The following is a 54,775-nucleotide window of genomic DNA, read 5'->3' on the forward strand; positions in this document are numbered from 1 at the left end:
CGCGCCCACGCTCGCCGAGGCCCGCGAGCAGGGGCTGCTGCCGACCATGGCGGAGTGCGCCGCGCGCTACGCGGAGCTGCGCGGCTAGGTCGCGGAGCCGGACGGCGGGGTCGCGGGACCGGGCGCCGGCGCGGCCAGCCGGCCGGGCCGCGGCCGCAGCCGGGCGACGACGCGGCCGACGGCGACGGCGGGCCCGTAGGCGCGGCTGTCGTCGGTGACCAGCGGGTTGTCGCCCACGACCCACACCCGGTCGCCGGCGAGGGTCCGCTGCACCCGCTTGACCACCAGCAGGTCGGGCCGGGCCGGGAAGCGGGCCAGGACGACGTCGCCGGCGCGGGCCCGCCCGGGGGGCAGCCGGCGCACCAGGAGCCGGTCGCCGTGGCGCACCGTGGGCGACATCGACGGGCCGCTCACCCGGGCCAGCACCCAGGCGCTGAGCAGCGGGGGCACCGGTCCCGGGGCCTGACGCTCGGACGTGTCGGACCTGATCACCGCGAGTAGGGTCGCAGACGACCAGATCCCGCGACATCCGGAGGAAAGAGCATGCTGTTCAGCCGCGTGTTCTCCGCCGTGGAGGCCACCGCGCACTGCGACCTCCCCTGCGGCGTGTACGACCCGGCCCAGGCCCGCATCGAGGCGGAGTCCGTCAAGGCCATCCAGGAGAAGTACCAGGGCAGCGACGACGAGGTCTTCAAGATGCGCTGCGTGCTCATCAAGGAGCAGCGTTCCGACCTGGTCAAGCACCACCTGTGGGTGCTGTGGACCGACTACTTCAAGCCCCCGCACTTCGAGAAGTACCCGCAGCTGCACGAGCTGTTCAACAAGGCGACCAAGCAGGCCGGCGCGTCCGGCGGCAAGGGCAGCATGGACCCCGCCGAGGGCCAGAAGCTGCTCGACTACATCGCCGAGATCGACCGGATCTTCTGGGAGACCAAGGCCGCCGCGTAGGCGACCTCTCCGACACGACCGCGGCGGCCGGTGGACACCTGGTGTCCACCGGCCGCTGCCGTCCGCTCACCCGTCGCCCGTCGCCGGCGTCCCTGCGGGCGCCCGGACCGGCCCACTGCGGACCGGTACCGTCTGACGGCGATGCGCATCGACCCCGCCGGGTGGCCCTTCGTCACGGGGCCGCTGGCACCCGCCGCCCTGCTCGCCGCCGCCGGACGGTCCACCGGACGCCGGGGCCTCCGCCGGGCCGCCTGGCCGTTCCTGGCCCTGTCGGCCTACATGCTGCTGTTCTTCCGCGACCCGGAGCGGCAGTGCGACCGCGAGCAGCCCGCGGCCGACGTCGTCGTCTCCCCCGCCGACGGGATGGTCATGGTCGCCGGCGAGCCGCAGCAGGGCGTGGCCCCCGAGCCGGCGCCCGAGGGCGGCTGGCAGCAGGTCAGCGTGTTCCTGTCCGTGGTCGACGTGCACGTCAACCGCTCGCCCTACCGCGGCGAGGTGGTGGAGAGCTCCTACCGCAAGGGCAGCTTCCTGGCGGCCTACCGCGCGGAGTCGGCGCACCGCAACGAGCGCAGCGAGCTGTGGCTGCGCGAGGACCACCCGGACGGCGAGCGCACGGTCGTCTTCCGGCAGCTGGTCGGCGTGCTCGCCCGCCGCATCGTCACCCGCACCGGTGTCGGGCAGCGGCTGGCCACCGGGCAGCGGTTCGGGCTGATGAAGTTCGGCTCGCGGATGGACGTCTTCCTCCCGCGGGAGTGCACCCTCACCGTCAGCAAGGGTCAGCGCGTGCGCGGCGGGGAGACCGTCATCGCCCGCTGGCCCGCCGCCGGCTGAGGGGTCCGCTGTGCCCAGTTCCGCCTCGGGCGAGGGGCGGCCGCCGACCCGGCGCACGGCCACCGTCGAGTTCGTCCGGGGCTCGGTGCGCGGCAGCCGCCGCCGGGCACTGGCGACGCTGCCCAGCCTGTTCACCCTCGGCAACATGATGTGCGGCTTCGCCGCCATCCTGGTCGCCATCCGCGGCCAGTACTCCCTCGCCGCGGTGCTCATCGGCCTGTCGGTGCTCTTCGACATCGCCGACGGCGCGGTGGCCCGGCTGGTGCGCGCGGTCAGCGCCTTCGGCCTGCAGTTCGACTCGCTGGCCGACCTCGTCTCCTTCGGCCTGGCCCCCGCGCTGCTGGCGTTCACGTTGTTCTCCGAGGGCCGCGACGAGTGGGACCCGCTGGGCTGGGTGGTCTGCTTCCTGTGGGTGGCCTGCGCCGCCATCCGGCTGGCCCGGTTCAACACCACCATCGACCCGACGGCGGACAAGCGGTACTTCACCGGCATGCCCAGCCCCGGTGCGGCGGGGGTGGTGCTGGCCTCGGTGTTCGCCTTCGGCGGCCAGATGCAGGGCCGCGACCGGCTGTGGGTGCTGCTGATCGTCGCCGTCCCCGCGCTGCTGATGGTCAGCACCGTCCGGTTCCGCTCGTTCCGCTCGCTGGTCAGCCCGAAGAGCGGGCGGCCCTACGGCCTGGTCGCCGCCGCGGTCGCGCTGGTCGTCGGGTTCGCCACCGTCCCCGTCGTCACCGGCTGCGTGCTGGCCTACGGCTACCTGTTCGCGCCGGTGCTGGTGCCCCTGGTCTCCCCGCTGGGCCGGCTGGTGCCCGAGCGGCTCCGGGAGGTGCTCACGTGACGGTCCGCCCGGTCCGGCCGGACGACGTCCCGGCCGTCGTCGGCCTGGTGCGCGAGCTCGCCGACTACGAGGAGGCCGCCCACGAGGTGCGGCTGACCGAGGAGCAGCTCACCGCCGCGCTGTTCGGGCGGTCCCCGGCGCTGTTCGGTCACGTCGCCGAGGCCGGCGGGGCCGTCGTCGGCACGGCGCTGTGGTTCCTCACCTTCTCCACCTGGCGCGGCACCCACGGCATCCACCTGGAGGACCTCTACGTGCAGCCCGCGCACCGCGGCACCGGCCTGGGCCGGGAGCTGCTGCGGACGCTGGCGGCCACCTGCGTCGAGCGCGGCTACGACCGGCTGGAGTGGTCGGTGCTCGACTGGAACGAGCCCTCGATCGCCTTCTACCGGGCCGCCGGGGCCGTCCCGATGGACGGGTGGACGGTCTTCCGGCTCACCGACCACGCCCTGGCCGGCTTCGCCGCCGGCCCGGGCGGTAGGGCAGGCTGACGCCGTGACGACCGACCGCCGCCCCGCGGAGTGCTGGCTGACCGACATGGACGGCGTCCTGGTGCACGAGGGCCAGGCCCTCCCGGGTGCGGCGGAGTTCCTCGCCCGGCTGGTCGACACCGGGCGGCGCTTCCTCGTGCTCACCAACAACTCGATCTTCACGCCGCGCGACCTCGCCGCCCGGCTGTCGCGCTCCGGGCTGCAGGTGCCCGAGCAGTCGATCTGGACCTCGGCGCTGGCGACGGCGGACTTCCTGTCCTCCCAGCAGCCCGGCGGGTCGGCCTACGTCATCGGCGAGGCCGGGCTGACCACCGCGCTGTACGAGGCCGGCTACACGCTCACCGACACCGATCCCGACTACGTCGTCCTGGGCGAGACCCGCACCTACTCGTTCGAGGCGATCACCCGGGCGATCCGGCTCATCGGCGGGGGCGCACGCTTCATCGCCACCAACCCCGACGTCACCGGGCCCTCGCCGGAGGGTCCGCTGCCCGCCACCGGGTCGGTGGCCGCGATGATCACCGAGGCCACCCGCGCCAAGCCCTACTTCGTCGGCAAGCCCAACCCGATGATGTTCCGCAGCGCGATGAACCGGATCGAGGCGCACTCGGAGTCGACGGTGATGGTCGGCGACCGGATGGACACCGACGTGGTCGCCGGCATCGAGGCGGGGCTGGACACGATCCTGGTGCTCACCGGGTCGACCTCCGCGGCCGACGTCGCCCGCTTCCCGTTCCGGCCGGGCCGGGTGCTCGACTCGATCGCCGACGTCGTCGACCTCGTCTAGTCAGCGCCCGGAGAACGCCAGGCGGGCCTCGGGGGTGGCCAGCAGGTACAGCTCGGTGAGCGCCAGGACGATCAGCGGGATCCCCAGCAGCGGCTGCTGCCCGGGGAAGGCGGTGCTGTAGCCGAACAGGCCGAGCAGGATCTGCAGGACGACGACCGGGCCGCGCGACCAGCCGGCGACCCGCCGCAGTCCGGCCGCGGCGACCGCGAGCGCGACGCCGAAGCCCCCGACGTAGACCACCTCCGCCAGCGCCCGGCCCACGCTGTCGGGGTCGCTGGTGAGCGTCAGCCAGAGGACGACGAGCGCGGTGCCCAGCAGCAGCGCGGCCTCCACGGCGGCCACCAGCGCCGCCCGGCGGACGGCGACCGGCGCCTCGGGACCGGGGGCGCGCGGCGGGCGGGTCGAGGGCTGCGCGGCCCCGCCGAAGAGCCGCTCGGCCCTGCTCGGGCGGCGTGTCGCGTCCTCGTCCGTCACACCAGCGAGGCTACGCGTCACCGGCCACGGCAGGCCCCGCCCGGAACCGGTCGGCGGCGGTCCCGCTGGCTAGCCTGACCCCATGCGCGCGCTCGTGGTGGCCAACCCCGCGGCGACGACCACCACGGGCCGGGTGCGCGACGTCCTCCTGGGGGCGCTGGCCAGCGAGCTGAAGGTGGACCTCGCCGAGACCACCCACCGGGGCCACGCCCGGGAGCTGGGCCGCCAGGCACTCGACGACGGGGTCGACGTGGTCGTCGCGCTCGGCGGGGACGGCACCGTCAACGAGGTGGTCAACGGGCTGCTCGCCGAGGGCCCGGGCGCGCACGTGCCCATGCTGGCCGTCGTCCCCGGCGGCTCGACCAACGTGTTCTCCCGCGCGCTGGGCCGCTCCCGCGACCCGGTCGAGGCGACCGGCGAGATCCTCGACTCGCTGCGCTCCGGCCGCACCCGCCGGGTGTCGCTGGGGACGGCCAGCGCCCGCGGCACCAGCAGCGCCCCGGTGCGCGAGCCCGACCCCGCCGTGGCCGCGGCCGCCGCGACCGCGGACGCCGCGGCCGACCCGGGGTGGTCCGCGCCGCGCTGGTTCGTCTTCGCCGCCGGGATGGGCTTCGACGCCGACGTGATCTCCCGCGTGGAGGCGCAGCGGGCGCGCGGGCGGCGCTCCACCGGCGCGCTCTACGTCCGCGAGGCCACCCGCGCCTTCGTGCTCGGCCGGGAGCGGCGCCGTCCGGCCATGACGCTGACCCTGCCGGGCGAGGAGGACCTCGACGGCCTGTTCCTGTGCCTGGTCTCCAACGTCAGCCCGTGGACCTACCTGGGCGCCCGGCCGGTCAACCCGAGCCCCGAGGCCTCCTTCGACGCCGACCTCGACGTGTTCGCCCTGGGGCGCATGGGCGTGCTGCGGATGCTGCACCACTCGCGGCAGGTGCTCGCCCGCCGTCCCGACGCGCGCGGCCGCGGCGTGCACCGCCGCCACGACCTGCCCGAGCTGACCCTGACGGCGTCACGGCCGCAGGGCTGGCAGCTCGACGGCGACCACCTCGGGACGGCGACCGGGCTGCGCGTCCGGTCGGTGCCGGCCGCCCTCTCCGTCGTCGTCTGAGGCGCGACACGCGTGACCTGCGCCTACGCACGCCGGAGGGCCGGTGTCAAGCACGCCGGCCGCGCCGAGTGGCGCCCCTAGCACGGCCGTGGTGAGGTTGCTCACGAGGGGTCGGAACAGGGCCTCCACGCGCTTGACACGCGGTCCTCAGGTGAAAACATCGCGAGAGGAACGCAACCTGCCGGTAACAACGCGGTGGGTGGTCGCTGGGACGAGACGCTGGGACACCGGTGTCGCCTGCGCGAGTGGCCCGACGTCAGCGCTCTGCAGCACGACCGTAGCCGACACCGAGGAGTACACCGACATGGACTGGCGCCACCGCGCGCTCTGCCGGGACGAGGACCCCGAGCTGTTCTTCCCCATCGGGACGACCGGCCCCGCCCTCGTGCAGATCGAGCAGGCCAAGGCGATCTGCGGCCGCTGCTCGGTCGTCTCGTCCTGCCTGGACTGGGCCCTGAGCTCCGGTCAGGACTCCGGCGTGTGGGGCGGGCTGTCCGAGGACGAGCGGCGCGCTCTCAAGCGCCGTCAGTCCCGCGCCCGCATCCGCGCCTGACCGATCCGCGGCCGGCCTGAGCCGGCCCGCACGACGCCGAGAGGCCGGCACCCACCCGGGTGCCGGCCTCTCGGCGTCGCGGGCCGCTACCGGCGGGGACGGCCGGCACCGGGGAGGTCGAGCACGACCTCGGTGCCCGGACGGCCGGGGCCGGGCGGCTGCGCCGGCGTCGCGGTGTGCAGGGTCCCGCCCAGCTCGCTGGTGACCAGCGTCCGCACGATCTGCAGGCCCAGGCCGTCGCTGAGCGCCGGGTCGAACCCCTCGGGCAGCCCCTGGCCGTCGTCGCGCACCCGCACCACCAGGTCGTCGCCGTCGCGCTCGGCGACCAGCTCGATCGAGCCCGGCGGTCCGTCGGCCGGGAAGGCGTGCTCGGCGGCGTTGTGCAGCAGCTCGGTGACCGCCATGACCAGCGGCGTCGCGGTGGCCGCGGGCAGCTCGCCGAAGGCGCCCACCCGGCGGGTGCGCGCCGCCGGGCCGATCGAGGTGAGGTCACCGAGCATCGGCAGCACCTGGTCGAGCACGCCGTCGACGTCGACGACGTCCTCGCGGCTGCCGGCCAGCGTCTCGTGCACCACCGCGATCGAGGCCACCCGGCGCACCGACTCCTCCAGCGCGGCCCGCGCGGCCGGCTCGGTCATCCGCCGGGCCTGCAGCCGCAGCAGCGCGGCGACCGTCTGCAGGTTGTTCTTCACCCGGTGGTGGATCTCGCGGATGGTCGCGTCCTTGGTGAGCAGCGCGCGGTCGCGGCTGCGGAGGTCGGTGACGTCGCGGACGAGCACCAGGGCGCCCTCCTCGGCGCCCGGCGCCTGCAGGGGCAGTGCGCGCACCAGCAGCGTGGCGCTGCGGCCCTCGACGTCGGTGGGGTCGGGGAAGCGGCCGGCCACCGCCGCCGAGATGGCCGCCGCGACCGCCTCGCCGGCCACCCCGTCGGAAGCCGCCGACCGGGTCACCCGCGCCAGGTCGGCGCCGGCCAGGTCGCCGGTCACCCCGAGCCGCCGGAAGGCCGACAGCGCGTTGGGGCTGGCGTAGACGGCGCGGCCGGCGGCGTCCAGGCGCACCAGCCCGTCGCCCACCCGCGGGGTCAGCTCGCCGTCGAGCAGCTTCTCCGGGGGGAAGGTCCCGGCCGACACCATGAGGCAGAGGTCGGCGGCGATGTCGAGGTAGGTCAGCTCCAGGGTCGACGGCGACCGGGTGACGGCCAGGTTGGTGTCCTTGGCCAGCACCGCGACGACGACGCCGTCGTGCCGCACCGGGATGACCTCCCGCCGGCGCGGGCTGGCACCCGACCAGTCCGGGTCCCCCTCGGTCACCGGCCGGCCCTCGCGGTGAGCCAGCCGGAACGGCTCGGCGTCGGCGTCGGTGTCGTGGACCTCGCTGCCGACGAGGTCCTCGGGCTGGCTGGTCGGCGCCGTCAGCGGCCGCACCTGCGCCACGCACCACCAGGCCCCGGTGCGCAGCGGCACCCACAGCGTCAGGTCGGCGAAGGCCAGGTCGGCCAGCAGCTGCCAGTCGGCCACCAGCCGGCGGGCGTGGTCGACCTGCGACGGGGCGGACGCCGAGCCGCGGTGCAGGCGTTCGGAGAGGGTGCTCATGGTGCTGTCGAGGGTAGGTCGAGGGCGCCGGCGCACCCGCGGTACCGGTACGGCGACGTCCTCCTAGGCTCGGGAGCCGTGGCCGCGCCGTCCCCGCTCCCGCCCGTCACGGTCGAGGAGGCCGTGCCCGCCGACTTCGTGCGCATCGGCGCGCTGACCGCGGGGGTGTACCGCGACGAGGACCTGGCCTCCGAGCACTACCTGCCCGCGCTGGCCGACGTCGCCGGACGGGCCGGGCGCTCGACCCTGCTGGTGGCCCGGGACGGCGCCGCGCTGGTCGGGGCGGTGGCGCTGGTGCTGGACGGCGACTTCGGCGAGGTCACCGAGTCCGACGACGAGGCGGCGTTCCGGATGCTCGTCGTCGACCCGGCGGCGCGCGGCCGCGGGATCGGCGAGCTGCTCGTGCAGGAGTGCCTCGACCGCGCCCGGGCGGCGGGCAAGCGGCGCGTCGTCCTCTCCACCGACCCGCGGATGGCCGCGGCGCACCGCCTCTACCGGCGGCTCGGCTTCACCCGGCTGCCGGCACGCGACTGGTCGCCGGTGCCCGGCGTCGACCTCATGGTGTACGCGCTCGACCTCCGACCCCGGCCGGCCGGCTGACGCCCGCGGCCGCCGCCAGGGCGTCGAGCTCGTCGAGCACGTCGGCCAGCAGCACGTCGACGTCGGGCAGCAGCTCGGCGCAGGAGACCAGGCCCCAGTCGAGGCGGTCGAGGTAGCTCTGCACCGTGATGTTGAGCCCCTGCCCCTCGATGATCGTCGACACCGGGAAGTAGTGCTCGAGCCGGGCGCCGGCGGCGTAGAGCGGCGTGCGCGGGCCGGGCACGTTGGAGATGACGAGGTTGCCCGGCGAGAGCCGCGACCCCAGGCGCAGCCGGGCGCTGAGCCGCATGGCCCGCGCGAACACCGCCGGCGGCGGGAACTCCGCGAAGTCGGTGAGCCGCTCGGCGGGCAGCGCGGAGAACAGCTCCTTGCTGCTGGCCATCGACTCGTGCACGCGCCGGACCCGCCGCACCGGGTCGGGCTCGTCGGTGGGCAGGACCGCCGAGAGCATCGACACCCGGTTGGTCCAGCGGTCGGTCTCCTCCCCCGTCCGCACCGAGACGGGCACCAGCGCGACGAGCGGGTCGGCCGGCAGCGCGCCGCGGCGGTCGAGGAAGGTGCGCAGCCCGCCGGCGCACGCGGCCATGACGACGTCGTTCACCGTGACGCCGAGCGCCGACTTCACCTGCCGGACGACGTCGAGCGACGTCGAGCGGATGGCCAGCTTGCGGTGCGGCGTGATCGGCCCGTTGAAGGGCGTGCGCGGCGGCCGCACGCTCGGCAGGGACGCCGGGCGGTCGGGCTCCTCGGGGCGGGTGCGGCCGAGGTTGAGCACCGTGCCGAGCGGCCCGCGCAGGCTGCGGCGGACGTCGTTGGCGGCCCGGACCAGCACCGGGTTGCGCGTCGCCCGGCCGATCTCGCGGGCGGTGCGGGTGGCCAGGAGCACCCCGCGGGCCGGCTTGCGGGCCAGGCCGAGCGCGCCGCGGGCGAGCATCTCGAGGTCGCCGGGCGGCCGCTCGGGCGTCCACGGGTCCCCCTCGGGCGGCACCGTGCCGCCGTCCGGGCTGTCGTCGAGCATCAGCGTCATCAGCTCCACGCCCGAGGCCCCGTCGATGGTGGCGTGGTGGACGATCGTGAGGACGGCGAAGCGGCGGTCGGCCAGCCCCTCGATGACGTAGGACAGCCACAGCGGCTTGCGCCGGTCGAGGGGCCGGGAGACCAGGCGGCCGGCCAGCGCGGCGAGCTGGTCGTCGGTGCCCGGCGGCGGGACGGCCGTGTGGCGCACGTGGAAGTCGAGGTCGAAGGCGGCGTCGGCCACCCAGTACGGGTGGTCCAGGCCCAGCGGCACCTCGGCCAGCCGCCGGCGCAGCGGCTCGAGCAGGTGCAGCCGCTGCTGCAGCTGGCTCCGCCACGCGTCGTAGGGCCGGTAGTCGGGGGTGTCCGGGCGCGTGTAGACCGACAGGCTCGAGACGTGGCCGAACTGCGCGGACGTCTCCAGGTGCAGGAACGTCGCGTCCAGACCCGACAGCTGCTTCATCGCCGCTGGCCTCCTCGGGGCGACACGGGGACCCACCGGCGCCCCGCAGGGTGTGGCCGAGTGTGTCAGGCCTCACACTCGGCTGCGAGAGGTCGGCGACCGCCCCGGCCCCCACGGAGACGAGGACAGCTGATGCGCACTGCGGCGCTCCCCCGCACCCCGGCCGGCGAGGCTCCCCCGTGGCTGGGCGCCTCCCCGGTCGCCGCCCTGCTCGCGGCCCAGCGGCCGTGGCGCGAGGCGGCCGCGCTGGTGCGCTCGCCGGTCTGGCGGGGCCACGGCGTGCCCCACGGTGGCGGCCTGCCGGTGCTGCTGGTGCCCGGCTTCCTGACCGGCGACCCGTCGCTGGTGCTGCTCGACCGCTGGCTGCGGGCCCGGGGCTACCGGACGTGCACCTCGCAGATCCGGGTCAACGTCGACTGCACCGGCCTGGCGGTGGAGCGCCTGGAGCGCCGGCTGGTCGAGCTCACCGAGCGGACCGGGCGGCCGGCGGCGATCGTGGGGCAGAGCCGCGGCGGGCTGTTCGCCAAGCTGGTGGCCGTGCGGCGGCCCGACCTCGTCCGCGGGATCGTCACGCTGGGCAGCCCGAACGTCGACCACATGGCCATCAACCCCGTGGTCGCCGCCCAGGTGCGGCTGGTCGCGGCACTCGGCACCGCCGGCGTGCCGGGGCTGTTCCGCGACGACTGCGTGCGGGGCGGGTGCGCCGACGACCTCGCCGCCGAGCTCGACCGCCCCTTCCCCGCGCACGTCCCCTACGTCTCGGTGTACTCGCGCAGCGACTGGGTGGTCGACTGGCACGCGTGCCTGGACCCGGCCGCCGAGAACGTCGAGGTCGACTCCAGCCACATCGGCATGAGCGTGCACCCGGAGGTCTACCGGCTGCTCGGCCGGCGGCTGGCCGACCTGGCGGCGCGGACCGCGGCCCCGGCCTGAGCGGGGCCGCGGGTCAGTCGTCGGTGACGGTGGCGATGAGGTCGCCCTCCTGGAGCACCTCGCCCTCGACGACGTGCAGCTCCTGCACCACGCCGGCGCGCTCGGTGAGGACGGGGATCTCCATCTTCATCGACTCCAGGACCACCAGCGTGTCCCCCGCGGCGACCTCGGCCCCGGGCGCGACCAGCACCCGCCACACGCTGGAGACCATCTCGGCGTGGATCTCCTCGACCGCCACGCGGCACCTCCCTCGGGTCGGGTCCCCATCCAAGCAGTGACCCGGACGGGGGCGCGCCTCAGCTGCCGGGCGCGGGGTCGCCGTCGGCCAGCCGGCCGAGCACCGCGCAGACCTCCTCGCCGTCGTGCGGGACCCCGGTCTCGGGCAGTCCCGACAGCGCCGCGGCGGCCGCCCGGGCGGCGGTGGCGGTGTCGTCCCCGCCCGCGCTGACGGTGGCCAGCAGCGCGTCGTACCAGCCGTCGAGGCGGTCGCCGGGCTCGTAGCCGCTCACCGCGACCACCTCGGTGCGCCCGGCGGTGCCGCGCACCCGGCCGGAGTCCGGCAGCCACCCGGTGACCCGGCCGGCGCGGCCCGGCGGCAGGGTGGCGCGCAGCTGGACGGCGACGGCGGCGCGCGGGGGCCGCTCCTCGGGCGTGCGGCGGCGCGGCCCGCGCTCGCCGGCGGCCGCGGCCAGCGCGAGGTCGACGGCGTCCACCCGGTGCGCGCGCTCGAGCACCGCCATGTCGAGGGAGAAGCCGGCCGCGATCTCACCCAGCTCGCCGTCCTCGGAGACGCCCACGGTGACCAGGCCGCGCCAGCCGACCTCGGCCAGCCGCTTGGCGCCGGGCGGCACCTCCAGCGGCGGCTCGGGGGTCCAGGACACCCGCGCGGTGCCGGCGGCCCGGTCGCGGGCCACCGGGGTCGGGTAGCGCAGGCCCTCGTCGGTGACCAGCGCCAGCAGGCCGTGCTCGCTGGCCGGCTCGACGCCGTCCCCGCCGAGCCGCTCGAGCACCTCGGCCGGCGGGCCGATCCAGGTCAGCCCGGCGGCGGCCACCTCACCGGCCAGCGCGGCGTTGCCGGCCAGCGCCGGCGGCACCGGCAGGACGGCGGCCACCCCGCTGCGGCGGGCGGCCTCGACGATCCGGTCGACGGCGAGGTAGGACTCCACCGCGGGCGCCGGGCCGAGCAGCACCGCGTCGTCGGCCAGCCGCACGTGCCGGGCCGACCGCTCGGCCTCGGAGTAGACGGCCACCGACTTCACGTCGAGCCGGGAGCAGGCCGCGACGACCGCGCACGCCGCGGGCCCGCGGCCCGCCACGAGCACGCTCTCGATCCCGTGCTGGGCCACGCCGTTCCCCTCGTCCCTGGCGGGAGCCCCGTCGCCCCCTCCCCCGGCCATGGTGCCCCGCGGTCCCGACACCCGGGGCACCGGCCGGGGTGTGCCCACCCTCTTGTGGGACCCTGGGGCCAGTCCCGGCGGTCCCCGCCGACCACCCGACGACGAGGAGAGGAGGGCAGCGATGTCCAAGCGTGGACGCAAGCGGCGCTCCCGCAAGGGGAACAAGGCCAACCACGGCAAGCGCCCCAACGCCTGAACGCACGAGCCCCGCTCCGGAGATCCGGAGCGGGGCCTCGTGTGTGTGGCCCTCCTGCAGGGGCCCGCCGCGAGCGTGCGAGCGGTGGGGGGCAGGAGGGTCCTTCCTCTAGTCCTCGGTGGACCAGTCGGTGCGGACCACCTCGGTGCGCACCTGCTCGACGCTCACCTGCGTGCCGTCCTCCTCGAAGGAGACGCGGGTCAGCTGCAGCTTGATCCGGTCCTTGAGCCCGATCGGCGGCTTGTCCCCGCCGCAGCGGCGCCGGACCAGGGCCTTGAACTCCTGCTCGATGCCGAACTGCCGCAGGCACGGCGAGCAGTCCTCGAGGTGCTCGGCGATGACCTCGCGGCGGGCGTCGTCCGTCTCGTGGTCGAGGAACTCGAAGACGTGCGACAGCACGTCGTCGCACGAGGAGATCTCGAGCGGGTGCTCCTGCTCGGTGCTCACGACCCGGCCCCCTCTCCGGCGCCGGCGCGGACGAAGCCGCGCTCGCGGGCGTAGTCGGCCAGCAGCTTCTGCAGCCCCCGCCGGCCGCGGTGCAGCCGGGACATCACCGTGCCGATGGGCGTGCCCATGATCTCGGCGATCTCCTTGTAGGCGAAGCCCTCGACGTCGGCGAGGTACACCGCCAGCCGGAAGTCCTCCGGCAGCTGCTGCAGCGCGTCCTTGATGTCGGAGTCGGGCAGGTGGTCCAGCGCCTCGATCTCGGCCGAGCGCAGGCCGCTGGAGCTGTGCTCCTCGGCGGCGTAGAGCTGCCAGTCCTGCACCTGGTCGGTGGGGTACTGCTGCGGCTGCCGCTGCTTCTTGCGGTAGCTGTTGATGTAGGTGTTGGTCAGGATCCGGTACAGCCAGGCCTTGAGGTTGGTGCCCTCGGCGAACTGGTGGAACGCGGAGTAGGCCTTGACGAACGTCTCCTGGACCAGGTCCTCGGCGTCGGCGGGGTTGCGGGTCATCCGCAGGGCCGCCGGGTAGAGCTGGTCGAGGAAGGGCAGCGCGTCGCGCTCGAACCGGGCGTCGCGCTCGGCGCGGGTCTCGGCGACCTCGGTGCGGCTGCCGCCCTCGCGGGCCTCGGGCACCTCGACGGGCGCCCCCACGACCTGCGGGGTCTCGGCGGGCTCGACGGCGGGGTTCCCGCCTGCGGACTCCTCAGGCACCGACCGTCCTCTCTGTGGCACCCGGAGGCGGGCCGCCACGTCGGTCGATCCTAGTCGCGCGGCGTCGGGCCGGCCCGGGGGCCGCCGGCGCGGGGCCCGGCTGCGGGCGCTGGAGACGGTGCTGCTCACGGTCCCTGCAACGGTGCCCGCGGGGAGGGTCATTCCCGTCGCGGGAACTCGGCGGCGGCCGCCCGGCCTGCTGGATACAGTGCCCGGCCGTGGCGGCGACCCCCGCGGTGCGGGCCCTGGAGAAGGCCCGTGTGGCGCACACCCTGCACCCCTACGACCCCGAGCACCCCGGCGACCAGGGCCACGGCGAGGCCGCGGTGGCCGCGCTCGGCGCCGACCCGCGCCAGGTGTTCAAGACGCTGGTCACCCGGGTCGACGGCACGCTCACCGTGGCTCTGGTCCCGGTGAGCGGCAGCCTCGACCTCAAGGCCCTGGCCGCGGCGGCCGGCGGGCGCAGGGCGGCGATGGCCGACCCCGCCGACGCCGAGCGCACCACCGGCTACGTCGTCGGCGGGATCAGCCCGCTCGGGCAGCGGAAGGCGCTGCCGACGGTGGTCGACGAGACGGCGCTGGGGTTCGCGACCGTGCTGGTGAGCGCCGGTCGTCGCGGGCTCCAGGTGGAGCTGCCCCCGGCCGACCTGGTCCGCCTCACCCGCGCCCGCACCGCCCCCATCGCGCGCTAGCGGCTCGGAGCGCCGTAGGGGGTGAGCAGCTGGTCGACCGGGGCGCTGTCGTCGGTGAGCACCTGCGCGTCCCCGGCGAAGGCGGCCACCTCGCCGGCGGAGGCGACCTGCCAGGTGGAGTCCTGCGCCCGCAGCGCCCCGGCGACGGCCGCCTCGTCGAGCGACCGGTGCGACGCGACGGCGACCAGGTTGCCGCCGTCCTCCCCGGCGAGCACCGGGGCGCGGGCGAGCAGCAGCACGTGCGGCCAGACCTGCCGCATGGTGGCCAGCTCCGCGCGCACGAAGCCCAGCGGCGGGTGGTCGATGAGGTTGGCGACGTAGACGCCGTCGTGGGTGAGCGCGCGGTCGACCAGGCCGAGCGCCTCGACGGTGGTCAGCTGCCAGGGCACCGACAGGCCGCCGAAGGCGTCGCCGACGACGAGGTCGCGGGTGCCCGCGGTCTCGGCGTCCAGCCCGACCCGGGCGTCGCCGACCCGCACCTCGAGGTCGGCGGACTCCACCAGCCCGAGCTGCTCGCGGTCGATCTCGACCACGCCGGGGTCCACCTCCAGCACGCGGCTGACCGTGCCGGGGCGCACCTCGGCCAGGTAGCGCGGCACCGTGGCCCCGCCGCCGCCCAGGTGCAGCGCCGACAGCGGCTCTCCCGCCGGCGCCATCACGTCGGTCACCGCCGCGATCGCCTGCACGTACGCGAACTCCAGGTGCGTGGGGTCGTCGAGGTCGACGTAGGAGTGCCGCAGCGTGTCGAGCACCAGGACCCGGCCGCCGTCCCGCTCGGGGTCGGCCACCACGCGGGCGCAGTGGTAGGCGGTCTCCTCCTCGCACGGCGTCGGCGCGACCGCCGCCAGCAGCGACCCGGCGACGGCGAGCAGGAGCAGCCCCGCCGGTACCCGGCCCGCCCCGCCGCCGGCGCCGCGGCGCAGCAGCACCCCGACCGCGATCCCGGCGACGACGGTGACCAGCCCGGTGCCCACCAGGATGCCGCTGCTGGGGAACACGGCGATGAGCAGGAACCCGGTGACGAAGGTGGCCGCGATCCCGCCGAGCGTGCCGATGCCCGAGAGCCGGCCGACCACGGCGCCGGTCTCGTCGAGGCTGGCCAGCTGCAGCTTGACCACCATGGGCGGCACCGCGGACAGCAGCGCCGCGGGCACCACCACGGCGACGGCGGCCAGCAGCAGCACCCCGCCGGCGTCGGCGCCGGTGAGCAGCGACCCGGTGAAGCGGACGAGCGGGAGCACGGCGACCACCAGCGCCCCGCCGGCCACCAGCAGCGGCGCGATCAGCCGCCGCGGGTCGGTGCGGTCGGCCGTGGCGCCACCGGCCCAGGCGCCCATCGCGATCGCCGCCAGCGCGAAGCCGATGATCGCGGTGTTGGTCTGCAGCGTGATGCCGACGTAGGGCGCGATGAGCCGCAGCCCGACGATCTCGAGCACCAGAACCGCGCCGGAGGCCAGGAAGGTGACGCCGGCCGCCACCCAGCCGGGCAGCGCGCCGCCCGTCGGCGTGGGGGTGCGGTCGACGGTCGCGCGCTCGCTCAGGACGGGACCCCTCAGAAGAGCGCCGGCTGGTCGGCGGGGGCGCTGGTGCCCTCCACCCGGGCCAGCAGCTCGGCGCCGTTGTTGCGGACGTTGTTCACCGCGGTGCCCACCGGGCGCAGCTCCAGCGCCTCGACGAGCTCCGGCGGGGTGGGCTCGGCGAGCGCCTCGACGTCGTCGCGGGCCGGGTCGAGCCACTCGGCCCACCGCTCGCGCGGCAGCACCAGCGGCATCCGGTCGTGGACCTCGGCCAGGGCCCCGACCGCGGGGGCGGTGACCACGGTGCAGGTGTAGAGCCGGTCCTCGCCCGTGCCCCACACCTCGTACAGGCCGGCCATGGCGAGCACGGACCCGTCGGCGGGGGTGATGAAGAAGGGCTGCTTGCCCGGGGAGTCGAGCTTCTTCTGCCACTCGTACCAGCCGTCGGCCGGGACCAGGCAGCGCCGGGAGCGGGCGGCCGAGCGGAAGGCCGGCTTCTCGGTGAGCGACTCGACGCGGGCGTTGAGCAGCCGGTTGCCCACCGCGGGGTCCTTGGCCCAGGAGGGCACCAGCCCCCAGCGGACGGCGCGCAGCTCGCGGTGCCCGGCGCCGGTGGGGCTGCCCTCGGGGTCGCGCTCGCGCTTGGTGCGGACCACGTAGACGTCCTTGGTCGGCGCGACGTTGTAGTCCGCCCGGAGCGCCTGCTGCCCCTCGGCGGGCACCGCCTCGAACTCGACGACGAGGTCCTCGGGACGGCGGGTGGCGGCGTAGCGACCGCACATGGCTGGTCCTCCCGGCTGTCGGGCCGGCCCGGGTCGGGCCCGCGGGACCGACTCTAGGCGGGGCCGGGGACACCGGGAGTGCCCCGCTGGGCCTCGGGTAGGCCCGGGGTGGAGACCCCGGCGAGCAGAGACGAGGATCACGCGCGTGACCGCGACCCAGAACCCACCGCACGAGCAGCCGAAGACCGCGAGCGAGTCCGCCGAGCGGCGCTACGCGACGGTCAACCCCTTCACCGGCGAGGTCGAGAAGGAGTTCGACTTCACGCCGACCGAGGCCATCGACGGGATCGTCGGGAAGGCGCACGCCGCCTACCAGGAGTGGCGGCAGCGGCCGGTCGAGGAGCGCGCCGCCGTCGTCCGGCGGGCCGCCGAGCTCATGGACGAGCGCCGCGAGGACCTCGCGCGGCTCATCACCACCGAGATGGGCAAGCGGCAGGAGGAGGCCACCGGCGAGCTCTACCTGTGCTCGATGATCCTGAAGTACTACGCCGACAACGGGCCCTCGTTCCTCGAGCCCAAGGCGATCCAGCCGCTCATGGGCAAGGGCGAGGCGGTCGTCGAGACCCAGCCGGTCGGCGTCCTGCTGGCCATCGAGCCGTGGAACTACCCCTTCTACCAGGTGGTCCGCGTGGCGGGCCCGAACCTGGTGCTGGGCAACACCGTCATCCTCAAGCACGCCGAGATCACCCCGCAGTGCGCGGTGGCCATCGAGCAGCTGTTCACCGACGCCGGCGCGCCCGAGGGCGTCTTCACCAACACCTTCCTGCGCATCGACGACGTCGAGCAGGTCATCGCCGACCCGCGGATCCAGGGCGTCACCCTGACCGGCAGCGAGCGCGCGGGCTCCGCCGTCGGCGCCCTGGCCGGCAAGCACCTGAAGAAGTCGGTGCTCGAGCTCGGCGGCAGCGACCCGTTCATCGTGCTCGACGCCGAGGACATGGGCGCCACCGTCAAGGCCGCGACCATGGGCCGGATGCAGAACACCGGCCAGGCGTGCACCGCCTCCAAGCGGCTGATCGTCACCGAGGAGAACTACGAGCCCTTCGTCGAGGGCCTCAAGCAGGCGTTCGGCACCTTCGCCCCCGGCGACCCGGCCGACCCCTCGACGTCGCTGGCCCCGCTGTCGAGCGAGCGCGCCGCGCAGGACCTGCACGCGCAGATCCAGGACGCGATCGACAAGGGCGCCACCGTCGTCGCCGGCGGGAAGCGGCCCGACCACCCGGGCGCCTTCGTCGAGGCGACGATCCTGACCGACGTCACGCCGGAGATGCGGGCCTACCGCGAGGAGCTGTTCGGCCCGGCCGCCGTCGTCTACAAGGTGAAGGACGCCGACGAGGCGGTCGCCCTGGCCAACGACAGCGACTTCGGCCTCGGCGCCACCGTCATGAGCAGCGACGTCGACCGCGCCCGCGCGGTGGCCGAGCGGCTCGAGGCCGGCATGGTGTGGATCAACCAGCCCACCGGCTCCTCCCCCGAGCTGCCCTTCGGCGGGATCAAGCGCTCCGGCTACGGCCGCGAGCTCTCCGAGCTGGCGATGTTCGAGTTCGCCAACCGGCGGCTGGTCCGCACGGTGCCGGTGAAGAAGCCGAAGCCGCCGGTCGGCGGCTGAGCGGCTGGGGCGGCGTCGTCCGGACGGGGCAGGATGGGCCCGTGAGCGAGGTCTGGACGACGCCGCACCGCGGCACCCCGGTCGACGCCGTGGTGGTGCTGCCCGGGTCGAAGTCGATCACCGCGCGGGCGCTGGTGCTCGCCGCGCTGGCCGACGGCCCGAGCCGCGTCGTCCGCCCGCTGCGGGCGCGCGACACCGACCTCATGGCCGCCGGGCTGCGCGCCCTGGGCGTGCGCGTCGAGGACGACGGCCCCGACTGGCGGGTGACGCCCGGCGCGCTGCGCGGCCCGGCCGAGGTCGACGCCGGGCTGGCCGGCACCGTGCTGCGGTTCCTCCCGCCGGTGGCCGCGCTCGCCGACGGGCCGGTCCGGGTGGACGGCGACCCACGGCTGCACGAGCGGCCCAACGCCGGCCTGATCGCGGCCCTGCGCGACCTCGGCGTCCGGGTCGACGACGACGGCCGAGGCCGGGCGCCGTTCACCGTGCACGGCACCGGCGGGGTGCGCGGCGGCGCGGTGACCGTGGACGCGAGCGAGTCCTCCCAGATCGTCTCGGGCCTGCTGCTGGCCGCCCCGCACTTCGCCGAGGGCCTCGACCTGGCACTGGCCGGCGGGGTGCCGTCGAGGCCGCACGTGGAGATGACCGTGACGGCGCTGCGCGAGCACGGGGTGGACGTCGTCGCCACCGGGCGCGGGTGGCGGGTCACCCCCGGGCCGGTCGCGGCACGGGACCGCGTCATCGAGCCCGACCTGTCCAACGCCGCGCCGTTCCTGGCCGCCGCGCTGGTCACCGGCGGGCGGGTCACCGTCCCCGACTGGCCGGAGGTCACCACCCAGCCGGGCGCGCAGCTGGACCGGCTGCTGTCGGCGATGGGCGCCGCCGTCGAGCACACCCCCGACGGACTGCGGGTCACCGGCACCGGCCGGATCGCGCCGCTGGTCGCCGACCTGCACGAGGTGGGTGAGCTGACGCCGGTGCTCGCCGCGCTGTGCGCCCTGGCCGACGGCCCCTCGCGGCTCACCGGGATCGGCCACCTGCGCGGCCACGAGACCGACCGGCTGCAGGCGCTCGACGAGGTGCTCACCGCCGTCGGCGCCCGGGTCGAGCAGCTGCCCGACGGGCTGGTGGTCACCCCCGGCCCCGGCCGCCCGGCGCTGGTCGACTCCTACGCCGACCACCGCATGGTGCACGCCGCCGCCGTCCTCGGCCTGGCGGTCGACGGGGTGCGGGTGTCGGGCCCGGAGGCGGTGGCCAAGACGCTGCCGGACTTCCGCGAGCGCTGGGCGGGCATGCTCTCGGCGACCGCGGAGGTGCCCTCCTGAGCCGCCGGCACGACAGCCGGTCGGACGAGGACGACGTCCGGGTCCGGCCCAACCGGCGCGGCTCGCGGCCGCGCACCCGCACCCGCCCGGTGCACGCCGACGCCGTCCCGGGCCTCGTGGTCGCCGTCGACCGCGGCCGGATGACGGTGCGGGTCGAGGGCCCCGACGGCGCGCCGGTCGAGGTCACCGCGATGCGCGCCCGCGAGCTGGGCCGGCACGGCGTGGTCGTCGGCGACCGGGTGCGGCTGGTCGGCGACACCACCGGCCGGCCCGACACCCTCGCCCGGATCGTCGTCATCGAGGAGCGGACGACGTCGCTGCGGCGCACCGCCGACGACACCGACCCCACCGAGCGGGTGGTCGTGGCCAACGCCGAGCTGCTCGTCGTCGTCACCTCGGTGACCGACCCCGAGCCGGCGCTGGGCTTCCTCGACCGCTGCCTGGTCGCGGCCTACGCCGGTGGCCTGGAGCCGCTGTTCTGCCTGACCAAGACCGACCTGGCCAGCCCGCAGCCGCTGCTCGACCGCTACTCGGGGCTCGGCGTCGACGCGGTGCCGGTGTCGCGGGAGGCGCCGCTGGACCCGCTGCTGGCGCGGCTGACCGACCGCACGAGCGTGTTCGTCGGGCAGTCGGGGGTGGGCAAGTCGACGCTGGTGAACCGGCTGGTACCCGACGCCGACCGGGCCACCGGCGACGTGAGCAAGATCGGCAAGGGCCGGCACACCTCGTCGTCGGCCGTGCTGTTCGACCTGCCCGGCGGCGGCACGGTCATCGACACCCCCGGCATCCGCTCGCTGGGGCTGGCGCACGTCACCGCCGACGACGTGGTCGGCGCGTTCGAGGACCTCGCCGAGGCCGCCGTCGACTGCCCGCCCGGCTGCGGGCACTCCGCCGACGACCCCGACTGCGCGCTCGACACCTGGGCCGCGGCCGGCCCACCGGGACGCACCGAGCGGCTGGCCAGCGTGCGGCGGCTGCTCGACGCCGTCGGCCAGCTCGGCCCCGGCTATTGAGAGGAGCCGCCGTGGAGCAGCAGGTCCACTTCCTCACGCTGGCGACCGCCGACCTCGAGGCGGCGCGGCGGTTCTACGTCGAGGGCCTCGGCTGGACGCCGCTGCTCGACGTGCCCGGCGAGATCGTCTTCTTCCAGGTCGCGCCCGGCACGGTGCTCGCCTTCTTCGAGGCGGCGCAGTTCGCCCAGGACCTCGGCACCGGACCCGAGCGGCCGGCCGTCTCCGGCGTGACGCTGGCGCACAACGTGGGCGACCGGGACGCCGTCCGGGCGCTGGCCGACGCGATGACCGCCGCCGGGGGCACGGTGCTCACCCCGCCCGAGGAGGGTGCGTTCGGCGGTGTGTTCCACGCGCTGGTGCGCGACCCCAACGGCGTGGTCTGGGAGGTGGCGCACAACCCCGGCTGGTCGGTCGACGCCGACGGGACCGTGCGGCTCGGCTAGACCGCGGTCCTGCGTCCCGGGCGCGGAGCGTGGCCCCGCGGCCGGACACCCGTCCCGCGCGCGGTCGTGCTCTGCCCACACCCCGTGGGCAGAGCACGACCGGCCGCGGGGAGAGGTGCCCGCCCTAGACGTCGACCCAGCCGCCGGAGCGCCAGTAGAGCCCCGCCGAGCGGCTGAGCAGGCCCTCGTCGACCAGGTAGCGGCGCAGCGCCGCGGTGTCGGGGTGCCAGACGGCGAGCAGTGCGTTGACCTCCCGCTCGGGGTAGCGGACGCCGACGTCGAACACCCGCACCAGGTGCTCGAGCACCACCCGCCGCTTGCTCTGCTGCGCGGGGATGGACACCAGCCGGCCGTCGCGGACGAACGCGGCCAGGACGGCGGACTCGGCGGGGTCCTCCGACAGCGGCTCGGGCGCCGGCGCCGCCTCGGCCGCGGCGCGGGCGGCCGCGGCGAACCGGTCGGTCACCAGCTCGAGCACGTGCCCGTCCCGGCGCACGAGGCCGCCGCGCGCGAGCCGCCGGGCGGCCATCGCGACGTCCTTGAGCTCCAGCCCGGACGCCGCGGCGACCTCCTCGATCGTCCCGGCACCGAGTGCCAGGGCCGCGACCACCTTCAACCGGGTGGGGTCGGCCAGCAGCCCCACGATCCTCGCCGCCTCCACCCCCGCGACGGTATCCGCGCATCGACCTGCGTGGGCGCGGGTAGGCGGGTTCCCATGGTGAGCCCCATCGACATCCAGAAGGCCCTCAAGGGCATGGACTACCCGGCGACCAAGGAGCAGATCCTCGAGCACGCCAAGGGCGGCGACAAGGACGTGCTCGACGCGCTGCAGAAGATCGACGACCGGGAGTACGAGGGTCCCAGCGGGGTCAGTGCCGCGGTCTTCGACTGACGCCCCGCTAGGTTCGGTGCCCATGACACCGGGCCGGGACTTCACGGGGGACATGCACCTGGCGCACGTGCTCGCCGACCAGGCGGACTCCATCAGCATGGACCGCTACAAGGCCCTCGACCTCGCCGTCGAGACCAAGCCGGACCTGACGCCGGTCACGGACGCCGACCGCGCCGTCGAGGAGCAGCTGCGGATCACCCTCGCGCGGGCCCGCACCCGTGACGCCGTCCTCGGCGAGGAGTTCGGCGTCACGGGGCACGGCCCCCGGCGCTGGGTGCTCGACCCCATCGACGGGACGAAGAACTTCGTCCGCGGCGTGCCGGTCTGGGCCACGCTCATCGCCCTGTTCGACGGCGACGAGGCCGTCGTGGGCCTGGTGTCGGCGCCGGCGCTCAACCGGCGCTGGTGGGCGGCCAAGGACGTCGGCGCGTGGACCGGGCGGCGGCTGGAGTCGGCCACCCGCTGCCGGGTCTCGGGCGTCTCCGACCTCGGGGACGCGAGCCTGTCGTTCTCCAGCCTGTCGGGCTGGGAGGAGCGCGGGGTCCTCGACGGCTTCCTCGACCTGACCCGGTCGGTCTGGCGCACCCGCGCCTACGGCGACTTCTGGAGCTACGTGCTGCTGGCCGAGGGCGCGGTGGACGTCGCCTGCGAGCCCGAGGTGTCGCTCTGGGACCTCGCCGCGCTCGACGTCATCGTGCGCGAGGCCGGCGGCCGGTTCACCGACCTCTCCGGCGCCCCGGGGCCGGCCGGTGGCAGCGCCCTGGCCACCAACGGCCACCTGCACGACGCCGCGCTGGCCCACCTGCGCCTGCCCGACCCCGAGGCCTGACCGCGCACGACGGGGGCGGCCCCTCCCCGGACCACCGGGGAGGGGCCGCCGTGGGGTCAGGCCGTCGGGCGGGGACCGCCGGTCCCGCGGCCGCCGGAGAACCGCCGGCGGACGTCGTCGATCCGCGCCTTGTTCTTCGGGTCCCTCGCCGCCTGCTGGGCCTTCTCCGACACCTGCCGGAGCACCTGCTGGCCCTTGGGGCTGCGGGCGAACTGCGCCACCTTGTCGAACAGCGCCACGGGGCGTCCTCCCTTCCGAGGTGGGGTCCGCACCGGACCCCGCTACCGGGTCAACGGTCCCCGCGGCCGCGCCGTTCCGCGGGCGCGACCGGCGGCTCCGGCGTCCGCCGGGGTTCCACCGGGGTGCCGGTCCCCCGCCCGGCCAGCACCGCCGCGCCGACCGCGGAGGCGCTGCGCAGCGGCAGGTGGGTCACCGGGCGGCCGAGCGCGTCGGCGAGGCCCTGCCGGACCAGCGGGGAGCGCCCGCCGCCACCGGTGAGGACGACGGGACCGTCGCCCGGGCCGCCGAGCAGGCCGACGGCGGCCGCCACCGCCGTCAGCACCCCCTCGACCGCGGCGCGGGCGAGGTCGGCGCGGGTGGTCGCCGCCGTGAGCCCGGTCCAGCCGGCGCGGTCGTCGGGGCCGGCCACGCCGCCGCGCTCGCCGGTGAGGAACGGCGCGAACACCGCTCCCCCGGCGCCGGGCGGCGACTGGGCGGCCAGCTCGAACAGCTCCCCGGGTGCCACGCCGAGGACACCGGCCGCCCACGTCCACGCCGACCCGCCGTTCTGCAGCGCGGCCATGGCGTACCAGCCCCCGCCGGTGTCGGCGTAGGCGTGCACGGGCGGGTCGTCGGCCGGGACCGGCTCCCGGCCGGGGCGCAGCACCTGGGCGCCGGTGCCGAGGTTGACCAGCAGCCCGTCGGTCGTGCCGGCGGCCAGCAGCGCCAGCGGGGTGTCCGCGCCGCCGACGACGACCGGCACCTCCGCCCCGCTGAGGACGGCGACCCCGGCGACCTCCGCCGACTGCCGCACCGCCGGCAGCAGTCCGGCGGGCACCCCGGCGGCGGCGCGGGCGGCGCCGGACCAGCCGTCGGCGACGACGTCCCACAGCAGCGTGGCCGACGCGTCGCTGCGGTCGGTGACCCGCGGGTCGGCGCCGGGCAGCAGGGTGGCGCGCAGCGCGTCCTTGGGCAGCAGCACCGCCGCCGCGCGGGCCACGAGATCCGGCTGGTGGGCGGCCAGCCAGGCGAGCACCGGGCCGGTCATCCCGGGCACCAGCGGGTTGGCCAGGGCGGCGCGGTCGGCCGCCGGCAGGGCGCGCCACCGGGCCACCTCGGCGGTGGCACGACGGTCGGGCCACAGCACCGCGGGGGCCAGCGCCGTGCCCGCCGCGTCGACGAGGACCGCGCCGTGCATCTGCCCGGACAGGCCCAGCGCGGCGACCGGCCGGCCGCCCAGCGCCGGCAGCAGCCGGGCGAGCGCGTCGTCGAACGCCTGCCGCCAGGTGGCGACGGCGCACTCGGCGCGGTCGGGCGCCGGGCGCTCGACGGGGTAGCCGGCCTCGGTCTCGGCGACCAGCCGGCCGTCCCCGTCGAGGGCCACCAGCTTCAGGCCGCTGGTGCCGAGGTCGGCACCGAGCAGCACCGCGGTCACCGCGGGCCGTGGGCCGGCCCGCCGCTGCGGCCGTTGCGGTCGGCGAGCAGCCCGGCCAGCGTGCTCAGCGCGATCTCGGCCGGCGCGCGGGAGCCGATGTCCAGCCCGATCGGCCGGTGCACCCGGGCCACCTCCTCCGGCGGGACGCCGAGCGCGGCCAGCGCCGCCACGTGCGGGCCCTCGTGCCGCGGGTTGCCCATGACGCCGACCCAGCGCACTCGGCGGGCCAGCGCGTCCCGCAGCACCTCGCCGAGCTCGGGCCGGTGGTGGTCGGTGACCACGACGTCGGCGTCCGCGAGGTCCTCGGTCAGGTCGTCGAGGGCGAGCACACCGGCCCCGCGCGCCGGGTCGGGGTCGAGCAGCACGGTGCGGAAGCCGAGCTCGGGCGCCCAGCGCTGCAACACCTCGGCGACGGGCGAGGCGAACACGGCCACCAGCACCCGGCCGGTGGGCGCCGGCGCCGCGGCGCCGTGCGCGACGCCGCAGGTCGGGTCGGGGGTCACCGGTCCTCCTCGAGGTGACCGACCAGCGCCGCGGCGAAGGCCGGCGCCCGGAGCGCGGTCGAGTGGTCACCGGGGACGACGGTCACCCGGGCGTCGGGGAGGGCCGCGGCGAGCACCTCGGGGCGGGCTCCCAGCGGGTCGACGTCGCCGACGAGGACGAGCGTGGGCGCGGTGACCGCCGCCAGGTCGACGTCCCGGGTGTGCACCGCCCGGGCGTGCGCGGCCAGGGCGTGCCGGTCGGCGGCGAGGGCGTCGGCCAGCCGGCGGTACGGGGCGGTCACGGGATCGCGCACGTCGGCGACGTCCGCCGCCTCGAACGCCGCGGCCAGCCCCGCCATGAGGACGCGGTGACGCTCGGCCCCACCGGGCTCGACGAGCGGGGCGCCCACGCCGCAGACCACCAGCCGGCGCACCCTCCGGTCGGCGGCCGCGGTCAGCAGCGCGACCGTCGCGCCCATCGAGAAGCCGGCCAGGTCGAACGCGTCGTGGCCCAGCGCGTCGGCCACCCGGCGCAGGTCGTCGGCCATCCGGAGCTCCCCGTAGGCGCCGGGGTCGTGCGGCCTGTCCGACCTGCCGTGCCCGCGGGCGTCGACGCCGACCACCTCCCGCCCGGCCGACAGGAGGGCCCCGAGGACGCCGGTGCCCACCCAGTTGAGCCGGGTGTCGGCGACGAAGCCGTGCTGGAGGTACACCGGCGGCCGGTCGCCGGGCGCGCCCCACCGGTGCACGGCGACCTCGACGCCGTCGGCCCCCGGCACCCGCTGCCTCGTCGCCGGCACGGTCACGCGGCGCGCTCCGGGCTGTCGCCGTAGGCGTAGGAGGCGTCGGCGTAGCGGCCGCCCTGCGCGACCCCGGGCGGGGCGATCTCCGCCAGCCGCGCGAGGTCGTCGTCCGACAGCTCGACGGCGGCGGCCGCGACGTTCTCCTCCAGGTAGCTGCGCCGCTTGGTGCCCGGGATCGGGACGACGTCGTCGCCCTGGGCGAGCACCCAGGCGAGCGCGAGCTGGCCGGGCGTGCAGCCCCGCTCCTCCGCCATCGCGCGGACGGCGTCGACCAGCCGCAGGTTCGCCGCGAACGCCTCGCCGGTGAAGCGCGGGTGGGTGCGGCGCCAGTCGTCCTCGGCGAAGTCCTCCGGGCTGCGGATGGCGCCGGTGAGGAAGCCGCGGCCCAGCGGGCTGAACGGCACGATGCCGATCCCGTGCTCGCGGGCGACGGCCAGCACCTCGTTCTCCAGGTCGCGGGTCCACAGCGACCACTCGCTCTGCAGCGCCGCGATCGGGTGCACGGCGGCGGCGCGGCGGATCGAGGCGGCCGAGGCCTCCGACAGCCCGAGGTGGCGGACCTTGCCCTGCTGCACCAGCTCCGCCATCGCGCCGACGGTGTCCTCGATCGGCACCCGCGGGTCCACCCGGTGCTGGTAGTACAGGTCGATGACGTCGACGCGCAGCCGGCGCAGGCTGGCCTCGGCGCAGGCCCGCACGTTCTCCGGCCGGCCGTCGATGTCCATCCCCCCGCGGTCGTTGCGCGACAGCGAGAACTTGGTGGCCAGCTGCACCTCGTCGCGCCGGTCGCGGATCGCCTCGCCGACCAGCTCCTCGTTGTGTCCGTCGCCGTAGACGTCGGAGGTGTCGAGGAAGGTGACGCCGAGGTCGAGCGCGCGGTGGACGGTGGCGAGCGACTCGTCGCGGTCGGCGGTGCCGTACATCTGGCTCATGCCCATGCAGCCGAGGCCGAGGGCGGAGACGGTCAGGCCGTCCCGGCCGAGCGTGCGGGTTCCGACGGGAGGGGTCATGCCCGCATCCTCGTCCCGGCGCGCGCGGCCCCGCCACCGCCGTTTCCGGGCCGGGAGCCCGGGTAGCCGCCCGGGCAGCGACCCCCGGGAGGACCCATGAGCGCGCGCCCCGCCCGCCGCACCGCCCGCCTGCTCGGCCTGGCCAGCCTGGGTCTGGGCACCTCGATGCTGGTCTCGCCCGCGGAGGTCGCCCGGTTCGCCGGCGTCGACGACTCCCCCGTCGCGGTGCCGGTGATCACCGCCGTCGGTGCCCGGGAGCTGGCGCACGCCGCCGGCCTGCTCGCCGGGCGCCCCGGCTGGGCGTGGACCCGCGTCGCCGGCGACGCGGTCGACCTGGCCGTCATGGGTGTCGCGCTGTCGAACCGCCGCGGCGGGCGCCACGAGCGGCTGCGCACCGTCATCGGCGGCGCCGCGGCCCTCGCACTGCTGGACCTGCTCACCGCGCTCCGGTCGCGGCGGCGGACGTCGGCGCCGTCGCTGACCCCGGTGCGGCGGCCGACGACCGGGCTGGTCGCGCCGATGGTCGACGTCCGCCCGGCCCTCGCCGGCGAGCCGCGGCGGCCGCTCACCCCACCGACCGCCGCCGCGGCCGGCGCCTAACCCCGGGCGAGGGCGTCGACACGGGCCACCTCGTCGGCCGTCAGCGAGAAGTCGGCGATCGCCAGGTTGGCCCGGATCCGCTCCGGGGTCGCCGACTTCGGGATCACCACGACCCCGTGCTCGACGTGCCAGCGCAGCACCACCTGCGCCGGGGTCACGCCGTGGGCGTCGGCGACCTCGCGCAGCACGGGGTCGGCGAGGTCGGTGTTCTTGAACGGGCTGTAGCCCTCCAGCACCACCCCGCGCTCCCGGTGCCCGGCCTCGACGGCCGCGTCGTACCGCGAGGGCGCCCAGCTGACCTGGTTGACCTCCGGCGTCACGCCGGTGGCCGCGGTGAGCCGGTCGACCTGCTCCAGGGAGTAGTTGCTGACGCCGACCGCGCGGGTCCGCCCGGCCTCGCGGGCGGCGACGAACCGCGCCCACAGGTCCTCCCCGGCGCCGCCGGGCGGCCAGTGCACCAGCCACAGGTCGACGGCGTCGACCCCCAGCGCGTCGAGCGAGGCGGCGAGCGTCTGCTCGGCCCGGCCGGCCTCGCGCGGCGGCAGCTTCGTCGTCAGGAAGACCTCGTCGCGGTCGACTCCCGAGTCGCGCAGCGCCCTGCCCACCTCGGCCTCGTTGCGGTACATCGTCGCGGTGTCCAGGTGCCGGTAGCCGGCGTCCAGGGCGGTCCGGACGGCGTCGTAGCAGGGCGGGCCGGTCATCTGCCAGGTGCCGAAGCCGAGCAGCGGCATGGCGCCGCCGGTGGGCAGGGACGCGGTGGGGAGGGGCGTGGTCATGTCGGTGCCCTGCCCGGGTCCGCCGCGCGCGACACCGCCGCCGGCGGACGGACGGGGACAGGAACGGCCGGGGACCCGCGGCGGTGGTGGGATGGGGGCGGTGCGCCCGCCCCGGGCGCCGGTGCGAGGAGGTCCGCGTGCAGTACGCCGAGTCCGTCGTCGACCTGATCGGCGGCACCCCGCTGGTCCGGCTGTCGCGGGTCACCGCCGACCTCGGCCCGGACGCGCCGCTGGTGCTGGCCAAGGTCGAGTACCTCAACCCCGGCGGCTCGGTGAAGGACCGCATCGCCGTGCGCATGGTCGACGACGCCGAGGCCAGCGGTCAGTTGAAGCCGGGCGGCACGATCGTGGAGCCGACCAGCGGCAACACCGGCATCGGCCTGGCGCTCGTGGCCCAGCAGCGCGGGTACCGGTGCGTGTTCGTCTGCCCCGACAAGGTCAGCCAGGACAAGATCAACGTGCTGCGGGCCTACGGCGCCGAGGTGCACGTCTGCCCCACCGCCGTCGACCCGGCCGACCCGCGGTCCTACTACTCGGTCTCCGACCGGCTGGCCCGCGAACTCCCCGGCGGCTGGAAGCCCGACCAGTACGCCAACCCGGCCAACCCGCGCTCGCACTACGAGACCACCGGCCCGGAGATCTGGTCGCAGACCGGGGGCAAGGTGACCTGCTTCGTCACCGGCGTCGGCACCGGGGGCACGATCAGCGGCATCGGCCGCTACCTCAAGGAGGCCTCCGACGGCCGCGTGCGGGTGGTCGGCGTCGACCCGGAGGGCTCGGTCTACTCCGGCGGCACCGGCCGGCCCTACCTCGTCGAGGGCGTGGGCGAGGACTTCTGGCCGGACGCCTACGACCGCGGCATCGCCGACGAGATCGTCCCGGTGTCGGACGCCGACTCCTTCCACATGACCCGGCGGCTGGCCCGCGAGGAGGGCCTGCTCGTCGGCGGGTCGTGCGGCATGGCCGTGGCCGGTGCGCTGCGGGCCGCCGAGCGGCTCGGTCCGGACGACGTCGTGGTGGTGCTGCTGCCCGACGGCGGCCGCGGCTACCTGAACAAGATCTTCAACGACCAGTGGATGGCCGACTACGGGTTCCTGGACGTGACGGGGACCGGTGAGACGGTCGGTGAGCTGCTGTCGGCCAAGGGCGGCGCCACCCCGGAGCTGGTGCACACCCACCCCAACGAGACCGTGCGCGACGCCATCGACATCCTGCGCGAGTACGGCGTCAGCCAGATGCCCGTCGTCAAGGCCGAGCCGCCGGTCACCGCGGGCGAGGTGGTCGGCTCCGTGGACGAGAAGGTGCTGCTCGACGCGCTGTTCGCCGGCCGGGCCTCGCTGGCCGACCGGGTGGAGAAGCACATGTCAGCGCCGCTGCCGATCATCGGATCCGGCGAGCCGGTCAGCGCCGCCGTCGCCGAGTTCGGCGACGCCGACGCGCTGGTCGTGCACGTCGACGGCAAGCCGGCCGGGGTGGTCACCCGCCAGGACGTCCTCGGCCACCTGGCGGGGGTGACCCGGTGACCGGCTTCGACACCCGGGCGATCCACGCCGGCCAGGACCCCGACCCGGCCACCGGCGACGTCGTCGTCCCGCTGCACCTGGCCACCACGTTCAAGCAGGACGGCGTCGGGGGGCTGCGCGACGGCTACGAGTACGCCCGGAGCGGCAACCCGACCCGCACGGCGCTGCAGGAGCTGCTCGCCTCGCTGGAGGAGGGCGTCGCGGGGCTGGCCTTCGCCTCCGGGCTGGCCGCCGAGGACACGCTGCTGCGCACCGTCTGCGAGCCCGGCAGCCACGTCGTCCTCGGCGGGGACGCCTACGGCGGCACCTTCCGGCTCATCTCGCGGGTGCTCTCCCGCTGGGGCGTCGAGCACACGCCCGTCGATCTCACCGACCCCGACGCGCTGCGCGCCGCCATCCGGCCGGGGAGCACGCGGGTGGTCTGGTGCGAGACCCCGACCAACCCGCTGCTCACCGTCGTCGACATCGCGCTCACCGCCGAGGTGGCCCACGAGACCGGCGCGCTGCTCGCCGTCGACAACACCTTCGCCAGCCCCTACCTGCAGCGGCCGCTGACGCTCGGCGCCGACGTCGTCGTGCACTCCACGACGAAGTACCTGGGCGGGCACTCCGACGTCGTCGGCGGCGCCCTCGTCGTCCGCGACGCCGGCCTCGCCGAGCAGCTGGCCTACCACCAGAACGCGATGGGCGCGGTCTCCGGGCCGCTGTCGGACTGGCTGGTCGTGCGCGGCATCAAGACCCTCGGCGTGCGCATGGACCGCCACGGGGCCAACGCGGCCCGGATCGCCGAGTACCTGGCCGCGCACCCGGCCGTCTCACGGGTGCTCTACCCCGGCCTGCCCGACCACCCGGGGCACGACGTCGCGGCCGAGCAGATGTCCGGCTTCGGCGGGATGCTCTCGTTCCGGCTGGCCGCCGGCGAGGAGGCGGCGCTGCGGGTCTGCGAGCGGGCGCGGCTGTTCACGCTGGCCGAGTCGCTCGGCGGCGTGGAGTCGCTGATCGAGCACCCGCACCGGATGACGCACGCCAGCGCGGCCGGGTCGCCGTTGGAGGTGCCGGCTGACCTGGTGCGGCTGTCGGTGGGCATCGAGGACGCCGACGACCTGCTCGCCGACCTGGAGCAGGCGCTCGCCTAGGGCGCGTCCCGCAGCGAGAGCGCGCCGGTCGGGCACTGCTGCACGGCGTCCCGGACGGCGCCGTCGTCGGCGGGGTCCTCCTGCAGCAGCCGCACCGCGCCGTCGTCGTCGACCTCGAAGACGTCGGGCGCGAGCAGCTCGCACTGCCCGGACCCGACGCAGCGCTCCCGGTCGGCGCGGACCCGCATCAGCGCACGCCGGTCAGCCGGGCCGGCAGGTGCTTGAGCCCGTTGACGAACGACGAGCGCAGCCGGTCGGGTGGGCCGGTCACCTCCAGGTCGGGCAGCTGGTCGAACAGCGCCCGGAAGGTCACCTGCAGCTCCCGGCGGGCCAGGTGGGCGCCCAGGCAGAAGTGCGGCCCCTTGGAGCCGAAGCCCACGTGCGGGTTGGGGTCGCGGCCGACGTCGAGACGCTGGGGGTCGGCGAAGACGGCCGGGTCGCGGTTGGCAGCGGCGTAGAACAGCAGGAACTTCTCGCCGGCCGCGAACCGGTGCCCGCCCACCTCGCCGTCCCGGGTGGCGGTGCGGCGCATCCAGGTGACCGGGCTGACCCAGCGCACGACCTCCTCGACCGCGGTGCGGTCCAGCGACGGGTCGGCGGCCCACCGCGCCCGCTCGTCCGGCCACTCCGACAGCGCCAGCAGGCCCTGGGAGATGGCGTTGCGGGTGGTCTCGTTGCCGGCCACCAGCAGCAGGATGAAGAACGAGGCGATCTCCTGGGCGGAGAGCCGCTCGCCGTCGACCTCGGTGGTCACCAGCGCGGTGGTGAGGTCGTCGCGGGGGTCGGCGACCCGCTCGGCGGCGAGCCGCTCCATGAGCGCGGCCATCTCCATGCCGGCGGTGAGGAACGCGGTCAGCGGGTCGTCGTCCTCGATGAGGTCCGGGTCGCCGCCGGAGAGGATGACGTTGGACCGCGCGAGCACGCCGGGCCGGTCCTCCTCGGGCACGCCCATCATGTCGCAGATGACCCGCAGCGGGATCGGCGCGGCGAGGTCGGTGACCACGTCGAGCACCCCGCCGTTCGCCTCCGCCGTCGCCCGGGCGCGGGCCAGGACGTCGTCGACCACGAGGCGGACGGAGTCCAGCGTCCGCTCGAGCATCCGCGGGGTGAACGTCTTCGAGACGATGCGGCGGAGCCTGGCGTGCCGCGGGTCGTCCATGCTGATCAGCGAGCCGTAGAACTCGTGCAGCTCGGCCGGCACGTCCTGCATGGACACCGCGCCCCGGCCCGAGCAGAACAGCTCCGGCTGCGAGCTGATCGCCTCCAGGTCGGCGTAGCGGGTGACCGCGTGGTAGCCCGGGCCGGCCGGGATGCCGGGCAGGTCGGGCTCGGCGAAGAAGGCGAACGGCCGCTCGGCGCGCAGCCGGTCCAGCGCCGCGTGCCGCTCCTGCGGCGGGCGGGCCCACCAGTCCCGGTCGGAGAGGTCGACGGTGGAGAGGTCGACGTCCTCGGGTGCGAGGGTCACGGGCAGGCCTCCTGGGGAGCGGGCGCTGGGATGGTCAGGCCACGCTAGAGACCACGCCCTGTGACCGGCAACACACCACGTCGTCAACACCCCGGACCGAGCGGGCGACGCGCCCGCTCGTCAGGAGGTGGCGTCGACCAGGTCGCCGTACTCGGGGTGGCGCTCGATCCAGCCGCGCACGAAGGAGCAGCGCGGCACGACCCGGCCGCCCTTCTGCCGGACGTCGTCGAGGGCGCCGCGGACGAGCGTGCCGCCCAGGCCCGAGCCCTCGGCGTCGGGATCGATCTCGGTGTGCGTGAACACCACCTGCTCGCCGTGGCGCTGGTAGGCGGCCAGGCCCAGCAGGCGGTCGCCGTCGCGGATCTCGTAGCGCTCGGCGTCGGGGGCGTCGTGGACGGTCGGCTCCATGCCGGGAGCCAACCGCCCGGCGGCCGGGACTGTTCCGCGCCCGGTCACGGCCGTGCCGGGTCGTGCTGCCGCGGCAGCCACACGCGCAGGACCGTCTCCCCCGGCCGCACGTCGATGGTGATCTCCCCCCGGTGCCGGCCGCTGACGATGCGGCGGGAGATGTCCAGGCCCAGCCCGGTGCCCTGGCCCACGCCCTTGGTGGTGAAGAAGGGCTCGAAGGCGCGGTCCCTGGCCTGCGGGGACGCCCAGGTCCCGGTGTCGCCGACCTCGACGAGGACGCCGTCCCGCTCGGCCCGGGTGCTCAGCCGCAGCGTGCCGGTCTCCCCCATGGCGTCGAGGGCGTTGACGACGAGGTTGGTCCACACCTGGTTGAGCTCGCCGGCGATGGCCTCGATGCGGGGGACGTCCGGGGCGTAGTCGCGCCGCACCTCGACCCCCGGCGGGATGCGGTGCTTGAGCACCACCAGCGTGCTCTCCAGGCCCTCGGTGACCACCGTCTGCTGGAGCGCCGCGCGGTCGAGCTGCGAGTAGGACTTCACCGCACCGACCAGGTCGGAGACGCGGTGGGTGGACTCCTTCACCTCGGCGAGCAGGGTGGTGACGCCCAGGGTGTCCACCAGCCACGACAGCCCGGCGTCGAGCGCGCCGCCGAGGTCGGCGGCGGCCCGCTGGCACCAGTCGACGTCCACGCCGGCCGCCGCCAGCGCCGGGGCGAGCACCCACTCCCGCTCGACGCCGTGGTCGGCCAGCCAGTCCGACAGGGCCTCCTCCCGGTCGGCCAGCGCCAACGGGTCGGACTCCCCGCCCTCCTGTCCCCCGGCGAGCTCGCGGCGCAGCGCGTCGAGCCGGACCAGCTGCCCGGCCGAGATCGAGCTCGACGCGAGGCGGCCGACGGTCGACACCAGGCGGTCGCAGGCCTCGCCCAGCGCGTCGACCGCGCGGGTGGCCGCCGCCGCCGGGTTGTTCAGCTCGTGGGCCAGTCCGGCCGCCAGGGTGCCCAGCGCGACCAGGGCCTCCCGCTGGCGGGCGGCGGACTCGACGGTGCGGGCGGTGCGGAACACGCCCTGGATGAGGTGGGCCCCGAACGGGTTCCAGTCGTTGGTCCAGGCCTTGAGGGCCTCCGCCGGGACCCGGAGCACCCGGCCCGCCGCAGCGGCCCGTCCGGTGGCCAGGTAGACCGCGGCGTCGTCCCAGGCCCGGAAGCCGCCGGCCCAGCGGCCCGGGGCGTCGAGCACGCCGAGCAGCATCTCCTCGTACCCGACGGTGCGCACCAGCTCCACCCGGCCGTCCAGGAGCACGAACCAGTCGTCCGCGGGGAGGTTCTGCTCCCACAGCTCGTCCCCCGGGGCGAAGGCCACCTCGACGCCGCGGGCGGCGAGGTCGGCCAGGTCGTCCTCGTCGACCTTGTCGAACAGCGGGATCGCCCGCAGCTCCGCCGCGGTGATCACGTCGTGGCCAGGTACTGGTGCACGAGGTGGATGGCCATGGCGCCCTCGCCCACCGCGGAGGCGACGCGCTTCATCGAGTCCAGCCGCACGTCACCGGCGGCGAAGACACCCGGGGTGCTGGTCTCCAGGGCGTAGGGGCTGCGGGCCAGCGGCCACGGCGTCGTGGCGGAGGACGCCAGCAGCTCGGGTCCGGTGAGGACGAAGCCCCGCGGGTCGCGCGCCACCCCCGGTCCCAGCCAGTCGGTCCGCGGGGAGGCGCCGATGTAGACGAACAGCCAGGTCGCGGGCAGCTCCTCGGGAGCGGAACCCTGCTCGCAGAGCGTGATCGAGGCGAGGTGCCCGTCTCCGTGGGCGGCCACCACGGAGCTGCGGAGCCGGACCTCGATGCGGTCGTTGGCCCGGATCTGGGCGATCAGGTACATCGACATGGTGTCCTCGAGCCGCGCCCCGCGGACGACCATCACCACCCGCCGGGCGTAGCGGGCGAAGTTCAGCGCCGCCTGGCCCGCCGAGTTGGCGCCGCCGACGACGTAGACGTCGTCGCCCTCGCACTGGACGGCCTCGCTCGCCGAGGACCCGTAGTAGACGCCGCGACCGGCGAGGTCGGCGAGGCCGGGACCCTCGAGGCGGCGGTAGGACACCCCGCTGGCCACGAGCACCGCCCGCGCCTCGACCTCCCCCGAGTCGCCGAAGCGCACCGCCCGCACCGGACCGCGGGCCTCGAGGGCCACGACGTCGCGGGCCAGCAGCATCTCGGCGCCGAAGCGGGCGGCCTGTGCGACCGCCCGGTGCGCGAGGTCCGCCCCGGACAGGCCCTTGGGGAACCCGAGGTAGTTCTGGATCGACGCACTCTGACCCGCCTGGCCCCCGGGTGCCTCCTTCTCCACCACGACGGCGCGCAGCCCCTCGGAGGCGGCGTACACCGCGGCGGCCAGCCCCGCGGGGCCACCGCCGACGATGCACAGGTCGTACAGCGGCTGCTCGGCCTGGGTGCGCAGGCCGAGGGCGCCGGCGAGGTCGAGGGTGGAGGGGGCGCGCAGCGGCTGGCCGTCGGGCACCAGGACGAGCGGCAGGTCGTCGGGGCCGGCGCCGGCGAGCTCCACAAGCCGCCCCGCCTCCTCGTCCCGGTCGATCTCGCGCCACTGGTAGGGCACGTGGTTGCGCGAGAGGAACGTCTTCACCTCGTGGCTGCGCTCCGACCAGCGGTGCCCCACCACCGTGACCTCCCCGGCGTCCGGCGGGTGGGCCTGGCGCCAGTCGCCGAGGAGGTCGTCGACCACGGGGTAGAGCCGCTCCGTGGGCGGGTCCCAGGGCTTGAGCAGGTAGTAGTCGAGCCCGACGTCGTTGATGGCCGCGATGGCCGCCTCCGTGTCGGCGTACGCCGTGAGCAGGAGGAACTTGGTGTCGGGGGTGATGTCCCGGGCACGGGCGAGCATCTCGACGCCGGTCATCTCCGGCATCCGCTGGTCGGTCGCGATGAGGGCGACCGGGCGCGCCCGCAGGGCCAGCTCGGCCAGCACCTCGAGGGCCTGGGCCCCCGACGTCGCCCGGATGACCCGGTAGTCCTGCCCGTACCGCGTCCGCAGGTCGCGCGAGATGGACGCCGCCACCCCGGGGTCGTCGTCGACGGTCAGGATGGTCGGCTTCGGCAAACGGGCCTCCATGCGCCACAGCTCCGGCGGGAGCCCCGCCGCGAGAGGTGTGAGTGTGACGCGGACCGTAGTGGAGGAAGAGGCCGAAACGGGAGGTCAGACGGCCGCCGACCAGCGGACGATCTGGAGCCGGTGCACCGGGGACACGACGAGGGCCCCGGAGCATCTGCTCCGGGGCCCTCGTGCCAGTAGCGGGGACAGGATTCGAACCTGTGACCTCTGGGTTATGAGCCCAGCGAGCTACCGAGCTGCTCCACCCCGCGTCGGTAGGTGCCACTGTACACGTCCGCCGGAGACCCTGCCGCCGGCCCCGGGTGCGCGCGGTGCGGCGGCGGGGTAGGACGGCGGGAACAGGGGTGTGAGCAGCGCACCGGCCCGTCCGTCACGTCACGTCAGCGAGGACGCCATGACCGCGAACACCGGACAGCAGGACGTCGTCGACATCCTCACCACCGACCACCACGAGGTCCTCGAGCTCGTACAGCAGATCCCGGCCGCCGACCCCGCCCAGCGGCGGGACATGGCCGACACCGTCATCGCCGAGCTCATGCGGCACTCCGTGGCCGAGGAGATGTACGTCTACCCGGCGATGACGGACCACCTGCCCGACGGCGAGGCCGCCGTCCGCCACGACGTCGAGGAGCACCAGCAGCTCGTGGAGCGGATGAAGGAGCTGGAGAGCGTCGACTCGGCCGACCCGCGCTTCCTCGAGGTGCTCGGCCGGCTCGAGGCGGTGCTCCGCGACCACGTCTCCGACGAGGAGAACGAGCAGTTCCCCGCCCTGCGCGCCCGCCTCACCCGCGAGCAGCTCGTCGAGATCGGCGCGAAGGTGCAGACGGCGAAGCAGGCGGCGCCGACCCGCCCGCACCCCTCGGCCCCGCACAGCGAGCTGTTCCACAAGCTGGTCGGGCCCGGTGTGGGGATGGTCGACCGGCTGCGCGACTCGCTCACCGGCCGCACGAACGAGCGCTGAGGCCGCGACTTCCAGCGGGCTGGGGGTCCGGCCTCACCGGGTCCGCGCCGGCGTGACGCCGAAGGCGGTGAGCACGGCGTCGACGTTGGCGTCGACGTACTCGCGGGTGATCGGGTCCCGGGTGATCAGCAGCCGGGTCCAGGTGGGACCGATGAGCAGGTCGATCAGCAGGTCCTGGTCGACCGTCGGGGCGAGTTCGCCCCGGGCGATGGCGAGGGCGAGGGCCCGCCGGTAGGCCTGCCGGCGGGTGTGGACGACGGTGTAGAGCAGGTCGGCGATCTCGGGGTGGTGGCCGGCCTCACGCAGCAGCCGGGGCACGAACTGCCCCCGGCCGCGCACGAACGTCTCCACGGCGCCGTGCAGCAGCGCGCACAGGTCGCCCCGCAGCGTGCCGGAGTCGGGGACGTCGACGCTCTGCAGCGCCAACCGTTCAACACCTGCTGCGGCGACCGCCGCCTTCGACGCCCACCGGCGCAGGATGGTGGTCTTGGCCACGCCGCTGCGGGCGGCCAACTCGTCGAGGGTCAGGCCGGCGTAGCCGTGCGAGCCCAGCAGGACGACGACCTGCTCGAGGATGCGGTCGTCCAGCGTGGTGTCCCGTGGACGGCCGCGCCCGCGTGGCGGTGATCCCAGGCCGACTCCCCTCCCTGCCCCGACCCCCGGTGTCGGAATCCGATCGCTCACTCTACCCAGGTGGCGGGCACGACGGGCAGCTGCCGACCCGCATTTACGCGACTGACGGTTGCGCTGAGGGGGGCGATGGGGCTACGGTTCCGCCTCGGCGCACCACCCTCGGGCCCGGAGCTCCTCCCCTCCCGGAGGTGCGCGGCGGTCCCGCGCACCGTTCGCGTCCGCCGGCCGAGCACCCGGCCGGCATCCTCCCGTGGCCTGACGGGCGCTCATCCAGCGCCGCGCCACAGCGGCGCAGCGCTGGCCGTGTGAGGAGAAGACCGTGACGGAGAACCGAACGCCTTATCCGGTACGCGTGGACGCGTCGCAGGACGCGGCGGCCTCGCGGGGGTTGTGGCTGGTGAAGTGGCTGCTGCTCGTCCCCCACGTCGTGGCGCTCTTCTTCCTGTGGCCGGCGTTCCTGGTGGTCGGCGTGGTCGCGTTCTTCGCGATCCTGGTCACCGGCCGCTACCCGCGGGCGCTGTTCGACTTCTCCGTCGGCGTGCTGCGCTGGAGCTGGCGGGTGCACTACTACGGCTACGGGGCGCTGGGCACCGACCGCTACCCGCCGTTCACGCTCGCCGACGTGCCGGACTACCCCGCCCACCTGGACGTCCTCTATCCGGAGCGGCTCTCCCGCGGGCTGGTGCTGGTCAAGTCGTGGCTGCTGGCCATCCCGCACTACCTGGTCCTGTCGGTCTTCGTCGGCGGCGGGATCTGGCTCGGCGCCCAGGCGGGGAACTCCGGCGACGGCTGGGACGACGGCTGGGGCGCCGGCGTGAGCCTGGTCGGCCTGCTCGTCTTCATCGCCGCGATCGCGCTGCTGTTCACCGGCCGCTACCCGCGGCCGCTGTACGACCTGGTCATCGGCATCCAGCGCTGGGTGCTGCGGGTGGCCGCGTACGCCGCGCTGATGACCGACCGCTACCCGCCGTTCCGCCTGGACACCGGCGGGATCGACCCGGGGTCGGCCCCGGCCGTCCCCACGCCTCCGCCGCCACCATCCGGAGCCCCGGTCGCACCCGGCGGCCCGCCGACCCCCGCGGCGGCCACCCCGGGTGCGACCGGCCCTGTCGTCGGGGTCCGCCGCTAGCCCACCGCGTACGGGCTCGTCACCGACCGCTGCCCGCCCGTCCCACCCGCGAACTCCCCGGGGGGCAGCGACACGAGCGCCACCGCGCACCCCGCGGCGCAGCGGACCATCCCGACGGTCGGACGGGCACCGCGTCGTAGCGGGAGGAGACCTCGCGGCGAACGACCGGGTCACGCAGGCTGTCGCCGGGGAGCCGACTGAGGGCCTTGAACTGTCTCGTGCAGCCCCGCCGGGGCCATGATCGCCAGCAGCGGCACCCCGCCGGCCCGCGCCGTACTCGTGTGCGGGCTGCCGACCGGGACCTGCAGCCGCTGTGCGACGCGATGGGGCGCCTGGGGGATGCGCCGGCCGGAGGTCGAGCCGCAGCACGTCGACCGGCCCACGTCCTGTGGGCCACCGCGCGCGGCTGGTCGACGTCGACGCGCTGCCGCCCGGGCGGGTGACCGTCCGGGTCGACCTGCGCGGGGCGACCACCGGTCCCCACCGGATGCTGCTTCACCACCCGATGGCCGAGGTGTGCACCCACTTCGCGGGGACCGCCGAGGAGCTGGTCCTGTGCACCGACGCCGACGCGCTCGCGCGCTGGCACCTGCGCGAGTGCAGCTACGCCCACCTGATCCGCCAGCAGCGCATCCGGATCGACGGGCCGCCGGACCCGGTCCGCGCGTTCCCCGGGTGGATCTGCCCCAGCCCGCACGCCGTGCACCGCACCCCCGCGTCGGCCCCGTCGCCCTCCTGACGCCCTCCCGCAGGCAGCCGGCAGGACCGGCCCGCTCCCCGCCACGCGCCGGGCCGAGGTAGCCGCTGCGTGGGGAACGACCCCGCCCAGGCGCACCTCAGGCCGGCACGAGGACGGGCGGAGCCGTCGTCTGCCGAGTCCGGCTCCGAGGACGGAGGGCCTCCAGCACGTGGTCGAGCTCGTCGAGGGCTCGCCCCGGAGGGAGGACGACGACCGGCATGTCGGCGCCGGCGGCGTACCAACGGTCGAGCAGCTGCCTCGCCGCGGTCGCGTCTCCCCAGACGGTCAGCTCGTCGAGCAGGGGCACGGCCCGCTCCGGCAGGCCGGCGTCAGCCGTGGCTGCACCGGCGTCGAGGACGGCGTCCACGGCCTCGCCGAGGCCGTGCGCCCTCAGCGTCTGCGCGTACAGCGGCCCCATGCTGGTGAGGTAGAAGCTCACCCACCACCAGGCCAGTTGCCGGGCGACGGCCGGATCCGGCGACAGCGCCACCGGGAGGCCGGGCCGGATCTGCGGCAGCGGCCGTCCCGGCCGACCGCGGGCGACGCCCGCCTCGAGCAGCCGGATGCCCTCGCCCAACCCCGACACCGGCAGCAGGAACGGATACCAGGCGTCGGCCAGTTCGCCGGCGACGCGCACGGCCTCCGGGCCCAGCGCGGCCAACTGGACGGGGATGTCGGACGAGGGCCGGACCGCCAGCCGCAGCGGCTTGCTGCGCCCGGGCACCGTGGTGAGGAGCCGCTCGCCGTCCAGGAGCCGGCGCACCTGTCGGGTCGTCTCCGCCAGACGCACGGCCGGCGCACGGAAGGCGACGTCGTGCAGTCCCTCGGCCAGCTGGGGTGATCCGGCACCCAGGCCCAGGACGAACCGGCCGCCGGAGACCTCGCCGAGGCTGGTCGCCAGCATGGCGATCGACGCGGCGCTGCGGCCCCAGACGTTGAGCACACCGGTGCCGATGCGGATGCCGCTGGTCCGCACCGCGATCTCCGCCAGCAGGACCGAGGCGTCGTGGCCCCAGCCCTCGGCGAGGAAGAAGGCCGCGTACCCCAACTCCTCGGCGCGGGCGGCGACGTGGAGGACGACGTCGCGTCGGGTCTCCATCGGAGGGAGACCGACAGCGAGGGGACGGTCCGTGCTCATGGCCTGCCCGCCTTCCGTCCAGGACGGCCATCCGGGCTCCAGTGTCCGAGACCTCGGCCGTGCCTCCTCGTCGAGCCGACACCACAGTCGCCGGGTCCCGTTGCAATCGGGTTGCAGGCGGGGCGCGACCCTGCAGACGCTCCTCGGCACATCCGCCGGGCCGTCGGGTCCGACGGCACCTGGCTGATCGTGGAGCCGGCCACGAGCGACACCGTCGAGGTCGGCCCCGACCCGGACGCGACCTCCGGCCAGCAGGACCCCTGATGGGGGACGTGGGGTCCGGGTCCACACCGCCCCTCAGACGGGTGGCGACACCCGCGCCCCCCGCAGCAGCACGAGGTCCGTCCGGGGACAGTCGGTCCCATCGCCCCGCGCAGACGACAGCGGCCCTCACAGTTCCTGTGAGGGCCGCTGTCCGGTGGTAGCGGGGGCAGGATTCGAACCTGCGACCTCTGGGTTATGAGCCCAGCGAGCTACCGAGCTGCTCCACCCCGCGTCGGTGAGACCACCATACACCGGGCGGGGGCGGGCGCGGTGCCCACCCCCGCCCGTCGGCTCAGCCGGTCGGCGTCGCCGCGGCTCCCGACTGCGCCGCCTGGTAGGCCTCGACGGCCCGCTGCAGCCGGGCCAGCGCCTCGCCCTGGGCGGCGAAGTCCCCCGACCGCTGGGCGTCGGCCAGCGCCTGCAGCGCGGCGTCCAGCTCGGTCACCGCGGCGTCCAGGCCCGCCTCAGGCGTGCCGCCGTCGGCCGGGGGCGTCGTCGGCTCGGCCGGCGTCGTCGGTTCCGTCGTCGGCTCCTCGGTGTCCGGCGTCGTCCCGGCGTCGTCGCTGTCGGTGGCCGTGTCGCCCGCCCCGGCGCCGAACACCTGGTCCAGCGCGTCGGAGAGCGTGTCGGCGTACCCGACCCGGCCGCCGTAGTTGACCAGCACCTTGCGCAGCAGCGGGAAGGAGTTCTCCCCCGTCCCCTCCACGTAGAGCGGCTGAACGTAGAGCAGGCCGTTGCCGCCGATCGGCAGGGTCAGCAGGTTGCCGAACACCGCCTGGGAGTTCTGGCTGTTGAACAGCGTGAGGTCCTGCGCGACCTCGTCGTCGGTGTTGAACGACTGCTGCACCTGCTGCGGCCCGCGGAACGGGGTGTTGCCCGGCAGCCGGAGCACCTGGATCTCGCCGTAGGTGTCCGGGTCGCTGGACGCCGAGATGAACGCCGAGAGGTTCTGCCGGCGGAAGGCGTTGAGCGCGCTGGTCAGCTGGAAGATCGGACCGTCCTCACCCGGCCGGGCGGCGAGGATGTAGTACGGCGGCTGCGCCTCCTCGGTGTCGACCGTGGGGTCGGCCGGCACCGCCCAGCGGTCGTTCTGGCTGTAGAAGTCGCTCGGGTTGCTCACGTGGTAGCGCGTGAGGATGTCCCGCTGCAGCTTGAACAGGTCCTCCGGGTACCGGACGTGGCCGATGAGCTCCTCGCTCATCGCGTCGCGGTCCTCGATCACGCCCGGGAAGGCGGCCCGGTAGGCCTGCAGCACCGGGTCCTGCTCGTCCCACTCGTACAGCGTCACGGTGCCGTCGTAGGCGTCGACGGTGGCCTTGACCGAGTTGCGGATGTAGTTGAACTGCTCGTTGGGCAGCGCCGTCGTCCCCTGTCCGGTCAGCGCGTCCTGGGCGGCCTCGCCGAGCTCCATCCGCTCGGAGTAGGGGTAGGCGTCCGACGTCGTGTAGCCGTCGAGGATCCAGGTGACCCGGCCGCCGATCACCGCCGGGTAGGGGTCGCCGTCGACCTGGAGGAAGGGCGCGGCCTTCTCCACCCGCTCGCGCGGGTCGCGGACGTAGAGCACCTTCGAGGCGTCGTTGACCGCGCCGGAGAGCAGGAAGTTGCGCTCCCGGTAGTAGATGGCGAACGTCAGCTGCCGGAAGAAGCTGCCGATCGCGACGCCGCCCTCGCCGTCGTAGGTGTTGTTCACCTCGCCGTCGGAGCCGTCCTCGGGCCGGTCGAACTCCCGCGCCTGGGCGCCCTCGGGGGCGCCGACGACCGAGTACACGTCCTCGCCGGCGTCCTGGATGAGCTCGCCGTAGTAGACACGGGCCTGCTCGACGTCGATGTCGCCGGTGGTGGGCAGGTCGCGGCTGGTGAAGTTCGGCTCGCCGCCCTCCTGGCTGGCGATCACCTGGTTGGCCGGCGCGGCCACGAAGCCGTTGCCGTGGGTGTAGACGGTGTGCCGGTTGATCCAGGTGCTCTGGTTCTCGCTGAGCCCCTCGCTGTTGAGCTCGCGGACGGCCACGACGTAGTCCTGCGTCTCGCCGTCGATCGTGTAGCGGTCGATGTCGAGCCGCTCGGGGAAGCCGTAGACGTTGCGGATCTGCTGGCGCGCGGTGAACGTGTCGGCCAGCACGTTGGGGTCGAGCAGCCGCGCGTTGGGGATCGTGGCGTCGTCGTCGCGCAACTGGGCGAGGGCGGCGTCGGTGTCGACGTCGTCGCCGGTGGCCTCCTGCGCGAAGTCGACGTACTCGACGTCGTCGTCGGTCAGGCCGTAGGCCGCCCGGGTCGAGGCGATCGCCCGCTCGATGTAGGCCGCCTCCCGCTCGTTGGCGCTCGGCCGGACGACGAACTGCTGCACGATCGCGGGGTAGGCCACGCCGATGACCAGGCTGGAGAGCAGCAGCAGGACCAGCGCGGCGGCCGGCAGCCGGAAGTTGCGGACGACGACGTTGGCGAAGAACGCCACGGCGCAGAACGCGGCCGCGAACACGAGGATCGTCTTGGCCGGCAGCAGCGCGTTGACGTCGGTGTAGCTGGCGCCGCTGAACAGCCCGCCGCGGTCGGAGTAGACCAGGCTGTAGCGGTCGAACCAGTAGGCCACCGCCTTGAGCGCCACGAACAGGCCCAGCAGCACCGACAGCTGGGTCATCGCCGCGCCGGTGAGCTTCTGCCCCGGCGTCTGCAGCCGCAGCCCGCCGAAGACGTAGTGGGTGAGCAGCGAGCCGATCAGCGCCAGCAGCACGATGGCGAAGCCGAAGCCGAGCAGCAGCCGGTAGAAGGGGTACTCGAAGACGAAGAACGACAGGTCCAGGCCGAACTGCGGGTCGACCTCGCCGAAGGGCACCGCGTTGCGGAAGGTCAGCCAGGTCTCCCAGCTGCCCTGCGCGGTGAAACCGGCGAAGAGCCCGACGACGACGGCGACGGCGGTGAGCACCAGCGTGCGCCGCGGCTCGAGCGACTGCCGGTAGCGCTCCAGGTTCTGCTGCTCCAGCGACATCGGCCGGAACGCCGGGCGGAAGCGGTAGGCGAGGTGGATCGCCAGTGCGGTGAGCCCGCCGGTGGCGACACCGGCCACGGCGAACAGCAGCGCGCGGGTCTGCAGCTCGGTCCAGAAGACCTCGGTGAACCCGGTCTCGTCGAACCACAGGTAGTCGACGTAGACGTTCGTCAGGGTGCCGATGGCCGTGAACAGCACCAGCAGCACGGCGATGGCCCCGATGACCACCTTCGCGCGCCGCGACAGCGTCGGCACGGACACGGGGGGCCGCATGGCCACGAGCGGTCTCCTTCAGTTGCGGTGCGGCGGAGCACGGGAGGTGCGCCACCGCGGTGGGGCGACCGCGGGCGGAGCTGCGGTGCGGTCTGACTGTGCGTGTGTGGTCGGTCGGCACGGGGTCCGGCCCGGTTCCGGCCGCTGTCGTCCCAGACCAACGTCCGGCGCGGCACCGGGTTCCCCGGGGACTCCCTGCTGGCCGACAGCTTCCCCCACGTCGGCGGTGCCGTGCCGCGCGGCCGGTCCGGCGGCGTCAGCAGCTCTCGGGCGTGCGCCCCGCGCGGAGGTCGGCCAGGGCGTCGAGGGCGTCGTCGAGGTCGGCGACGCGGGCCAGGGTCAGCCCCGGCTGCGGCGCGGCGAGGGCGTCGGCGCAGTTGCCGGCCGGCACCAGGAACAGCTCGGCACCGATCTCGGTGGCCGCCACCATCTTGAGCTGGATGCCGCCGATCGGGCCGACCGCGCCGTCGGCGTCGATGGTGCCGCTGCCGGCGACGACCGCGCCCTCGGTCAGGTCGGTGTCCCCGACCAGGTCGAGGATGCCGAGGGTGAGCATGAGGCCCGCCGAGGGCCCGCCCACGTCGGCGACGTCGATGTCGACGTCGAAGGGCGCCGAGGGTTGCTCGCGCACCAGCACGCCGAGCACGGAACCGTCGCGGTCGGGCGCCTCGGCGGTGGTGACGGTGGCCGTGCCCGGCTCGCCCAGCCGCGTGTAGGCCACCTCGACCGGGGTCCCGGCCGGAACGCCGGTGAGGACGGTGCCCAGCGCGGCGTTGTCCGGCGTCGGCCGGCCGTCGACCGACTCGATCGCGTCGCCCTCCTCCAGCAGCCCGTCGGACGGGGAGTCGTCCCCCGACACCCCGCGGACGACGACCTTGACCGGGTAGCCCAGCTCCCCCAGTGCCGCCGCCTCGGCCGACTCCTCCGAGGTGAGGAAGGCCTCCCGGTTGGCCCGCTCGATCTCGTCCTCGGTCTGGTCGGGCGGGTACACCGACTCCTCGGGGACGATGCTGACCTCGTCGTCGAACCAGCCGCGGACGGCCTCCACCAGGCTCAGCCCCGCCCGGCCCACGCCGACCGTCGTCAGGTTCAGGTTGCCGCTGACGTCGTTGCGCTCGCGGCCGCGCACGCTGATGACCGGGTCGCCGTCGATGTCGCCCAGGGTGTTGAAGGTGGGCCCGGGCACCTGGGCCACGTAGGGCACGGGCAGCGCGGCGCCGAGGACGCCGGCGACCAGCAGCAGCACCACACCGACGGCGAGGACGGCGATCCGACGGGTCACGACCGGCCAGCCTATGTGCTGGTCCTGGCAGCGCCCGCCCCGGCGGCGTCCGCTCAGGGCGGACGCCGAGCACCCCGGACCGCCCGCCGGGGGGTGATCACGCGTCTACCGTGGGGGCATGAGCGACGTGCCGTTCGGCTTCGGCCTCCCCGACCGCGACCCCGAGCGCCGCGACCAGCCCGGGCAGGACCCGTTCGGCTTCGGCGCGCTGTTCGGGTTCGGCGGCCCCGGCGGCGCCGGCGCCGGCACGCCGGAGGAGCTGCTGGGCAAGATGCCGCTGTTCGCCGAGCTGCAGAAGCTGATGAACTGGTCGGGCGGCCCGGTGAACTGGGACCTCGCGCGCCAGGGTGCGATCAGCTCGCTGGCCACCGGCACGCAGCCGACGTCGGAGGCCGAGCGGGCCGCCGTCGCGGAGGCCCTCCGGCTGGCCGACCTGTGGCTGGACCAGGCCACCGACCTCCCCTCCGGGGTCGAGCGCACGCTGGCGTGGTCGCGCGTGGAGTGGGTCGAGCAGACGCTGCCGGCGTGGAGCGCGCTGATCGACCCGCTCGCGGAGAAGGTCGTCGCGGCGATGACCGGCGCGCTGCCCCAGGAGGCCATGGCCATGGCCGGGCCGCTGGCTGGGATCATGGGCCGCATGGGCGGGCTGATGTTCGGCGCCCAGGTCGGCCAGGCCTTCGGCCGGCTGGCCGGCGAGGTGCTCACCGGCACCGAGGTCGGCCTCCCGCTCGCCCCGGCCGGCACCGGCGTGCTGGTGCCGCAGAACGTCGCCGAGTTCGCCGGCGGCCTCGACCGCCCCGCCGACGAGGTCCGGCTGTTCCTCGCGCTGCGCGAGGCCGCCTCCCTGCGGCTGTTCGCGCACGTGCCGTGGCTGCGCCAGCAGCTGCACGACGCCGTCCACGCCTACGCGCGCGGCATCACCATCGACCGCGAGGCCATCGAGCGCGGCCTGCAGGACGCGATGGGGTCGATGGGCGGCGGTTTCGACCCGTCGAACCCCGAGGCCGTCCAGGAGCTGCTCGGCAGCGGGCTGCTCGAGCCCGAGGAGACGCCCGAGCAGCAGATGGCGCTGCGCCGGTTGGAGACGCTGCTGGCCCTGGTCGAGGGCTGGGTGGACGCCGTCGTCGCGGACGCGGCGGGCGAGCGGCTGCCCGGCCACGGCGCGCTGGCCGAGACGATGCGCCGCCGGCGGGCCTCCGGCGGCCCCGCCGAGCAGACCTTCGCCACCCTGGTCGGCCTGCAGCTGCGCCCGCGGCGGCTGCGCGACGCCGCGACGGTGTGGGGCGCCATGGCACAGCGGTACGGCACCGCCGAGCGCGACCGGCTCTGGTCGCACCCCGACCTGCTGCCCACCTCCGACGACCTCGACGAGCCGATGGACTTCGTGGCCCGCCAGGGGGTCGACGACGAGCTGCGCCGGCTCACCGCGGACGACGCCGCGCCGACCGACACCGACACCGACACCGACGGCGCGGACGGCGTGGACGGCCCCGCGGACGGGGACGGCACCCCTCGCTGAGGCGGCCTCAGTCGACCAGGTCGTCGGCGCCCTCGTCGCCGGAGCCGTCCTCGGCGGCCTCGGCGCGTGCGGCCTCGACGCCCTCGAGGAAGCCGCGGGCGCGCTCCGCGCGCGGGTAGCGGGCCACCAGCGCCCAGAAGCGGGCGTCGTGGCCGGCCTCGACCAGGTGTGCCAGCTCGTGCACCAGCACGTAGTCGACGACGTACTCGGGCATCGAGCGCAGCCGGCTGGAGAGCCGGATGGTGCCGTCGGACGGCGTGCAGGAGCCCCACCGCCGCTGCTGGTTGTCCACCCACCGCACGCTGGCCGGCCGCGGGACGCCGTCGAGGTGCGCCGCCGACAGCGCCTCGGCCCGCGCCATGAGCTCGGCGTCCCCACCCAGCGACCGGCGGCGCCGCTCCTCGCGGGTCTGCAGCTTGGCCACCATCTGCGCCACCCAGCGCCGCTCCTCGGCGGGGGTGAACGCCGCCGGGATGAGCACGATCGTGCGGCCCGACTCCCGGTAGGCGGTCACCGTGCGACGGCGGCGCGCACTGCGGCGCACCTCGACCGGCCCGAGTGCGGAGACGGGGCCGCGCGAGGAGTCGGAGGTCGTTCCGGGCACGACAGGACCGTAGTTCCCGGTCGCCGCCGATGCGCCGGGGGGAGGCACCCGCTCGGGTACGAGTCGCACGGACGGTGGACACCCGCGGCCCGGACACGGCGTGGGCGGTGTCCACAGCACCGCCCACGCGTCCGTGCAGGTGGCGGGCGTGCGACCCGCGGCTGACCGGCAGGTGGCCGCCGTCCGTCCCCCGGCCACGCACAGCGACACGCCGACGGGTCCCCACGTGCTCCACAGGTTCGTCCACAGGCTGTGGGTACGCCGCCGGGAGCACCCCGCCGGTGGCGCCGGGCGGACCGGACCGTCCGGGTAGCGTTCCCCGGCGACGGCGCCCGGGGCGGGTGCCGAGCGGACCGACCAGGAGGAGGCACCGTGGCGGAGAGCTACAACGGCTACTGCGTGAAGTGCAAGGAGAAGCGGGACTTCGACGGCGAGGTCAAGGTCAGCGAGTCCGGCCGCCGCATGGCCCAGGGCACCTGCCCGGTCTGCGGCACCAAGATGAACCGGATCCTCGGCAAGGCCTGAGAACGGACCCCTCTGCCCCCCACCACTCGCTCCGCTCGTGGCGGGGCCCTGCGGAGGGGCCACGGACGGCGGCGCCCTGCACGCCGGGGCGCCGCCGTCGTCGTCCCGGCCTGTGGACGACGCCAGCGCGGGGGACCGCCGCGCTGGCAGCCTGCGCCGGTGTCCGACGCCACCCACCCCCTCCTCCCGCCGGGGACGCCGCTGCTGCGGCGCTCGGCCGACGCCCTGCAGGTCGGCGGCATCGACGGCGCCGACGGCCTGCTGGTCGGCGCCGATCCCGACGCGGTCAGGGCCCTGCTGCGCGGCCTGGACGGCCGCCGGGCGCAGCGGGCGGTCCTCGCCGACGCCGGCGCGGCGGGCCTCGACCCCGGGTCGGTCACCGACCTGCTGGCGGCCCTGCGCGTCGCGGGCGCGCTGGTCGACCTGGAGGCCGCCGACCTGCTCGCCGCCGACGCCGGCCCGGCCGCCACGGTCCGCACCGCCGCCGAGCTGGCCGCCGCCCGCGACGGCACCGGCTCCTCGCGCTGGCACGCCCGCCGCGGCGCCTCCGTGGTGGTGGAGGGCGCCACCCGCGTCGGCGTCCCGGTGGCGGTGCTGCTGGCCGCCAGCGGCGTGGGGCGGGTGAGCGTGCGCGACGCCGGGGTGGTCACCGCGGGCGACGCCGTCCCCGGAGGGCTGGCCGCCGGCGACGAGGGACGGCCGCGCACCGCGGCCGCCGCCGACGCGGTCCGCCGCGCCGCGCCGCTCACGGATCTGCGGCCGCCGGCACCGGGCGCGCGTCCCGACCTCGTGGTCCTCGCCCGGCCCTGGGCCGCCTCCGACCCGTTGGTGGCCGGGTTGCGCGATGCCGGCGTGGCGCACCTGGTGGCCGCCGTGCGCGGGGAGACCGGGGTGGCCGGCCCGCTGGTGGTGCCGGGCGTGACCAGCTGCCTGCGCTGCGCCGACCTGCACCGGCGCGACGCCGACCCGGCCTGGCCGGTGCTGGCCGCGCAGCTGACCGCCGCCGACGGGCCGCCGAGCGGCGCCGCGCTCACCTGCTGGGCCACGGCGCTGGCCGCCACGCAGCAGGCGCTGGCCTACCTCGACGGCAGCGGCAGCCCGGCGGCGCTCTCGGCTGTGGTCGAGCTGCGCCCGCCGGACCTGGCCCCGCGGCTGCGCCGGTGGCCACCGCACCCGGGCTGCGGGTGCACCGGGGCGCCCCGGCCGCCCACCGCGCCGGGCGAGGACGTCCCCGGCTCCGTCAGCGGCCCGGGCGCTGCGCAGGGGACAATGGCCCGGTGAGCGACGACGCACAGGGGATCCCCAGGGGCTCGATCTCGCGCACCGCGCGACTGGCCTCGCTGCCCCTGGGCGCCGCCGGGCGGGCCACGCTCGGGATCGGCAAGCGGCTGTCGGGCCGCCCCCAGGAGGCGGTGACCGCCGAGCTGCAGCAGCGCACCGCCGAGCAGCTGTTCGCCGTGCTCGGCCAGCTCAAGGGCGGGGCGATGAAGCTCGGCCAGACGCTGTCGGTCTTCGAGGCCGCCGTCCCCGACGAGGTGGCCGCCCCCTACCGCGAGGCGCTGGTCAAGCTGCAGGAGGAGGCGCCGCCGATGCCGGTGCGCACCGTGCACGCGGTGCTCGCCCAGCAGCTCGGCGGCACCTGGCGCACCCGGTTCCGCGAGTTCGACGACCAGCCGGCGGCCGCGGCCAGCATCGGCCAGGTGCACCGCGCCACCTGGCGCGACGGCCGCGAGGTCGCCGTCAAGATCCAGTACCCGGGCGCGGCCACCGCGCTGATGGCCGACCTCAACCAGCTCGCCCGCTTCGCCCGGCTGTTCGCCGCCCTCTTCCCCGGGCTGGACGTCAAGCCGCTGATCGCCGAGCTCAAGGCGCGGGTGGTCGAGGAGCTCGACTACGGGCTGGAGGCCGACGCGCAGCGCCAGTTCTCCGCGGCCTACGCCGGCGACCCCGAGATCGTGGTGCCGCGAGTGGTGGCCAGCGCGCCCAAGGTGATCGTGTCGGAGTGGCTCGAGGGCCTGCCGCTGTCCCGTGTGATCGCCGAGGGCACCCGCGAGCAGCGCGACCGGGCCGGCCACCTGATGGCCGTGCTGCACTTCTCCGCGCCCACCCGGGCCCGCCTGCTGCACGCCGACCCGCACCCGGGGAACTTCCGGCTCGTCGAGGGCGACCGGCTCGGCGTCATCGACTTCGGCGCCACCGCGCGGCTGCCCGACGGGCTGCCCGAGCCGATCGGCCGCCTGGTGCGCTGGGCGCTGGAGGGCCGCGCCGAGGACGTGCTGACCGACCTGCGCGGCGAGGGCTTCGTGCTCCCCGGGGTGGAGGTGCACGCGCAGGGCGTCCTGGACTACCTGCGGCCGATGCTCGAGCCGATCGAGCGCCACGGCTTCCGCTTCACCCGGAAGTGGATGCAGGAGCAGGCCGCCCGGCTCGCCGACCCGCGCAGCGAGGCCAACCGGCTGGGGCGCCAGCTCAACCTGCCGCCGGCCTACCTGCTCATCCACCGGGTGACCATCGGGTCGATCGGCGTGCTGTGCCAGCTCGACGCCGCCGCCGACTACCGCAGCGTGCTGGAGGAGTGGCTGCCCGGCTTCGTGCCCGACCGGACGCCGTGACGCGAGGAGGCCGGGCTCCCGACGCACCGGGAGCGTCGGGAGCCCGGCCTCGGCCGGTGGGACCCCTGCGGTAGCGGGTCCTCGATCAGCGGACGGCGGCGCTGGCGCGCGCGGCACGCCGGGTGGCGTACTCGGCGCGCCGGGCCCACCGGCGGGCGGCCAGGAGCCGGCGCGCCCGTCCGGCGGCATCGGCCTCGGCACGCAGCTCGCTGAGCCGTGCGGTCGCCAGGTCGTACTCGTACGTGGTCATGTCGCTTCCTCGGTGCTCGTCGGGCGTCGGTGCCCGCTCGGACTGCAGGTGTCGGTGCTGGTCGAGGTGCCGCCCGCCGCTCACGCGGCGACGACCTTGCGGGGACGACCCCGCGGGCGCTTGCGCGGGATGACCGCACCCCGCTCGAAGATCTCGCCGCCCCAGACGCCCCACGGCTCGCCGCGGTCGAGCGCACCGGCCAGGCAGGCGTCGCGGACCGGGCAGTCGCCGCAGAGGACCTTGGCCTGCTCCAGCTGCGCCGGGCTCTCGGCGAACCACAGGTCGGGGTCCTCGGTCCCGCGGCAGGGCAGGGGCCGCCGCACCGGTGCCGGGGCCAGGGGCGTGTGCGGCGTCCGCGGGGTGGCACCGCCGGTCCGGGGGAGCCCGGGTCGGCGGTGGGACGTCGGGCGCTCGATCGTCTGTAGCACTGCCGCTCCTCCTCGTACTCGTCGTCTGCGCGGCCGGCGGGGGCCCGCCGACCGGGTGGTCGGGGCCGGGTGCCGCGGAGATGACAGAGGCCGCGGATCCCGGGGTTCGGGTTCCGCGGCCTCGAGGAGGACCGTCGAGCGGTTAGCTCTGCGGTCTCCCCGGGGGGTGGTTCCCGAGGGTGTGGTGCGTGTTCTCGATGTCGGTGCGCTGGTCGGCGACGGCCACGACGCCGGTGCCGAGGACGCCGGTGCCGAAGACGCGGGTGCCGAACACGTCGGTGCCGGGCAGGGCGGCGGTGGGCAGACCGGTCCCCTGGGCCGGGGCGGTGGGCGCGACGACGGCGGTGCCGGTGAGCTCGAACGGCGTCATCGACCGCACGACGGCGTACCGCGGACGAGCGGTGGGCACGACGACGGCCGGGGCCGGACGCGCGGCGAGGGCACCCGGGCCGGTGACCCCGGCGGGGGTGCAGATCGACGGAGTGCTGATCACGGGTACCCCCTCCTCCCGGGGTCGGAGCCGCGGTCGGGCCGGGCTCGGTCTGGCGCGCCCGAGGGGTCCCGTCAGGCGCAGATCGGACAGTAGGGGCCCGCGCGTCCGGGCCGCAATCGAATTAACGACGGCGTCCTCCGGCCGCGGGACGCGCGCTCCGGCGACCGCCCCGTCAGGACGGTGCGTGAGGGCTCAGTCGCCGACGGTCGCCAGGACCTCGTCGCCGTAGAGCTCGAGCTTGCGCGCCCCGACGCCGGGCAGCCCCGCCAGCTCGCGGGTGCTGGTGGGCCGGGCCTCGGCGATCGCCTGCAGGGTGGCGTCGCTGAAGACGACGTAGGCCGGCACGGAGGCGGCCTGCGCGGTGGTGCTGCGCCAGGCGCGCAGCCGCTCGAACAGCTCCCCCGCCTCGCCCTCGAGCACCACCTTGGCCTTCTTGGCCTTCCGGGCCACGGGCACCGCCGACGGCGTGCTGCCGGGCACCAGGCCCTCGAGGAACCGGCTGCGGGAGCGGGGCCGGCGCGCCCCGGGGTTGCGCACCAGCGACCAGGACAGGGTGAGCTGCTCGCGGGCGCGGGTCACGGCGACGTAGAGCAGCCGCCGCTCCTCCTCCACCGCCTCCGGCCGAGCCAGCGACTGCGCGATGGGCAGCACGCCGTCGACCAGGCCCACGACGAACACGGCGTCCCACTCCAGGCCCTTGGCGGCGTGCATCGAGGCCAGCGTGACGCCCTGCACCGTCGGCGCGTGCTGCGCGTCGGCCCGCTCGGCCAGGTGCGCGACGAACCGCGGCAGGTCGGTGGTCGGGTCCTCGGCGACCAGGTCGACGGCGAGGTCGACCAGCGCGGCCAGCGACTGCCACCGGTCGCGCGCCGCTCCGCCGGCCGGCGGGCGGTGCTCCACCCAGCCGGTGGAGGCGAGCACGTCGCGGACCGTGGGGACCAGCGCCCCGGGCTCGCTGCCCCCGGCCGCCGCGCCGCGGAGCAGGACGACGGCCTCGCGGACCTCCGGCCGTTCGAAGAAGCGCTCCCCGCCCTTGAGCACGTAGGGCACCCCGGCGTCGGCGAGCGCCGACTCGTACACCTGCGACTGGGCGTTGATCCGGAACAGCACCGCGATCTCCGACGCGGGCGTCCCGGCCTCGACCAGGGCGCGGCAGGCCTGGGCGACCGCGGCGGCCTCGGTGGGTTCGTCGGCGTGCTCGAGGAAGCGCGGCGCCGGGCCCTCGGCGCGCTGGCCGAGCAGCCGCAGGCCGGGCAGCCCCTTGCGCGGCGGCGCCTGTCCGATGAGCTTGTTGGCCAGGGCGACGACCTGCGGCGTGGACCGGTAGTCGCGCTCGAGCTTGACCACCTCGGCGTCGGGATAGCGGTCGGCGAAACCCAGCAGGTGGTCGGGGTCGGCGCCGGTGAAGGAGTAGATGGTCTGGTTGGGGTCACCGACCACGCACACGTCGGCCCGGCCGCCCAGCCACGCGTCGAGCAGCCGCTGCTGCAGCGGGTTGACGTCCTGGTACTCGTCGACGACGAAGTGCCGGTACTGCCCGCGCACCTGCCGGGCGACGTCCGGGTGCTCCTCCAGCGCGAACGCGGTGACCAGCAGCAGGTCCTCGAAGTCGAGGGCACCGTCGCGCTGCTTGGCCGACTCGTAGGACGCGTACACCCGCGACACGGTGTCGGCGTCGAACGGCGGCTCGCGGCCCGCGGCCTGCGCCCGCTTGGCGTAGTCCTCGGGCGTGGCCAGCGTCGTCTTGGCCCACTCGATCTCGCTGGCGAGGTCGCGCAGGCTGGTGCGGTCGGTGGTCAGCCGGTTGCGGGTCGCCGCCGAGGCGACCACGCGCAGCTTGTTCTCGACCAGCGGCGGCATCGGCCCGCCCAGCACCCGGGGGGCGAAGTAGCGCAGCTGGCGCATCGCCGCGGCGTGGAAGGTGCGGGCCTGCACGCCACCGACACCGAGCCCGGCCAGCCGGGTGCGCAGCTCCCCCGCCGCGCGGGCGGTGAAGGTCACCGCCAGCACCTGCTCGGGCACGAAGGCACCGGTGTGCACGCCGTAGGCGATGCGGTGGGTGATCGTGCGGGTCTTGCCGGTCCCGGCGCCGGCGAGGATGCACACCGGCCCGCCGACCGCCTGCGCCGCCGTCCGCTGCTCCTCGTCGAGCCCGGCCAGCACCGCCTCGGCACCGGCGGTCGAGGGCGCCGGGGCGCTCCCGGCACGCCCGGGGGCGTCGGCTGTCTGCGGCATGCGCAGGTCCTCCAGGGGGCTGTGTCCTCGGGTGGGGCGGTCGGTCGGGAGACCGTCGCCGAGTCTCCCAGCCCGGGACGACAGACGGCGGGGACACCCCGGGGCTGGGGACGGCGGACGCGGCCGGGGAAGCTCCGCACCGCCCGCGGCGTTGCACCGGGCCGAGCGACCGCTCCCCCGACTCCCTGGAGGACCCGAGTGACTGCCGCCCCCGCCGCCGTGACGATGTACACCACCACCTGGTGCGGGTACTGCGTGCGGCTGAAGAAGATGATGCAGCGCGAGGGCATCGAGTACGCCGAGGTCGACATCGAGCGCGACGCGACCGCCGCCGACGTCGTCATGCAGGCCAACGGGGGCAACCGCACCGTGCCGACCCTCGTCTTCGCCGACGGCAGCGCCCTGACCAACCCCAGCATCGACCAGGTCAAGGCCCAGCTGGCGCAGCAGAACGGCGGCTGACCGGCGGGTGCTGTCCGGTCGCCGACCCCCGGCGGTGCATGATCGGACCCCGGCGGGTCGCGACCGTGACCCCCGTCCGTCCCCCGGCCGACCGGTCGGAGCACCCGCGGGAGCCGCTGACGTGACCTCGGACGCCGTGCCCCTCCCCGCCGTCCCCCTGTCCGGCACCGCGGAGGATGGCGGCGAGCGGCCCGCCGTGGTGGTGGCCCGCACCGGCCGGGGTTGGCGCGTCTTCTCCCCCGGCCGCGCCGAGGACGTCGGCGACCTGCTCGAGGGAATGGCGCTGGCCGACCTGGTGGCCGAGGAGCTGGGCGTGCCCGCCGAGCCCGACCGCACCGCCCGCCGGGCCGCCCGCGGCGCCGTGGAGGAGCACCCGGCGGGTGACCCGCGCGACGCCCGCGTCGCCGCACTGGAGCGAACCGTCGCCCAGCTCGAGCACGCCCTCGCCTCCCGCGTCGTCGTCGAGCGGGCCATCGGTGTGCTCGCCGAGCGGCACGCCGTCCCGCCGCGCGCCGCCTTCGAGGGGCTCCGAGCCCAGGCCCGGTCGTTCGGCCGCCCGGTGCACGAGCTCGCCCGCGAGGTGCTGGGCTCGCTCGAGCGCCTCCCGGGCGAGCCGCGGCCCGAGCGGCCCGCGCCGCCGGCGGTCGCCCCGCCCGCCGAGGCGGGCCCGGCCCTGCCGCCCGCGCCGCGGCGTGGCTCGGGCCGGCGGGTCGAGCGCAGCGCCAGCCGCCCGAGCCCCGCTGCCCCCGCGGACGGCCGCCGCTGAGCGGTCCGCAGCCGCTGACCCCGGGCGCGCTGGCCGAC

61 protein-coding genes and 2 tRNA genes (1 of these 63 running past the window's edge) are annotated in these 54,775 nt (G+C 75.8%); 30 read left to right on the top strand and 33 right to left on the bottom strand.

From position 1 onward, the window contains the following. A protein-coding gene (locus LY71_RS00500) for a dTDP-4-dehydrorhamnose 3,5-epimerase family protein (RefSeq protein WP_106275042.1) crosses the window boundary here: on the top strand, nucleotides 1–88 show its 3' portion. It extends 512 nt beyond the left edge of the window; 88 of the gene's 600 nt are visible here — the last part of the coding sequence; its start codon lies off the left edge, out of view; the stop codon is at nucleotides 86–88. Here the strand turns inward: LY71_RS00500 and LY71_RS00505 are convergent. Next, the gene (locus LY71_RS00505) at nucleotides 85–492 is read right to left on the bottom strand and encodes a S26 family signal peptidase (RefSeq protein WP_106275043.1); all 408 of its coding nucleotides are present in this window, start codon (nucleotides 490–492) and stop codon (nucleotides 85–87) included. The two genes, LY71_RS00500 and LY71_RS00505, sit on opposite strands and share 4 nt — an antisense overlap. A 51-nt stretch (nucleotides 493–543) precedes the next feature. Here LY71_RS00505 and sodN point away from each other — a divergent pair, with 51 nt between their 5' ends. The 5 genes from sodN (at nucleotide 544) to LY71_RS00530 (ending at nucleotide 3,892) form a co-directional block, all read left to right on the top strand. Further along, entirely contained in the window at nucleotides 544–948 is a 405-nt protein-coding gene (sodN, locus tag LY71_RS00510; RefSeq protein WP_106275044.1) for a superoxide dismutase, Ni, read from the top strand. 141 nt (nucleotides 949–1,089) lie between these two features. Further along, entirely contained in the window at nucleotides 1,090–1,779 is a 690-nt protein-coding gene (locus LY71_RS00515; RefSeq protein WP_106275045.1) for a phosphatidylserine decarboxylase, read from the top strand. Between the two features lie 10 nt (nucleotides 1,780–1,789). Further along, a complete protein-coding gene (pssA, locus tag LY71_RS00520; RefSeq protein ID WP_106275046.1) occupies nucleotides 1,790–2,617 on the top strand; it encodes a CDP-diacylglycerol--serine O-phosphatidyltransferase in 828 nt (275 codons plus the stop codon). Continuing rightward, a complete protein-coding gene (locus LY71_RS00525) occupies nucleotides 2,614–3,105 on the top strand; it encodes a GNAT family N-acetyltransferase (RefSeq protein ID WP_106275047.1) in 492 nt (163 codons plus the stop codon). The genes pssA and LY71_RS00525 overlap by 4 nt, the downstream gene beginning before the upstream one ends. Before the next feature lie 4 nt (nucleotides 3,106–3,109). Next, the gene (locus LY71_RS00530; protein ID WP_211297074.1) at nucleotides 3,110–3,892 is read left to right on the top strand and encodes an HAD-IIA family hydrolase; all 783 of its coding nucleotides are present in this window, start codon (nucleotides 3,110–3,112) and stop codon (nucleotides 3,890–3,892) included. On the opposite strand, the gene LY71_RS00535 is transcribed toward LY71_RS00530, so the two are convergent. Beyond that, nucleotides 3,893–4,366, bottom strand: a complete 474-nt coding sequence (locus LY71_RS00535) for a hypothetical protein (RefSeq protein ID WP_106275048.1) — start codon at nucleotides 4,364–4,366, stop codon at nucleotides 3,893–3,895. Nucleotides 4,367–4,448: 82 nt separating this feature from the next. On the opposite strand from LY71_RS00535, the gene LY71_RS00540 reads away from it, so the two are divergent. Next, on the top strand, nucleotides 4,449–5,471 hold the full coding sequence (locus tag LY71_RS00540) for a diacylglycerol/lipid kinase family protein (protein ID WP_106275049.1): 1,023 nt from the start codon (nucleotides 4,449–4,451) through the stop codon (nucleotides 5,469–5,471). Between the two features lie 304 nt (nucleotides 5,472–5,775). After that, entirely contained in the window at nucleotides 5,776–6,024 is a 249-nt protein-coding gene (locus tag LY71_RS00545) for a WhiB family transcriptional regulator (RefSeq protein ID WP_106275050.1), read from the top strand. An 86-nt stretch (nucleotides 6,025–6,110) separates the two neighbouring features. Here the strand turns inward: LY71_RS00545 and LY71_RS00550 are convergent, their stop codons facing one another. Next, the gene (locus LY71_RS00550) at nucleotides 6,111–7,616 is read right to left on the bottom strand and encodes a sensor histidine kinase (RefSeq protein ID WP_106275051.1); all 1,506 of its coding nucleotides are present in this window, start codon (nucleotides 7,614–7,616) and stop codon (nucleotides 6,111–6,113) included. A gap of 78 nt (nucleotides 7,617–7,694) precedes the next feature. On the opposite strand from LY71_RS00550, the gene LY71_RS00555 reads away from it, so the two are divergent. Next, on the top strand, nucleotides 7,695–8,216 hold the full coding sequence (locus LY71_RS00555; protein WP_106275052.1) for a GNAT family N-acetyltransferase: 522 nt from the start codon (nucleotides 7,695–7,697) through the stop codon (nucleotides 8,214–8,216). Here the strand turns inward: LY71_RS00555 and LY71_RS00560 are convergent. After that, on the bottom strand, nucleotides 8,173–9,693 hold the full coding sequence (locus LY71_RS00560; RefSeq protein ID WP_106275053.1) for a WS/DGAT/MGAT family O-acyltransferase: 1,521 nt from the start codon (nucleotides 9,691–9,693) through the stop codon (nucleotides 8,173–8,175). The genes LY71_RS00555 and LY71_RS00560 overlap by 44 nt on opposite strands. 132 nt (nucleotides 9,694–9,825) lie before the next feature. Here LY71_RS00560 and LY71_RS00565 point away from each other — a divergent pair, with 132 nt between their 5' ends. Next, on the top strand, nucleotides 9,826–10,626 hold the full coding sequence (locus LY71_RS00565; protein WP_211297075.1) for an alpha/beta hydrolase: 801 nt from the start codon (nucleotides 9,826–9,828) through the stop codon (nucleotides 10,624–10,626). 13 nt (nucleotides 10,627–10,639) lie between these two features. On the opposite strand, the gene LY71_RS00570 is transcribed toward LY71_RS00565, so the two are convergent. After that, entirely contained in the window at nucleotides 10,640–10,864 is a 225-nt protein-coding gene (locus LY71_RS00570) for a biotin/lipoyl-binding carrier protein (RefSeq protein ID WP_106275054.1), read from the bottom strand. Between the two features lie 58 nt (nucleotides 10,865–10,922). Then, nucleotides 10,923–11,972: a biotin carboxylase N-terminal domain-containing protein gene (locus LY71_RS00575; RefSeq protein ID WP_106275055.1), complete on the bottom strand. Its 1,050-nt coding sequence runs from the start codon at nucleotides 11,970–11,972 to the stop codon at nucleotides 10,923–10,925. 172 nt (nucleotides 11,973–12,144) lie between these two features. On the opposite strand from LY71_RS00575, the gene LY71_RS24630 reads away from it, so the two are divergent. Beyond that, nucleotides 12,145–12,219 (top strand): 50S ribosomal protein bL37, encoded by a 75-nt coding sequence (locus LY71_RS24630; protein WP_014377707.1) that lies wholly within the window; start codon nucleotides 12,145–12,147, stop codon nucleotides 12,217–12,219. 108 nt (nucleotides 12,220–12,327) lie between these two features. Here LY71_RS24630 and rsrA read toward each other — a convergent pair whose 3' ends face one another. Together rsrA and LY71_RS00590 are read right to left on the bottom strand one after the other, a co-directional pair. After that, the gene (rsrA, locus tag LY71_RS00585) at nucleotides 12,328–12,666 is read right to left on the bottom strand and encodes a mycothiol system anti-sigma-R factor (protein ID WP_106275057.1); all 339 of its coding nucleotides are present in this window, start codon (nucleotides 12,664–12,666) and stop codon (nucleotides 12,328–12,330) included. Then, the gene (locus LY71_RS00590; RefSeq protein WP_281261572.1) at nucleotides 12,663–13,373 is read right to left on the bottom strand and encodes a sigma-70 family RNA polymerase sigma factor; all 711 of its coding nucleotides are present in this window, start codon (nucleotides 13,371–13,373) and stop codon (nucleotides 12,663–12,665) included. The genes rsrA and LY71_RS00590 overlap by 4 nt, the downstream gene beginning before the upstream one ends. 218 nt (nucleotides 13,374–13,591) lie before the next feature. On the opposite strand from LY71_RS00590, the gene ybaK reads away from it, so the two are divergent. Next, entirely contained in the window at nucleotides 13,592–14,065 is a 474-nt protein-coding gene (gene ybaK / locus LY71_RS00595; protein ID WP_106275059.1) for a Cys-tRNA(Pro) deacylase, read from the top strand. On the opposite strand, the gene LY71_RS00600 is transcribed toward ybaK, so the two are convergent. Together LY71_RS00600 and LY71_RS00605 are read right to left on the bottom strand one after the other, a co-directional pair. Then, entirely contained in the window at nucleotides 14,062–15,543 is a 1,482-nt protein-coding gene (locus LY71_RS00600; protein ID WP_245887568.1) for a fused MFS/spermidine synthase, read from the bottom strand. The two genes, ybaK and LY71_RS00600, sit on opposite strands and share 4 nt — an antisense overlap. Before the next feature lie 74 nt (nucleotides 15,544–15,617). Next, nucleotides 15,618–16,364 (bottom strand): SOS response-associated peptidase, encoded by a 747-nt coding sequence (locus LY71_RS00605; protein ID WP_106275060.1) that lies wholly within the window; start codon nucleotides 16,362–16,364, stop codon nucleotides 15,618–15,620. 145 nt (nucleotides 16,365–16,509) lie between these two features. Between LY71_RS00605 and LY71_RS00610 the strand changes: the two genes are divergently transcribed. The 4 genes from LY71_RS00610 to LY71_RS00625 all read left to right on the top strand — a co-directional run bounded on the left by LY71_RS00610 (nucleotide 16,510) and on the right by LY71_RS00625 (nucleotide 20,751). Beyond that, nucleotides 16,510–17,973, top strand: coding sequence for an NAD-dependent succinate-semialdehyde dehydrogenase (locus tag LY71_RS00610; RefSeq protein ID WP_106275061.1), 1,464 nt, complete (start codon nucleotides 16,510–16,512; stop codon nucleotides 17,971–17,973). A 41-nt stretch (nucleotides 17,974–18,014) separates the two neighbouring features. Then, nucleotides 18,015–19,295, top strand: coding sequence for a 3-phosphoshikimate 1-carboxyvinyltransferase (gene aroA / locus LY71_RS00615; RefSeq protein ID WP_106275062.1), 1,281 nt, complete (start codon nucleotides 18,015–18,017; stop codon nucleotides 19,293–19,295). Nucleotides 19,296–19,384: 89 nt separating this feature from the next. Continuing rightward, the gene (rsgA, locus tag LY71_RS00620) at nucleotides 19,385–20,308 is read left to right on the top strand and encodes a ribosome small subunit-dependent GTPase A (RefSeq protein WP_245887569.1); all 924 of its coding nucleotides are present in this window, start codon (nucleotides 19,385–19,387) and stop codon (nucleotides 20,306–20,308) included. An 11-nt stretch (nucleotides 20,309–20,319) separates the two neighbouring features. Then, entirely contained in the window at nucleotides 20,320–20,751 is a 432-nt protein-coding gene (locus LY71_RS00625; RefSeq protein WP_106275063.1) for a VOC family protein, read from the top strand. Nucleotides 20,752–20,875: 124 nt separating this feature from the next. Here the strand turns inward: LY71_RS00625 and LY71_RS00630 are convergent, their stop codons facing one another. Then, entirely contained in the window at nucleotides 20,876–21,412 is a 537-nt protein-coding gene (locus LY71_RS00630) for a DUF2087 domain-containing protein (RefSeq protein ID WP_106275064.1), read from the bottom strand. A gap of 54 nt (nucleotides 21,413–21,466) precedes the next feature. Here LY71_RS00630 and LY71_RS00635 point away from each other — a divergent pair, with 54 nt between their 5' ends. Both LY71_RS00635 and LY71_RS00640 read left to right on the top strand, forming a co-directional pair. Then, nucleotides 21,467–21,643, top strand: a complete 177-nt coding sequence (locus LY71_RS00635) for a DUF2795 domain-containing protein (protein ID WP_091152595.1) — start codon at nucleotides 21,467–21,469, stop codon at nucleotides 21,641–21,643. A 22-nt stretch (nucleotides 21,644–21,665) separates the two neighbouring features. Beyond that, complete coding sequence (locus LY71_RS00640) at nucleotides 21,666–22,472, top strand: inositol monophosphatase family protein (RefSeq protein ID WP_106275065.1); 807 nt, start codon at nucleotides 21,666–21,668, stop codon at nucleotides 22,470–22,472. Nucleotides 22,473–22,528: 56 nt separating this feature from the next. Here the strand turns inward: LY71_RS00640 and LY71_RS00645 are convergent, their stop codons facing one another. From LY71_RS00645 to LY71_RS00665, 5 genes are read right to left on the bottom strand one after another with little or no spacing between them, the layout of a single operon-like run. Continuing rightward, nucleotides 22,529–22,711 (bottom strand): hypothetical protein, encoded by a 183-nt coding sequence (locus LY71_RS00645; protein WP_106275066.1) that lies wholly within the window; start codon nucleotides 22,709–22,711, stop codon nucleotides 22,529–22,531. Between the two features lie 50 nt (nucleotides 22,712–22,761). Then, the gene (locus LY71_RS00650; RefSeq protein ID WP_106275067.1) at nucleotides 22,762–24,126 is read right to left on the bottom strand and encodes an FGGY family carbohydrate kinase; all 1,365 of its coding nucleotides are present in this window, start codon (nucleotides 24,124–24,126) and stop codon (nucleotides 22,762–22,764) included. Beyond that, nucleotides 24,123–24,629 carry an XdhC family protein gene (locus LY71_RS00655; protein ID WP_106275068.1) on the bottom strand — a complete coding sequence of 169 codons (507 nt, stop codon included), beginning with the start codon at nucleotides 24,627–24,629 and terminating at the stop codon, nucleotides 24,123–24,125. The genes LY71_RS00650 and LY71_RS00655 overlap by 4 nt, the downstream gene beginning before the upstream one ends. Then, a complete protein-coding gene (locus tag LY71_RS00660; RefSeq protein ID WP_106275069.1) occupies nucleotides 24,626–25,414 on the bottom strand; it encodes an alpha/beta fold hydrolase in 789 nt (262 codons plus the stop codon). Before LY71_RS00660 ends, LY71_RS00655 begins: the two co-directional genes overlap by 4 nt. Continuing rightward, nucleotides 25,411–26,421, bottom strand: coding sequence for an aldo/keto reductase (locus tag LY71_RS00665; protein ID WP_106275070.1), 1,011 nt, complete (start codon nucleotides 26,419–26,421; stop codon nucleotides 25,411–25,413). Before LY71_RS00665 ends, LY71_RS00660 begins: the two co-directional genes overlap by 4 nt. Nucleotides 26,422–26,517: 96 nt before the next feature. Between LY71_RS00665 and LY71_RS00670 the strand changes: the two genes are divergently transcribed. Then, complete coding sequence (locus tag LY71_RS00670) at nucleotides 26,518–27,021, top strand: malate dehydrogenase (protein ID WP_106275071.1); 504 nt, start codon at nucleotides 26,518–26,520, stop codon at nucleotides 27,019–27,021. Here LY71_RS00670 and LY71_RS00675 read toward each other — a convergent pair. Further along, the gene (locus tag LY71_RS00675) at nucleotides 27,018–27,797 is read right to left on the bottom strand and encodes an aldo/keto reductase (RefSeq protein WP_106275072.1); all 780 of its coding nucleotides are present in this window, start codon (nucleotides 27,795–27,797) and stop codon (nucleotides 27,018–27,020) included. The genes LY71_RS00670 and LY71_RS00675 overlap by 4 nt on opposite strands. Before the next feature lie 137 nt (nucleotides 27,798–27,934). On the opposite strand from LY71_RS00675, the gene LY71_RS00680 reads away from it, so the two are divergent. Together LY71_RS00680 and LY71_RS00685 are read left to right on the top strand one after the other, a co-directional pair. Continuing rightward, nucleotides 27,935–29,320 (top strand): cystathionine beta-synthase, encoded by a 1,386-nt coding sequence (locus LY71_RS00680; RefSeq protein ID WP_106275073.1) that lies wholly within the window; start codon nucleotides 27,935–27,937, stop codon nucleotides 29,318–29,320. Next, on the top strand, nucleotides 29,317–30,456 hold the full coding sequence (locus LY71_RS00685; RefSeq protein ID WP_106275074.1) for a cystathionine gamma-synthase: 1,140 nt from the start codon (nucleotides 29,317–29,319) through the stop codon (nucleotides 30,454–30,456). The genes LY71_RS00680 and LY71_RS00685 overlap by 4 nt, the downstream gene beginning before the upstream one ends. Here the strand turns inward: LY71_RS00685 and LY71_RS00690 are convergent. The 6 genes from LY71_RS00690 to LY71_RS00715 form a co-directional block, all read right to left on the bottom strand. Continuing rightward, entirely contained in the window at nucleotides 30,453–30,644 is a 192-nt protein-coding gene (locus tag LY71_RS00690; protein ID WP_106275075.1) for a ferredoxin, read from the bottom strand. The two genes, LY71_RS00685 and LY71_RS00690, sit on opposite strands and share 4 nt — an antisense overlap. Further along, complete coding sequence (locus tag LY71_RS00695; RefSeq protein WP_106275076.1) at nucleotides 30,644–31,921, bottom strand: cytochrome P450; 1,278 nt, start codon at nucleotides 31,919–31,921, stop codon at nucleotides 30,644–30,646. Before LY71_RS00695 ends, LY71_RS00690 begins: the two co-directional genes overlap by 1 nt. Before the next feature lie 120 nt (nucleotides 31,922–32,041). Continuing rightward, a complete protein-coding gene (locus LY71_RS00700; protein ID WP_106275077.1) occupies nucleotides 32,042–32,329 on the bottom strand; it encodes a GNAT family N-acetyltransferase in 288 nt (95 codons plus the stop codon). A gap of 44 nt (nucleotides 32,330–32,373) precedes the next feature. Beyond that, nucleotides 32,374–33,777 (bottom strand): sensor histidine kinase, encoded by a 1,404-nt coding sequence (locus tag LY71_RS00705; protein WP_245887570.1) that lies wholly within the window; start codon nucleotides 33,775–33,777, stop codon nucleotides 32,374–32,376. Further along, nucleotides 33,774–35,429 (bottom strand): NAD(P)/FAD-dependent oxidoreductase, encoded by a 1,656-nt coding sequence (locus LY71_RS00710; protein ID WP_106275078.1) that lies wholly within the window; start codon nucleotides 35,427–35,429, stop codon nucleotides 33,774–33,776. The genes LY71_RS00705 and LY71_RS00710 overlap by 4 nt, the downstream gene beginning before the upstream one ends. Nucleotides 35,430–35,618: 189 nt before the next feature. Further along, nucleotides 35,619–35,692, bottom strand: a tRNA-Met gene (locus LY71_RS00715). A gap of 143 nt (nucleotides 35,693–35,835) precedes the next feature. Here LY71_RS00715 and LY71_RS00720 point away from each other — a divergent pair. Continuing rightward, nucleotides 35,836–36,402, top strand: coding sequence for a hemerythrin domain-containing protein (locus tag LY71_RS00720; protein WP_106275079.1), 567 nt, complete (start codon nucleotides 35,836–35,838; stop codon nucleotides 36,400–36,402). A gap of 33 nt (nucleotides 36,403–36,435) precedes the next feature. Here the strand turns inward: LY71_RS00720 and LY71_RS00725 are convergent, their stop codons facing one another. Then, nucleotides 36,436–37,086: a TetR/AcrR family transcriptional regulator gene (locus LY71_RS00725; protein WP_106275080.1), complete on the bottom strand. Its 651-nt coding sequence runs from the start codon at nucleotides 37,084–37,086 to the stop codon at nucleotides 36,436–36,438. A 301-nt stretch (nucleotides 37,087–37,387) separates the two neighbouring features. On the opposite strand from LY71_RS00725, the gene LY71_RS00730 reads away from it, so the two are divergent. Continuing rightward, entirely contained in the window at nucleotides 37,388–38,164 is a 777-nt protein-coding gene (locus LY71_RS00730; RefSeq protein WP_245887571.1) for a DUF4389 domain-containing protein, read from the top strand. 388 nt (nucleotides 38,165–38,552) lie between these two features. Further along, nucleotides 38,553–38,903 carry a hypothetical protein gene (locus tag LY71_RS00735; RefSeq protein ID WP_106275082.1) on the top strand — a complete coding sequence of 117 codons (351 nt, stop codon included), beginning with the start codon at nucleotides 38,553–38,555 and terminating at the stop codon, nucleotides 38,901–38,903. A gap of 97 nt (nucleotides 38,904–39,000) precedes the next feature. On the opposite strand, the gene LY71_RS00740 is transcribed toward LY71_RS00735, so the two are convergent. From LY71_RS00740 to LY71_RS00755, 4 genes are all read right to left on the bottom strand, one after another. Further along, nucleotides 39,001–40,002 carry an LLM class flavin-dependent oxidoreductase gene (locus LY71_RS00740; RefSeq protein WP_245887572.1) on the bottom strand — a complete coding sequence of 334 codons (1,002 nt, stop codon included), beginning with the start codon at nucleotides 40,000–40,002 and terminating at the stop codon, nucleotides 39,001–39,003. 458 nt (nucleotides 40,003–40,460) lie between these two features. Beyond that, a tRNA-Met gene (locus tag LY71_RS00745) sits at nucleotides 40,461–40,537 on the bottom strand. A 60-nt stretch (nucleotides 40,538–40,597) separates the two neighbouring features. Further along, nucleotides 40,598–43,561: a UPF0182 family membrane protein gene (locus tag LY71_RS00750; protein ID WP_245887621.1), complete on the bottom strand. Its 2,964-nt coding sequence runs from the start codon at nucleotides 43,559–43,561 to the stop codon at nucleotides 40,598–40,600. Between the two features lie 256 nt (nucleotides 43,562–43,817). Next, entirely contained in the window at nucleotides 43,818–44,843 is a 1,026-nt protein-coding gene (locus tag LY71_RS00755) for a YlbL family protein (RefSeq protein WP_106275085.1), read from the bottom strand. A 118-nt stretch (nucleotides 44,844–44,961) separates the two neighbouring features. On the opposite strand from LY71_RS00755, the gene LY71_RS00760 reads away from it, so the two are divergent. After that, the gene (locus tag LY71_RS00760) at nucleotides 44,962–46,362 is read left to right on the top strand and encodes a zinc-dependent metalloprotease (RefSeq protein ID WP_106275086.1); all 1,401 of its coding nucleotides are present in this window, start codon (nucleotides 44,962–44,964) and stop codon (nucleotides 46,360–46,362) included. A 7-nt stretch (nucleotides 46,363–46,369) separates the two neighbouring features. Here LY71_RS00760 and LY71_RS00765 read toward each other — a convergent pair whose 3' ends face one another. Then, nucleotides 46,370–46,966: a M48 metallopeptidase family protein gene (locus LY71_RS00765; protein ID WP_170121167.1), complete on the bottom strand. Its 597-nt coding sequence runs from the start codon at nucleotides 46,964–46,966 to the stop codon at nucleotides 46,370–46,372. Nucleotides 46,967–47,338: 372 nt separating this feature from the next. Between LY71_RS00765 and LY71_RS23265 the strand changes: the two genes are divergently transcribed. The 3 genes from LY71_RS23265 to LY71_RS00775 all read left to right on the top strand — a co-directional run bounded on the left by LY71_RS23265 (nucleotide 47,339) and on the right by LY71_RS00775 (nucleotide 50,103). Further along, nucleotides 47,339–47,491: a DUF5679 domain-containing protein gene (locus LY71_RS23265; RefSeq protein WP_012950213.1), complete on the top strand. Its 153-nt coding sequence runs from the start codon at nucleotides 47,339–47,341 to the stop codon at nucleotides 47,489–47,491. A 159-nt stretch (nucleotides 47,492–47,650) separates the two neighbouring features. Continuing rightward, nucleotides 47,651–48,772 (top strand): ThiF family adenylyltransferase, encoded by a 1,122-nt coding sequence (locus LY71_RS00770; protein ID WP_106275087.1) that lies wholly within the window; start codon nucleotides 47,651–47,653, stop codon nucleotides 48,770–48,772. Beyond that, nucleotides 48,769–50,103, top strand: coding sequence for an ABC1 kinase family protein (locus LY71_RS00775; RefSeq protein WP_106275088.1), 1,335 nt, complete (start codon nucleotides 48,769–48,771; stop codon nucleotides 50,101–50,103). The genes LY71_RS00770 and LY71_RS00775 overlap by 4 nt, the downstream gene beginning before the upstream one ends. An 85-nt stretch (nucleotides 50,104–50,188) precedes the next feature. Here LY71_RS00775 and LY71_RS23270 read toward each other — a convergent pair whose 3' ends face one another. The 4 genes from LY71_RS23270 to LY71_RS00795 all read right to left on the bottom strand — a co-directional run bounded on the left by LY71_RS23270 (nucleotide 50,189) and on the right by LY71_RS00795 (nucleotide 53,509). Further along, nucleotides 50,189–50,353, bottom strand: coding sequence for a hypothetical protein (locus LY71_RS23270; RefSeq protein ID WP_169063903.1), 165 nt, complete (start codon nucleotides 50,351–50,353; stop codon nucleotides 50,189–50,191). 80 nt (nucleotides 50,354–50,433) lie between these two features. Then, nucleotides 50,434–50,781: a WhiB family transcriptional regulator gene (locus tag LY71_RS00785; protein WP_281261573.1), complete on the bottom strand. Its 348-nt coding sequence runs from the start codon at nucleotides 50,779–50,781 to the stop codon at nucleotides 50,434–50,436. A gap of 142 nt (nucleotides 50,782–50,923) precedes the next feature. Next, nucleotides 50,924–51,274, bottom strand: coding sequence for a hypothetical protein (locus LY71_RS00790; RefSeq protein WP_106275090.1), 351 nt, complete (start codon nucleotides 51,272–51,274; stop codon nucleotides 50,924–50,926). Between the two features lie 192 nt (nucleotides 51,275–51,466). Then, complete coding sequence (locus LY71_RS00795) at nucleotides 51,467–53,509, bottom strand: ATP-dependent helicase (RefSeq protein WP_106275091.1); 2,043 nt, start codon at nucleotides 53,507–53,509, stop codon at nucleotides 51,467–51,469. A 198-nt stretch (nucleotides 53,510–53,707) separates the two neighbouring features. Here LY71_RS00795 and LY71_RS00800 point away from each other — a divergent pair, with 198 nt between their 5' ends. Together LY71_RS00800 and LY71_RS00805 are read left to right on the top strand one after the other, a co-directional pair. Beyond that, the gene (locus LY71_RS00800; protein WP_211297076.1) at nucleotides 53,708–53,971 is read left to right on the top strand and encodes a mycoredoxin; all 264 of its coding nucleotides are present in this window, start codon (nucleotides 53,708–53,710) and stop codon (nucleotides 53,969–53,971) included. Nucleotides 53,972–54,092: 121 nt separating this feature from the next. Continuing rightward, the gene (locus LY71_RS00805) at nucleotides 54,093–54,737 is read left to right on the top strand and encodes an ANTAR domain-containing protein (protein ID WP_245887573.1); all 645 of its coding nucleotides are present in this window, start codon (nucleotides 54,093–54,095) and stop codon (nucleotides 54,735–54,737) included. The last annotated feature ends 38 nt before the right edge of the window (nucleotides 54,738–54,775 follow it).

Origin of the sequence: Geodermatophilus tzadiensis (genome assembly GCF_003002915.1) — a bacterium.
Classification (GTDB): Bacteria; Actinomycetota; Actinomycetes; order Mycobacteriales; family Geodermatophilaceae; genus Geodermatophilus; species Geodermatophilus tzadiensis.

Bases quoted from the DNA above. Each gene is read 5' to 3' on its own strand.
- sodN (WP_106275044.1), top strand. From the start codon at position 544: ATGCTGTTCAGCCGCGTGTTCTCCGCCGTGGAGGCCACCGCGCACTGC.
- LY71_RS00515 (WP_106275045.1), top strand. From the start codon at position 1,090: ATGCGCATCGACCCCGCCGGGTGGCCCTTCGTCACGGGGCCGCTGGCA.
- LY71_RS00540 (WP_106275049.1), top strand. From the start codon at position 4,449: ATGCGCGCGCTCGTGGTGGCCAACCCCGCGGCGACGACCACCACGGGC.
- LY71_RS00545 (WP_106275050.1), top strand. From the start codon at position 5,776: ATGGACTGGCGCCACCGCGCGCTCTGCCGGGACGAGGACCCCGAGCTG.
- LY71_RS00550 (WP_106275051.1), bottom strand. From the start codon at position 7,616: ATGAGCACCCTCTCCGAACGCCTGCACCGCGGCTCGGCGTCCGCCCCG.
- LY71_RS00560 (WP_106275053.1), bottom strand. From the start codon at position 9,693: ATGAAGCAGCTGTCGGGTCTGGACGCGACGTTCCTGCACCTGGAGACG.
- LY71_RS00565 (WP_211297075.1), top strand. From the start codon at position 9,826: ATGCGCACTGCGGCGCTCCCCCGCACCCCGGCCGGCGAGGCTCCCCCG.
- LY71_RS00605 (WP_106275060.1), bottom strand. From the start codon at position 16,364: ATGTGCGGTCGCTACGCCGCCACCCGCCGTCCCGAGGACCTCGTCGTC.
- LY71_RS00635 (WP_091152595.1), top strand. From the start codon at position 21,467: ATGGTGAGCCCCATCGACATCCAGAAGGCCCTCAAGGGCATGGACTAC.
- LY71_RS00640 (WP_106275065.1), top strand. From the start codon at position 21,666: ATGACACCGGGCCGGGACTTCACGGGGGACATGCACCTGGCGCACGTG.
- LY71_RS00665 (WP_106275070.1), bottom strand. From the start codon at position 26,421: ATGACCCCTCCCGTCGGAACCCGCACGCTCGGCCGGGACGGCCTGACC.
- LY71_RS00670 (WP_106275071.1), top strand. From the start codon at position 26,518: ATGAGCGCGCGCCCCGCCCGCCGCACCGCCCGCCTGCTCGGCCTGGCC.
- LY71_RS00675 (WP_106275072.1), bottom strand. From the start codon at position 27,797: ATGACCACGCCCCTCCCCACCGCGTCCCTGCCCACCGGCGGCGCCATG.
- LY71_RS00690 (WP_106275075.1), bottom strand. From the start codon at position 30,644: ATGCGGGTCCGCGCCGACCGGGAGCGCTGCGTCGGGTCCGGGCAGTGC.
- LY71_RS00700 (WP_106275077.1), bottom strand. From the start codon at position 32,329: ATGGAGCCGACCGTCCACGACGCCCCCGACGCCGAGCGCTACGAGATC.
- LY71_RS00720 (WP_106275079.1), top strand. From the start codon at position 35,836: ATGACCGCGAACACCGGACAGCAGGACGTCGTCGACATCCTCACCACC.
- LY71_RS00740 (WP_245887572.1), bottom strand. From the start codon at position 40,002: ATGGAGACCCGACGCGACGTCGTCCTCCACGTCGCCGCCCGCGCCGAG.
- LY71_RS00750 (WP_245887621.1), bottom strand. From the start codon at position 43,561: ATGCGGCCCCCCGTGTCCGTGCCGACGCTGTCGCGGCGCGCGAAGGTG.
- LY71_RS00760 (WP_106275086.1), top strand. From the start codon at position 44,962: ATGAGCGACGTGCCGTTCGGCTTCGGCCTCCCCGACCGCGACCCCGAG.
- LY71_RS23270 (WP_169063903.1), bottom strand. From the start codon at position 50,353: ATGACCACGTACGAGTACGACCTGGCGACCGCACGGCTCAGCGAGCTG.
- LY71_RS00795 (WP_106275091.1), bottom strand. From the start codon at position 53,509: ATGCCGCAGACAGCCGACGCCCCCGGGCGTGCCGGGAGCGCCCCGGCG.